The following is a 57,671-nucleotide window of genomic DNA, read 5'->3' on the forward strand; positions in this document are numbered from 1 at the left end:
GCCTATGACGTTGCCGGGCTAGTCAATGGTGACAGTGCCAGTGTCGTCTCCGGTGTCGCCTTCAACACCAGCGCTACACAAGCCAGCGGCGTCGGCACCTATGCCGTCACCGCCAGCGGCGGCACTGCGGCCAACTATACCATCCAGTATCAGGCCGGCAGTCTGACCATCGATCCGGCGGCCTTGACCCTCCAGGTCAACAACACCCGCCGCACTTATGGGCAGGCCAATCCCACCTTCACCTATGACGTTTCAGGGTTCGTGAATGGAGATACTGCCAGCGTCGTTTCCGATGTCACCTTCAATACTGGCGCCACGCAGGCCAGCGGCGTCGGCACCTATGCCGTTACCGCCAGCGGCGGCACGGCAGCAAACTACACCATCCAGTATCAGGCCGGCAGCCTTACCATCGATCCCGCGACCCTGACCGTCCGCATCAATGATGCCAGTCGCAGTATCGGTGCGGAAAACCCGGTCTTCAGTGCTCAATATGAGGGGCTGGTTAATGGTGATAGCGGAAATGTGGTGACGGGCCTTGCCTTCAGCACCAGCGCGACCAGCGCGTCGCCAACAGGGGCCTATGCAATCACTGGCAGCGGCGGAACGGCGGCGAATTATGTCGTGACGATTGTCGCTGGTACGCTGACCATTCTGCCTGCCACGACATTGCCGCCGGTGACGGGGGGTGGGGAAAGCGTGCCCCCGATCACCGTTGTCAACGTTATCGCCCAACCCCGTCAGCCGGTTATCTCAACCCCCACGGCGACGGCGCCCGTCTCTCTTGGCACCACGGCCCCATCGGCATCGACGACGGTTGAACCCTCAACCGCCACAACCGCTGCCAATAGCCCGCCCACCAGCCAGCAGGTCGCCGCCGTGGCGACCGGCGCAAGTGCCACCAGCAGCAGCGCAAGCGGACCTGCCAGCGGCACCGAAGGAAACACCTCCCCGGCCGACACTGAAACCGTGGCCGCCATCGTGGCAGCGGAACCGCCACCCGCTTCCGGGCGGGCGACTGATAGCGCCACGGTACCAGAAGTGATCATCCCCGGCCTGTTGTCCTTACAGACGGTGCGGACACCTGCGGTTTCCAGCAGCGGCCAACCGGTCGATCAAAATTATCCCGCTATGGGACGCGCCTGGTGACAAGGATGAAGCCCCGCATGGACCGCCGCCTGCTTTCATCCGCCGCCTTCGCAGCCGGCCTGACCCTTATCCTGTCCGGCTGTGCTGATCGTCCGACCACCTTGGCAGGTGCTACGGGGGGAGCCATTGCCGTTGGTCAGATCGGGGATGGGCTGCAATGCCGGGCCCAACCCGTCGCCATTCCTGGCCAATCGAAGCTCTATGATATTTTCTGCGGCGACTGGCAGGAACCGGGCGGCCAGATCCTGGTCAGCCCGCTTGGGAACATTTTGCCTGCCGGCGATGCCGGGCGGCAGGCCCTGCGTGAGCAATCCGACCGGTCCGCCTGGGCAAACCAGCTCGCCTTCAAGGCCAGTTGCCAGGAACCGGGTTGGGCCAGCACGCCGTCAGGCGAAGTCATGGTCCAGTCCTGCATGCTGCGCGAGGGCGGATGGCCGCATCTGGGCTTGGTGCTGGCCCATGATGGCCAGCTTTATCAGGCCGATATCATCCCCTCTCTGGCCGACCTTCTGCCACAGGCTGCCGCCGCCCTGGCCGGTCGTCCCCTGCCCGCACCAGAAACCAGTATCAGCACCACCCTCGGGCCCAGCGTCACCCCGTTCGGCCCTGGGGAGATCAAGCGGTTTGAAGGCGCGGCGACACAGGGGCGGTTAGCCAACAGCCTGGAAAATTTCGCCGAAGCCGAAGCCTCCTATCGGCGCGCGTTGGAGACGCAAAGCCGTATTCTGGGATCGGATTCTCCGGCCCTGGGCGAAACCTTGATGAATCTGGCTTTGGAAGTATCCAACCAGGGCCGGTATGAGGAAGCCGATGGACTGTTCGCCAGGGCCGAGGCGCTGGTTTTGCGATCGTTTGACCGCACAATGCGGGCGCGGTTGACCGCCTATCGCGGGTTCCACGCCCTGTCCGCCGGACGCACCACGGAAGCCCTGGGTCTGGCCCGTGACGCCACCGCTGCCCGCCGCGCCCTGGTGGCGGAGTTGGAGGGCAACGACCCGACCGGCATGAACCGGTCTGTGCTGGGCAATCTGGCCGCCGCGCGGGCGGAGTTGATCCATAGTCTGGTGCTGGAAGGAGCGATTGCCATCAAGCTGCGCCAGGCGGCCCCCGCTGAACGGGCGGCAACCGAAGCACAGGATATTTTCGACCGCACACCAGGCCTGCCGGCCTGGTGGCAGAGCCGCCTTCTGGCACAGCGTGGACTGGCAGCGGCTGTGGCGGGCGATACGCGGCGCGGTGCCAACCTGCTGACAGTAGCACTGGAAACCAATCGCAAATTGTTCGGTGATGGCTGGCCGGTCGCGTCGTTACTGCTGGAACGGGGCCGGGTGGAGCAGGAAGGCGGCATGGCGGCAGAGGCTTTGGCCAGCTTCCGCAGTGCCTTCGCCATGATCCAGGCAGCCGACCAGCCGCCGGTTCAGTTGCCCATGGAGCGTATCGCCCCCTTCATGCGGGCAGCGCTGGCCATCGCTGCGCGCAATCCCGCATCGGCGCCCGCCCTGCATGCCGAGATGTTTGCTGCCAGCCAGTTGGTGCGCGAGGGGGCTGTCGGCCAGACCATTGGCCGGGCCAGCGCCCGTTTTGCCGCGGATGATCCGGCCATCGCCGCCATCATCCGCGACCAGCAGGATGCCAGCCGCATCCGCGACCGGCTTCGGCTGGAGCTGGCGACGGAAACCGCCAAGCCGGATAACCAGCGCGATGCGGCGCGGGAGCAGACGCTGCGCGCGCAACTGGATGACGCGGGACGCCGTGCGGCGCAACAGGATGCGCGGCTGTTGGAAGCCTTCCCTGATTATGCACGGTTGAGCCGGTTCAACACGGTGCCTGCTGACAAGCTGGCCGCCGCCTTGCGCGACAATGAAGTGATGGCCATCTTCGCCCTAGCGGAGAATGACGGCTTTGGTTTCCTGGTATCCCGGGAAGGGATCACCGCTTATCAGGTACCATTGGGCCAGACTGCCGCCACGCGGCAGGTGGGGGAATTGCGCCGCGCCTTCACCCCACGCCGGGATGGACTGCTGCCATTCGATCTTGCCCAGTCGCACGCGCTTTACCAGACGCTGTTCAGTCCGGTGGCCGAGCAGGTGAAGGCCGCCGGACGGATCGTATTCGTAAGCAATGGTGCCCTGTCTGCCCTGCCGCCGGCGGTGCTGGTGACGCAAGCCCCATCGGGACGGGATTATGCCCAAGCCGCATGGTTGATGCGGGATCATGCCATTGCCATTGCCCCGTCAGTTACCGCTTTCCTGTCGTTGCGGCAGACAGGGCGAAAAGCATCGGCGCCCCTGCCCTTCCTTGGGCTTGCCGCACCGCCGTTCCAGGGCAGCCCGGAAGATGGGATGGCGGCGTTGGGCCGGCAATGCCGCACGGGCGGCGGCGTCGATCCTGCTTTGTTGCGGGCTTTAACACCCCTGCCGGAAACCGCCGATGAAATTGCCCAAGTCGGCGCTTTGTTGAAAGCGGCACCGGCTGACCTGTTGACCGGCGCCACGGTGACCAAAGCAGCCCTTCGGCAACGTCCGCTGGCTGATTACCGCGTGCTTTATTTCGCCACCCACGGCCTGTTGCCAGGAGAATTGCGCTGCCAGTCGGAACCGGGATTGGCCCTGGCCCCGCCGACCACCGCCACCCCGGACCCCGCCAATGACGGGCTGCTGACAGCATCGGACGTAGCCATGTTACGGCTGAATGCCGAACTGGTCGTGCTGTCCGCCTGCAATACGGCGGGCGGGGATGGCCGTTTCGGCGGCGAGGCACTGACCGGGCTGGCGGAATCCTTCTTCTTCGCCGGCGCGCGCAACATGCTGGTCACCCATTGGCAGGTGCCCTCACGCCCGACCGTGACCTTGATGACGGGCACATTCGCTGCAATGGCCCGGTCCGCACAGGATCGTGACGCCGCCGCAGCCCTGGCCGCAGCCCAGCGTGCTGCCCTGGGCCTGCCGGGACAGGCACATCCCTATTTCTGGGGCGCCTTTACCTTGATCGGGGATGGTATATTGCCGGCGGGGGGCTGATCCCCCGTCCGGGCTGTCAGCCGGCGATTGCAAGGCGCTGGTGGATGGAGTTCAGATGCTCCTCCCGCAGCAGGTGCAGCCGCATGGAAGCCAACCGGTCACGGCCATGGTTGGTATATTCCAGCAACTCGATCCCCTCGCAGATAAGCGGGTTCAGCATCTGCCAGAACAGGGAGACGTAATTGGCGCGGAACTCCACCGCATCGGTCACGCCCAACTGGCGCAGCATGCCGGACTCAGCCAGCTCCAGCGTCAAGAGCTTGATCTTTTTCATGAAATAGGGATCGGCCACCATACCGATCACCCTGGCCGCCCGCACCAGCCCGGCAAAACCCAGCATATCGGGCTGACGATCCGGTGAAGGGGGGAACCGAGTATAGTCGATATAGGTCGCCAGCAACTCCGCATCCAGGACCCTGGACGTGCCGAACTGGGCCCGCACGAACATCATCCCCCGATCCGGTGCATAGGGACGCAGATAGCCATCCGTCGCCCCTGGTGGCAGATCGATGCGCGTGCCGTCCGCGGCGATGACCACACTATCTGCCGTATCTTCAGGCAGCAGGCGACGGTTGAAGCCAATGGCAAAAAGCAGAAGGGCGGCGATGAAATGCATCGCCTCATGCGCGTCGACATCCCCGTCACGCAGCATCTTGCCTTTCAGCATCTCCATCCCGACACAGACCACCTGAACCGTATGGTCCAGATTATGGTACAGCGCGTCGGTACGGGCCGCATGGGTGGCGCCGGTACGGCAGGCCCGCTGTAAGGCCTCGCAATATTCAGCCGGGGCCAGTGGGAACAGACTTACATAATCGTCGGCGATCCGCTTCAGCAGCGCCTCGATCACGATATCGGCGGGACGGAACATGTTACACCCTTCCCCGACCATGATGTTCTTGCACAAAGACATGCGACATCAGGCTGGATATCCATTTACGCCCCTCCAGCGTCACTTCCAGGAAGGACAGGCCGCCCAGAATGTGATGATGGACATGGTTCCAGAAAAAGGCCGGATATGTGCGGCGCAAATCAGCCGGGGACTGGTTGCCCATCTTCTCATTAGCGCCAATCTCGGCAAACTCCTGAAACAGGGCCGGCAATTTGCGCAGATAATCCGGATCGGCCATCTGGCCGATCAGATCGGCAGCGGATACCAGGCCCGGCCAGCTTTCCAGCGCCTTTTCCCCGCTGGCGGGTACAGGAAACCGTGTATTTTCAATACAAGTGCAGACAAAGTCGCTATCAATAATGCGATCATCCTTGAAACGCCAGCTGACAAACAGCTTCCCCCGCTCCACATGATAGGGGGTCAGATAGGCATCCGTCATACCGGGCGGAACGGTCACCGTATCGCCGGCGGCATTGATCACCGCGATATTGCCCCGATCGCCGGGGCACACACCCTGCAGGTAGCCGATATCATGGCACAGCAGGGCAACCAGATAATTCACCCATTCAGTCGGGCTGACATTGCCTTCGCGCAGCATCTTGCCATGCACGATCTCCTGCCCGACCATGGTCACCATGATCGAATGTTCGTAATCATGATAAGGGGCGGTGGAATTGACCAGCGCTTCCATCGCCAGAACGGCGGTGGTGGAAAGGGCGTTGGTATGTTCGGGATACAGGCTGCCATAAACGCGGTGGAACCCATCCAGCAGACGGGCGACAAACGCATCAATCACAATCTGCCTGCTGTCAAATCCATGCATCCTGAGACCGGTCCTCCTGTTCATGCCGCGGCCCCTCCGGGCTTGGCGATCAGGTCGCACCGGCTGGCCAACAGATAATCCGCCATGGTGGCATGGGGGCGGAAGTGTTTTTCCAGCATGTACCACATTGTTTTGTTGAGATGCGTCGTTTCGAACGCCGCTATGGCGTCCGGCCCCTGATTTTCAGCCAGCATGGCCGTGACGCGGGCAATCGCCGCCATCAGCAGGCCGCGCCGCGCATGGTCGGGATGGATCCAGCCAATAGGGAAGAACCAGCGCCCCACCGCCACCTGATGTTCGCAGATGATCCAACCCAGGGGATTATCCTGCCCGTCAAGGATCAGCAGGCTGTAAAGCGGGTCAAGTTGCGCCAGCCAGGGCCTGGGGTCGCCCCAATCCGGCAGGGTACCGCCATCCCCCATCATTGTGGCAAGGGTAACTAGGCGCTCCTTCACCTGCGCCGGTGCGTGCCCCCAGGAAATGATGCAGATATTATCTCTTTCCAACCGGGCCAGAAGCTGATCCCGACGGGTGAAGACGCGCTCTGTGCGGTCCACGGTGCTTTGCAAGCGCAGACTGGCCTGCCGGGGTGGTGTCCAGCCCGACCGCGACAGCAGCGCCGCCAGCGCTGCGCTTCCCGGTAACCGGTCCGACCATTCCGTCACCAAAGCGCTATGCCCCTGCCTGGCTCCCCAATCGGCAAAGGCGGCCATGAGCCGGCCACCGGTGCCCAGGCGCCGCCAGCCAGAAGCCACAACGATGGAATAGAGTTGGGGCGGCGGTTCCCGCACCAGATTGGGACCGGCCAGCAACAGGCCCACCGGCCGGTCATCGGTCCAGGCGGCGAAGGCAACGTGACGGACTTGATCCAGCCCACTCAACAAACCCGCCATGGAACGGAAGGTCAATGGGGCCAGGATGGATGCCTCGGCCGCATCCGCCGGGCGGATGATGATGTCCCCATTGCCTTTGCCTTGCTGCAAAGGGCTGGCATCCAGGATCATGATGGAAAGGCCCCCCGGCATCTCTCATATAGAGACCGCACTTTGACATGTATGAGGTCCAGCGGCATCTGCCCAGCCGCCCCGCCTTCCGCCTTAATTCTATGCGAAAATGACTGGCGCGCTTTAGCCGGTTACGCGCGCGCATAGTAAAGTTGGAAAGAGAATTATCGCAAAGCGTCAAATCCTTTCCGCATAGCCCGGCCTGTTTGAAAAGATCGGAAAGGAATATTAAACACTATACTTATCAGCGGGCGGTTCCGTTGATTGAAGGGATTATGGTTTCAACCATCCCCGGATCGAAGCGGCCGACCGGCCATATTCTTCCACTTTCCCGGAGACAAAGATGAGTGAGGAGAGCAATCCGCTCCAGAAGGTCCGTGACCAGACGGTCACAGCCCTGATCCATCGCGCACAGACGGATGCGGAATTCCGCGATGTGCTGCTGAACGACCCGCACAAGGCGATTGAGCGCATCCTGGGCGTGGATCCGTTGCCGGGCCATAAGATCAATATCATTCAGGAGCAGCCGGGAGAGATCAACATCGTCCTGCCGGCCAACCTGGACGAAAGCGAATTGCCGGATTCTCTGCTGGATCTCGCCTCTGGCGGCACATCTTTCTCCGCCTTCATCCTGTACGGCCCGCCGTACCCGGATAAGAAGCCGAAGAAGCGCTAAATATTACAAAATATATTTTTCCGGTGGAATATTATCCACCTGACAACTGCGGCCTTTGACCATTACCGGTCAGAGGCCGTTTTTCTTTGCGGTCGTGACGGGCAAAATAAAGGCGGTGCCCGAAGACACCGCCTGTGCCGGGATCAGCAGGTCGGGCAATCTGCGAGACGCTTCAGCAGCCTGTCAAACCGGTCACCCGCCAGGGAAACCGTGTCCAACAGCCCTTCATCCAGTTCATCGCCCTGCACCGTGTCTTCCTGCAAGGGCTGGTCGGCGCTGTAGCCCATACGCTGAACCGTGCCGCGCAAACGATCGGCCAGGAACAGGGCGATGGCGCGGTAAAAGCGCATGGCGAAACCAACATCGCTGGCCAGTTTGGCCGCCAGAACCTTCTTTTCCAGCATCAGGACCGATCCCGGCCCCGCCGCCGTGACGGAGGCGGAAGGCGGTGCACTGTCAACAAAGGACAGTTCGCCGATAATCTCGCCTGCGCCCAAGGCAGCGACATTGCCGACATTGCGCACCACCACATCCATGCGCCCGTCGAGAACGATGAACAGGTGGTCGCTCTGCTCGTTCTGGCGGACCAGAACATCCCCTGCATTCACGGCGCGGCGGCGGCCCTGGCGGGCCATCCATTCCACATCCATGTCGTCGAGCTGCCCCAGAATATAGAGTACCTTACGCATCTGTCCCTCGCCTTCTCAGCGGTGTCTCAATCACAGCATCTGACGCCGCGCCAGCGCGGCAAAAACCCCATCATGGGCCAGAAGCTCGGCGAAGCTGCCCTGCTCCACCAGCCGGCCCCGGTCGATCACCAGAATACGGTCCACTTTCTGGATGGTGCTGAGCCGGTGGGCGATCATCACCCGCGTCACATCCAGCTTTTCCAATGATTGCATCACGGCGGCCTGGGTGCGGTTGTCCAGGGCGCTGGTCGCCTCGTCCAGCAGCAGCAGACGCGGATGGCGAACCAGGGCGCGAGCAATCATCACCCGCTGGCGCTGCCCACCGGACAAGGTGCCGCCACCTTCCGCCAGCACCGTATGCATGCCCATGGGCATGGCCTCGATATCGCCCGCCAGCCCCACCTGACGGGCGGCTTCCCACGCATCTTCCAACCGGCCATTTTCCGAGCCCAGAATGTTGGTCAGCATGGACCCGGCAAATATACGCCCGTTCTGAAGCACAGTGCCGATCTGGCGGCGCACACTGTCCGACGCCAGCCGGCTCATCGGCCGGTTATCATAGAAAATCTCGCCCTGATGCGGCCGGTCGAGGCCCAGCAACAGGCGGAACAGGGTAGATTTGCCACTGCCGGACGGGCCGACAATGGCCACAAATTCCCCCGCCCGGATGGAGAAGGAGAGGTTTTCCAGCACCAGCGGGCCGTCCGCCGAATAGGCGAAGGAAACGCCGGAAAACTCCACACCCCCGCCGAGCCGACCGGCATCGACACCATCGGCCACTTCTTCCAGCGGCGTTTCCAGCAAAGGTTTAGACCGTTCCCAGATCGGGAAAATACCCATCACAGAGGTCAGCGTGGCGACAAGTTGCGTCATCGCCCCCTGAAACTGGCCAAAGGCGGTGAAAAAAGCCATGAAGCCGCCGGCCTGCAGGGCCGCAGTGCCACCACCATCCACACCGGCCAGTGATTGCAGCGCCTGTTCAGCCATCAGCCCTTTGGCGATCAGCACCACCGATGCCATCAGCACCACGGTTGAGATGGGCGCGAAGATGGATTGGAACACGGTCTGCGACCGGGCCACCGCTTCCCCCGCCAGGGAGTGACGGCGCTGGGCGCCATAGCGGTGCATCCAATGCACGGTGGCGCGTTGGACAGCCGCCGCCACCTTCAGCTTGGCAATGCCGGTGATGAATTGCAGCACCAGCCCTTCGGCCATGCCGCGTTCCTTCGCCTCCCGCCTTTCATGACGAAGCTGGATCAGGCTGAGCCCGACCGTAATGGCAATGGAAAGCGCCACCAGTCCCATGGCGATGAAGGCAAGCTTCACCGAATAGAAAAACAAAACCACCAGACTGGCCAGCGACATCACCCCGCCCAACAGGGCAGACAGGGCGGCCCCGGCCAGCATCTCCCGGATAGCATTGATGCCAAGCGCACGGTCGGACAGATCGCCAATCGTATAGCGTTTGAAAAAGGCTGCCGGCAACCGCAGCAGCCGGTCGACAATGGCGGCCTGCAGCTTCATGTCCAACCACGCCTGCAGGCGCAGCACGGCATGGGTCTTGGTGAATTCCAGCGTACCGATGCACACGGCCACCGTCACCAGCCCCGCCACCAGCAGCCAGAGCTGATCAACCGCCGCCGCCGGCACCACCTTATCCACCAGCAGGCCCGTCGCCACCGGCGTGAACAGGCCCAGCATGGCCGCACCGAAGGAGAGTAGCCCGATGCTGAGCCGGTCACGGCCGGTACCATGCAGGCCCAGCCGCACAAAATCCAGCAGCCCGACCGGCCGGGCCGGCAGGGTGGGATAAATGGTCTGCGCGCGCGGCGTCAGCGTCAGGGCCAGCGCCTCCGTCACCGGGGTCAGGGTGCCGGCACGCGGGTCCCAGAGATCATAGCCCCGATCCCCCGGCAACAGGGCCACCGTCCGCCCCCCTTCCGCCAGTCGCGCCACCATGGGCAGGCCCGTGCGACACCACCAGCGATCCCGCAACAGAACCTCGCGCCCACGCAGACGCACGGCACGCAAGCTGTCTTCCAGGGACAAAGGCTCCGGTGTTTCCACCGCCAAAGGGGTGGAATCCACGCCCAGCAGATCGGCGATGCGCCGGATGATGGCGCTTTCCTCCCGCCCTGCCGGCGCCTGATTGCCAACCCGGCCCTTCAGGGTCGGATCGACCAGCGTAGCCAGCAGGCCGTAAGCCTCCTCCACATTCTGGCGGGCGAGTTCTTCGCGCCGCCGTGCCGCACCCGCCTGCTCCGCAGCTTCTGCCGATAACTGGGCCTCCACCTGCCGGCCCAGCATCTGACCCACCTGGGCCAGGGCGCTCTCCAGCAACCCCTCTTCCCGCATCTCGCGGGAACTGCGCAGGGACAGACGGGCCGCGCCATTGGCACGCAGCCACCGCCCGGCGATCAAAGGGATGGGCAAGGGGGGCATCGGGCCTTCCGGCCCTTCAACAACCCCTTCCTCCACCGTCACCCACAGGCAACCCTGGGACGGGTGCAGCGTCACCGCATCACCTTCCGCCAGATCATGCCGCCCCTGGGTCAATACGCGGGCAATCTGGCCGCCCGGCAAGTCCCGCGGGCGCAGGATGGCGCCGATCCATTGGTCGATATCGGGCAGCGGTGGCGGCCGGTCGGTCGCCAGTGTCTCCACCTGGGCATCCAGGCCCCCCACGGCCAGCAGGCCCAGCAGACCTGCTTCCCCGCCGCCGATCTGCGACACGGGCCAGATACAGCCCCCGGCGGAAACACGGGTGATGAAATGGCGGCGCCCCTGCTCCTGCCCATCCCGACAGCGCACGGCAAACAGATCAACAAATCCCGTCACCACGCGCAGGGGACCGGGAAGCATCCATAGGGGCTGCGGCGCGTCGGCACGCAAGGCGCGCGCGGTACGGGAACGGGGCGGAACGGTCGTCACGGTTTCCTGCATTTCCCGCCTCACCCTTCCGCCGCGACAAGGCCGGCATAGGGGCCCTCTTCCGCCACCAATGTCTCATGCGTGCCGCGCTGCACGACGCGGCCTTTTTCCAGCACGATGATCTCGTCACAATCGCGGATCGTGGACAGGCGATGGGCAATGATCAGGCAAGTGCAGCCGCGCCGGCGGATATTCTCGTCAATCGCCTTTTCCGTGATCGGGTCAAGGGCGGCGGTTGCCTCGTCCAGCACCAGGATGGCCGGATCACGCACCAGCGCCCGCGCGATTTCCAGCCGCTGCCGCTGCCCGCCGGAGAAGTTCAGCCCGCCTTCCAGAACCTGGCTGTCATAGTGGCCGGGACGCTGGCTCACCTCGCCATGGATTTCCGCATCCTTCAACGCCTGGGTCAGTGCCGGTTCAGGCACCGTGCTGTCCCAGAGGCTGAGATTATCGCGCACCGTGCCGCCGAACAGGAAGACATCCTGATCCACATAGGCAACTGAACTGGCAAAAATATCGGGCGGAATTGCCTTTAACGGATAGCCATCAATCAGGATTTCCCCCGACCAGGGCTCCAGCAGGCCGCACACCATGCGCCCGATGGTGGATTTGCCGCTGCCGGAAGCCCCCACCAGGGCAACGCGGCGGCCCGGCGCCACGGTCAGGGAAAGGCCTTCCACCATCGCCGGCTCACAGGGGCTGTAGCCGAAGCTGATATCGCGCAGTTCCACCCGCCCTTCCAGCCGCGCGCCCGGCGGCGGGGCATGGCCAAGGGGCTGTTTGTCCGACCCATCGGCCTGATCAGCGACATAGACATCAGCGATACGGTCCAGATCACCCCTTATGGCCTGAATCTGGCCGGCAAGCTGCACCAGCCCGGTGATCGGTGTGGTGAAACTGGCCATCAGGGCCTGGATCGCAACTAGGGACCCGACCGTCAGGCTGCCATCAATCACGCGCCATCCGCCAATACCCAGCAAGGCCGCTGTCGACAAAGCCGCCAGCAAGGTGGGCGCCGCCCCCAGTGTCACATCCAGCGACCCCAAACGCTGGCGCGTGGCCAGCACACGGGCCTGGTAGCCGGTCCATTTGCCGAACATGTCGGCCTCGCCACCGGAAACCTTGATGGTCTCGATCCCGCCGATCAGGCCGGCGGTGGCGGCCATCAACTTACCCTCGTCACCAGCCAGCTTGCGGTTCAGGTCAATGCGGCGCCGTTCCGCCAGTTTCAGCAGGGCAATGTTCCCCAGCACCAGCACAATAGCCACAAGGGCCAGCAGCGGATCGAAGGCCGCCATCGCCAGCCCATAAAACAGTACGGCGGTGAGATTGAACATGTTGGTGGCAAGGCTGCCGGACAGCAGTTCTGCCACACGGTCCACCGCCGCTGCCCGGTTTGCCAGATCGCCCGCCATGCGCTGGGTGAAGAAATGCATGGGGCGGGAAAGAAGGTTGGTCAGATAGCGGGTGGAGAGGGCAAGCGCCAGCTTGGCCCGCAGCCGCATCAATTGCCGCTGCTGGAAGAAGGTCAGCATCCCCTGCATCAGACCGGACAGCAGGACGCCCAGGCACAGCGGCACCACCCAATCTTCCATCTGGTGGACCAGCACATTGTCGATAAACACTTTCGACAAGCCCGGCAGCACAATGCCCGGCAACACAAGCAGCATGGAAAAAGCTGCCGTCACCGCCAGCGGCGGCCAGGAATTGCGCAGATAAAGGGCCGCCTGATCCACAATACGGGGTCGCCTGCCGCCCCGCTTGAACCCCTCACCAGGGGAGAAAGCCAGCACAACGCCGGTAAAGGCCTCGTCCAGTTCCGCCAGTGGAATGCGCGTCGGCCCGTGGCTGGGATCATTGATATGGGCATGGCCGTCCTTGATCCCTTCAAAGACGACATAATGGTTGAAATTCCAATGGATGATGGACGGCACCGGCAGGGAAGCAAGCTGACCCGGCTCTTTGCGGAAGCCCTTTGCCACCATGCCGCGCGCCCGGGCCGCCTTCAGGATATTGGAGGCCTTGGACCCGTCGCGCGACACACCGCAAGCGATGCGCAATTCTTCCAGCGTCGCCCATTGGCCATGATAGGCCAGGATCATGGCGAGGCAGGCCGCCCCGCATTCCACCGCCTCCATCTGCAGGAAGGTCGGCACCCGGGCCACCTTACCGGTCGGCTTGGACAGGGCTTCCGCCGGTTTACCCGTCTGTCCAGGGTTCGGGCGGGCGGCGGTCGTTGCTGCACTCATGCTGGCCATTCCGGTCACGCCGTCTGGCCAAGCAGCTTGCGGAAGAAGGGCAGGATCAGTTCCACCGGCCGCTGCCGGCGAACCGTGATTTCCGCCGCCACCATCGTGCCGCTGGTCAGGTCAACCTCTGGCCCGGCACCGGATGTCCAGGTGAAGCCGCTGGGGGTGCTGGCCGGCACCAGATCCACCCTTGCCTCGTAAGGGGCCCCTTTCTTGGTAAATTCACGCACCAGCGTCTCATTCTGCACCACGGCGGCGATGCCGCTATCGGTGGAAGGATATGCTGACACAGAACGGACAGTGCCGATCAGCGTGCCGAATTCCTCCTTCTTCACCGTCGCCGGCGCGATACGGACCTGCATGCCCGGCTGTACCGTCTTGCCCTTGTCGGTTGGGATATAGAGAATGGCTTGCAGGCTTTCGCCCACCGTCTCAATGGACAGGATCGGGGCGCCGGTGCCGACCACACTTCCCGCCCCGACCTTCAGTTCCGTCACCCGACCACTGACCGGCGCGCGGACAGCAGCGGAATTGGCCAGTTGCAGGGACAATTCATCCACCCGCCTCCGCGTTTCCGTAACAGAATCCCGCAGACGGTTGATTTCACGCTCCCCCTCCAGATTGGCCTGCATGGACTGGCTGTCCAGACCCACAAGTTCGGCCTGCGCCTCTGCGAAGGTGCGCTGTGCCTCGCCCAGCGCCTCCTGTGCCTCCTGCACCCGGCTGCTGGTTGTGTAGCCCTGGGATTGCAGTTCCCGGCGACCGGCAAGCTGTTCCTCCAGGAAGCGGATTCGCCCACGCGCCGCTTCCGCCGCCTGGGCCAGGGCCTGACGCCGCCGGCTCAGGTTCTCCTGGCGCAGCGCCAGTTCCCGCTCCAGGGATTTTTCCCGTGCCGTCAGTTCGGCCTCCCGCTCCGCCAGCAGGGCGCGGGTATTGTTCAGGTCCAGTTCCGTTTCCGCTTGGGCAATGGTTGCAACCACCTGCCCCGCCTGCACCATGTCCCCGACGGCGACATCCAGTTCCGCCAGGGTGCCGGCGGAAAGAGTCATGGCCGTTACCACACGGCCACCCTGGTTGATCAGGATGCCCTGGCCCGGCGCGTCGGTGGGGATGGAACCAGCAAAGCCCCAGACGAGGGCGGCAACAGCCGCCAGTGCCAGCCCGCCAAGGGCGACCCGGGCACGCATGTCGGTGACGTTGACGACCAGATCAAGCTGCTCCGGCGACGCGATACGCTCCAGCGCAGCCTTGCGGAATATCTGCGTCGACATAGGTCCCCGTACGTCTTGTGTTAATGCAAATTCAATAGAAATAGGGCAAGGCACGCCTCGGCGCAGCCACCCCGAACAATGCGTTAGGGCTCTCCCGAAGGGATAATACAATGCGCAACGGACAGTCCGTTATAATTAATCCTCACATTGCATTCTTGTTTGCAATCCACGGGAATATGCGGAATTTGTCGTGGGTTGCAGCCTTGAACAATGCGATGCCCACGCAGCGATGGGCATCCTGAAAAGCGGTTGAGGGACGGGATACCCGGTCCTGGGGCGGCAACTGGCACGCATGGGGGATGACCTTGCCTTTACTGGCGATGACAGATCAACTCGACGGTCGGGCCGAGATTCTGGAACTGGGACCGGGTATCCGTCTGCAGCTTCTGGACGTCACGGCAGCGCGGGAGCTGGACATAACCGGAACAGGACCGGCAGATGGTCACTGCCTCAACCTGATTGGCCTGACCCATGGCGGGCTGCGTCTCTCCATGGATAAGGAAGCGCCGGAAGAAGGCTGGGTCAGCGTCAATGCAGGGCGTACGCACCGTTTCATGCCGGGTGACGGGCAAGTGCATATCCAGGTTCCGGCAGGGGAAAATCTGCGCGGGATCGGCCTGCAGGTCACCCCGCCAGCATTGGAAAATCTGTTCGGCGCGGCTGGCGTACCGCGCGTTCTGCAATGCTATCTGGAAACGGGACCGAAACCCGCCTTCTTTGAGAGCAGACTGCCCAGCGCCGGCACGTTACGGGTGGTAGACAGTATGCTGGCACAGGATATGGCCGATCCCGCCCTGCGCCGGTTACTGCTGCTGGCAAAGGCACTGGAATATCTGGCGCTCACCGTCTCTGACCTGGAAGCCCCGGATGATGATCCCTCCGGCCTGTCCGCACAGGAGGTGGAAATCCTGCGTACGGCCCGGGAAAAGCTGCTGGCAGATCTGATCAAGCCGCCTTCGCTGCGTCAGTTGGCAACCTCCGTAGGGCTGCATGAGAAGAAGCTGAATGAAGGGTTCAAGACCCTGTTCGGCGTCACCGTGTTCGAATGTTTGCGCAACGAACGTCTGGAACAGGCCCGGACATTGCTGTTCGATCTGGACATGCCGTTGAAGACGATCGCGTGGAAGGTCGGCTACAGCCACGTCAATAATTTCATCACCGCCTATCGCAATCGCTTTGGCGAGCCGCCGCGCCGGCATCTCTCCGGCACACGGGAAGGGTGATTTACGCCGGCACCGGCTGGGGCGGCAGGTCCGCCCATTGCAGCCGGGCCTGGAAACGCCGGTCGGTCCAGGCCGCAAAAGGGGCCACATGGTCCAGGATGGTCCGGATCATGGCCTGATTGGTGCCCCGCGTCTCATAAGCGGCGGGGCTGTCAGGGCCATAGGCAGCAGCCTGAAGCCGCGTGACTTCCATCAGTCCCCGGAAAAGCCAACCCGCGCGGCGCAAGGATGGCACGACATAGCCCAGCGTATAATGGATACCCTCCATCCGCGGTGACCGTTCCCCGATGATCCAGCCGACGATCCGCCCGTGATGCAGCAGCAGGATGCTGACCGCCGGATCGGCATGATCCATGATCCAGCCCACCGGGCGCAGCATTTCCTCCACCTGACCGCTCTCACAAAGGGCAGTGATCGCCGCGTCGGCGCCCGGCGGCCTGGTCGAATGAAGCATCAGGCCGAAGCCCTCATCATCCTGCCGGCGAAACAGGGCGGACCATTTGGCAGCAACCTTCTCGGCAAACGGCCCCGCCGGCCCACCGACCCGCACCTCTTCCAGCACTGGGGTCTGCCAACCGGCATGCTGCAACAACGCTTCATAAGCGCCCCGCAAACGCATGCGGTCATTGTGATAGGCGATCAGCCCGGCATGGCCAGAGGCCAGCGCCACGCTGCGGGCCTGCGCCAACAGGGCCGCAGCCACCCCCCGGCGGCGCAGCGGCGGGGCCGTCATGATGGAAAAGACACGGGTAAGCCCCGGACGATCTGGCCCCAGCAGCAGGCACCCGGCCGGGACCCCGTCCAAAGCGGCCGTCAGCGCTGTAAAAACCTCTGGTGCGGGCTGCGCGACATCGTAATCGACAATCTCCCCCGTCAGGACATAGCGATGGCGGGGATAGAGAAAGCCGGCAAAGCCAGGGCGGATCGCCCCGCCCGGCAGATTTTCAATCTCAAGCACAGGCATGCCCGAACCGGTCAGGGGCCCCAACCGCCCTTCGGCCCGCCCTGATCCGTGATGGCGGCACCAGCCGATACCAGTTCCAGTTCCAGGTCGGTCAGTTCATCATCATTGGCGATATCGATGAAGCTCTTGATATCGCTCAAGGCCTCCCCCACCGTATCGGCCCCGATCTCAAACCCGCGCGATGATGCTTCCGCCCGCAGGGCCGTGATCAGCGTGCCGAGGTCGCGGCAGGAAGACAGACGCTGCATCAGCGCCTCATCCTCGCGCACCATACGGTAGAAATCGATCAGCGCATCTTCACTCATTGCAGTATCCCGGAACGGGTTTGGCGTAAAGTTCGCCTAGAAAGCACTCACGGTGACGGGGGTCAACATATACGGTCCAGAGCGCGAAAACTGTGAGGCAAAGCACACCCTTGACCAGCCACCTTCCTTTCCATACCGGCCATGGCACGGAACCGGTCGGGAATGCGGCTTTATTCAACATTCCCGCGATGGCCAACAAAGGCAATATGCGCCACCCTCTGCGAAACAGACCAACAACTATGCGGGCAGGCAAATATCGGAAAAGGCTCACGCATAGCATGTCGGGATCGACAAGCGCCGCCGCCACACCCTAGACCATTATCAGACGATGGACGCCAATCGACAGGGACAAGGGAAAGATCGGTGGCAAAAAGGCGGGGCCTGGGCCGGGTAACCACACCTTCCATCCGGCAACGGCAGGATAGCGAATGTGCCGTCGCCGCCCTGGCGATCATCCTTGGACATTATGGCCGGCACGTACCGATGGAACAGTTACGCCACGAAACCGGCGTATCGCGCGATGGCAGCCGCCTTTCCATCATCGCCGCCACGGCACGCCGCCACGGGCTGGTGGTGCAAAGCTTCTCCCGCCCGCCGGAAACGCTGGCGGATCTGGGCTTTCCCCTGATCGTGCAGGTGGATTTCAACCATATGATCGTGGTGGAAGGGCTGGATGCGGAGAATGTGCGGGTGAACGACCCTGCACGCGGCCCTTATGTCATGCCGATGGCGGAGTTCGATGACCGTTTCACCGGCATTGTTCTGCGGATGCGGCCGGGGCCGGATTTCACACAGCTCGCCCCCACCCCCGGTGCAGGATCGGTCGTGGCCGACATGGCGCGGCGTCAGGCGGGGTGGCTGGCTTTCATCCTGGTCGCCACCCTGGGGGGCTGGACGGCAGCAGCCTATGCCGCCCTTCAGCCGGAGCAAGCAGCCCTTCCCCTGGCAATGGCTGCCCTCCTGCTCACCCTCCGCATCTGGGGCCAGCGCCATCTCGCACGCACCATCACCCTGGGAGAAGGGGACAGGCTGGCCCCGCGGCTGCTGGGCCAGCCCGATCTTTTTTACCGTTACCGCTTCGCCCGGACGCTGGCGGGAACGGCGGAAGCGCCTATGCGTCTTGCCCAATGGGTGGAAGGCAAGGCGGGATCGGCCCTGCTGGATATGATCGCGCTGGTGCCATGCCTGATCCTGCTGGCCCATCTTCATCCATTGATCGGGACAGGTGCCCTCTTTCTCACCCTCTTATGCCTGGCACTTTTCTGGCGGCAGGCGGGCCGGCGGCAGGCCCCGGCCAGCGGTGGCGACCGGTTCGGTGCAATGCCGGCCCTGCCGGCAGCCGAAAGCTTATGGTCCATCGGGCTGTTGAAGCTGGCCGGTCGTCACCATGCCTTTCTGGATGGAATGTTGAACCGGGAGGCCCAGCGGCTGGACCAGATGCAGCGGGCCGGGGCGGCCATGCTGCCCTGCCTGCTGGCACCTATCGCGTTGACACTGGCACCGACCATGGCGGCGACATGGATAGCCCCGGCAGAGAGGGTGCCCATCGGCATGCTCTCGCTTCTGATCCTCTATCCCCTGGTCCGGCTGGCACTGTCCCACAGCCTGTTGCGCGCGCCTGTGGAAGAAGCACAGGCCATGGCCGATCCGGGCCCGCCCGCCCTGGCAACACTGACGACCGGTATAAAAGCGGGAAAAGCGGCAGACGCAGAAGCCGCAAGACTGGATCGGGTCAGTTTCGGCCATGTCATCGGCCAGCCAGCGGTGATCCATGATCTGTCACTGGTCCTGCCCACCGGTTCCCAGACCGGACTGACGGGGGAACGCGGGGCCGGGTGCAGCACCCTTGGCCTGCTGCTGACGGGGCTGGCCTTACCCTGGCAGGGTACGGTCACCATCCCCGCGGCGGCGGCCCTGGTAACGCGCCATGGCCTGCTGCCCGGCACAGTGCGGGACAATATCAGCCTGTTCGACCCGACAGTGACTGATGCGGCCATCATGGCTGCACTGGGACAGGCCTGCATCGACAGGGCCGTACTGGCCAAACCAGGGGGGCTGGATGCCCAGGTTACCGGGGATGACGGGCTGTTCAGTGGCGGGGAACGGCGACGGCTTCTTTTAGCCCGTGCCCTGGTTCGCCAGCCCCGCCTGCTGGTGCTGGACGGCATCCTTGACGGGCTGGACCTGCCGCTGGAACGGCGCCTGCGTGAGGGGCTTCGCCATGCCGGCATCACCCTTGTGATCATCAGCCAGCGGGGTGAAACCCTGGCGGCCTGTGATCAGTGTTTCCACCTGAAAGGGGGGGCTTTGGCACCGTGGCAGGCCGTGGCGGACCTTTCCACCCCGCCCCCCTTGCCGCAGATTGAAACCGTCCCCCTCCCCCCATTGGCCGCCCCCGCCCCCTGCACAGCAGCGGAATGGCATGCCCTGTCCCTTCTTGCCGGGAATGGTACTGCAACCCCGCCCCTGCCAGGGCAAACGCTGATGGCCGCGGCCCGGCATCTGGGGCTGCATCTGCGACCGGTGCGCCTTACCAGCGGCTGGATGGCACGCGACCACGGGCCCTTGCTGCTGTTTGCCGATGATGGCCGGATATTGCCCCTCCGCCCCATCGCAGGCACTTATGGCGAGGTGACGGCAGGGGGGATGAAGAAACTCACCTCTCTTCCAGCACTGACCGACCGCCAGCCTTATTCAGTGCAGCCAATCGCCGATAGTGATCCTACTGCTTTCCGCGCCGGGCGCGATTTGGCGGCGGCCCTGTTGCTGCTGATCCTGGCCGCGGCATCCTTGCTGATGGCTGGATATGGCCCCCCAGGCCTGATGGCGGCACTGGCGGGGCTGGTCCTGGCGCTGGCGGCGGGCGGCTACTGGCTGCGGGCGCTGGGTATCGTCGCATGGCAACAACAGGCAGGTACTGCCGCACGGCTGTTGCGTCTGCCTGCCTGGCATTATCGCGGGTTGGGACAGGACACACTCACCCGGGGGCTGAGCGGGCTTTCCACCCTGCTGCTGGACAGGCCGCCGGCCTCGATGATGGCGGTGGCAGGGGGGCTGCTGATGCTGGCTGGCGTGATGGCTGGTGCCCTGCAAACCCTCCCCGTGGCAGGGACGATGGTGGCGGGCGGCCTCCTGTTTGGCTGGTGCCGGGCGAGGGGCGAAGCGGCACGGCAAAAGGACCATGTGGCATGGGAAAAATTCACCTTCGCCATGATGAGCCATTTTCCCGTTCTGCGGCGTCTGGGGGCGACCGGGGCACTTCAGCAGCATGCCCGTCTGCTGGCGTTGGCTTCAGATAGAAGCCATGGCCGGACGCAAGTCCCGATCAATCTCTACCGCGCTTTGTTGCCCCTTCTGCTGGTGGCAGGCGCAAGCTTTGCCGGGGGCATCGGGCTGCCAGGCCTGCTGGCCTTGATCGGGGGCACCCTGGCGGCGGAGGGTACGTTCATCCTCATGGCGTCATCCCCTGCGAAAAGAGCGGCGCACCCCCTGCTCGCCGCCACACCGGAGGCCCTGTTCCACCAGGAAGGGGACGATGATTTTTCCGGCAGCCTCGCTTTGGAGGCGGTGCGCTTCACCTATCCAGGACAGGCCCGGCCCGCCGTGGACGGGGCCAGCCTGATGGTGGCGCCGGGGCAGGTTGTGGCGCTGACCGGGCCATCCGGCTGCGGCAAGTCCACCCTGCTGCGGCTGCTGCTGGGGTTCCAGCCGCCAGACCAAGGAACAATCCTGATCGATGGCGTGCCCTGTCCCATCTCCCGCCTGTTCGCGCTGCGCCAGCGGATGGACGCTGTGGAGCAGGATATGCCCCTGCCCCTGGCAACCGTGCGCCACCATCTGACCGGCACCTTTCCCCGCCCGCTGGAGGAGTTGGAGGCTGTGTTGAGGCTGGTGGGATTGTGGGACGATATCGCAGCCCTGCCCATGGGGCTGCAATCGCTGGTCTCTGACAGCAATCTGGCTGCCAGTCAGGTGCAGCGCCTGCATCTGGCCCGATGCCTGCTGACACGGCCGCGCCTGCTGGTGCTGGATGAGGCGACCGCCGCCCTGGACCCGGAAACGGAACGCACCCTGGTTGCCACCATCCGTGCCATGGGCAGCGCCCTGCTGCTGGTCACCCATCGCCCGCGCACGCTGGCCCTGGCCGACCATGTTTACAGGATGGAAGGCGGAAGGATGGTCACAGCATGAAGGAACGCAAACCGCTTTACCGCCAACGGGCGCTGGAACGGCTGACCGTTCCCGACCATACGGACACACCGCCCCGCTTCACGCCACCACCCCGCATTCTGGCACAGGCCGGGCTGGCCCTTGCCGGACTGTGGCTGGCCCTCTGGCTGGCAGGGTTTTGACCCGTCAGACGTGACAGGGGCGCAGATCCGGCCCCAAGGGGATTTCCAACCGGCAACGCAACCCATCGGGCTCGAACAGCAGGGAGGATTTGCCCTGAAGCTCATACGCCACGCTTTGCCGGATCAAGGTGGACCCAAAACCGGCATGGGCCGGCTGGCTGGCGGGCGGCCCGCCGCTTTCCTTCCATTCCAGATGGATGGTGGGGCGATTGGTGGCGGGTGGCTCCACCACCTGCCATGTCACCGCCAGATGCCCGCCACCCCGCAGGAAGGCGCCATATTTGGCAGCATTTGTTGCCAGTTCATGGAAGACCAGGGCTAGGGCGAGCGCGGCACGGGGCCGCAATTCAATCGCAGGGCCTTCCAGGGTCACATCCTGCGGCTCCTGGGCATAGGGTGTCACCTCATGGCCGATCACGTCGCCCAGCTTGACCCATTCCCAGAAATGTTCGGCCAGCAGATTGTGGGTTTCCGACAAGGCGCGCAGGCGCCCTTCAAAGGAAGACCAGAAACCGTCAATGGTCGTGTGCCGGCGACGCGTCTGCGAGCCGATGGACAAGACGGTCGCCAATGTATTCTTCACGCGGTGCGACAGTTCCGCCATCAGCAATGCCTGGCGTTCTTCCGCCTGTCGCCGCTCGGTCACATCCACGATCTGGATCACGGCACCGGAAGGGCCATGTCCACCATCAAGGGGCGTTACAGAGAACAAGACCGGCACGACACGGCCTTCCGGCGTGGTCACCGTACAGGCCTGGTCGGTAACGGCGCGGGCCGGATGTCCCGGCACCAGGGGGGCACCCAGACGCTCAAACAGGCATTGCCCCCCCGTGGCGCCAGAGATCGGCCCCAGCAAGGCCTCCGCCGGAGGGTTGATATAGGTAACGGCGCCCGCCTCGTCCGTCAGGATCAGGCCGGTTCGCACATTATGGGTGATGGTGCTGGTGATCAGCGCCTGATCGGCCAGCCGCTTATTGGCGGCGGCAAGCTGATCGGCCAACGCGGCGCGGGCCTGGGCGGCATTGCGCTCCGCCTCCAGCATCAGGGCCCTGCCCTCACGCTCCCGGAAGTCAGCCAGCAGACGCCGGTTCTGTTCCTCCAGGAAGCGACGGCGCATGATGGCGCGCAGCCGGGCGCGCAACGGCGCCAGGGGGCCGCCCTGGACATACAGATCGTTGACACCGGCCTGGAGCATGTCGTGCGTCATCTGCGTGCCGGGCACGCTGCGCAGCACCAGGATGACAGCCGGGGCAGGCCCGCCGGGGACCGCCAGATTACGGCAGAATTCCACGCCGGGCATGTCGGGCAGACGCTCTGCCACCAGCACACCGTCAGCAGGCGATGCTTCCAGCAGCTTCATGGCCTGACGGCCGTCAACGCTGCGCTGGATCAAGCATCCTTCATCCAGCAGCAAAGCCTCCAGTTCACGCGCGTCACTGGCCGGGAACCCGACCAGCAGCGCACGCGGCTGGCGGAAAGTGGTCTGGGGCAGGACATCGACATCGGCATCACGGCGGGCATGGCGCAGCAGGTTGCGCACCCGCAGCATCAACACCGCCGGGTCCGTGGATTTCGGCAAGAAATCATCAGCGCCGCTGTCCAGCCCTTCACGCTGGCGCATCGGCGTCTCGTCCGCCGTCAATACCAGAATCGGCATTGAAAGGGTCGCCACATGCAGGCGCACCTGACGGCACAGGTCAGCCCCTTGAAGGCCTGGCAAATGATGATCGACGATCAGCAGATGCGGCACTGTACGATTGAGAACCCGTAGCGCCTCTTCCGCACTGTCCACATGCTCAACCTCGTACCCCTGCTCTTCCAGGAGGAACAAAAGGCGCATGGCCTGGGTGGGGCTGTCCTCCACCAGAAGGATGCGTTGCCGGCTCATCTCTGTGTTCCCCGGTTGCGCCGGGGCCCCCTCACCGCCGGGTTCAATCAACAACGGCCACCGCCATTTCACCCTGGCCAAAAACGCTGCTGGCAAGCTTTGCCAGTTCACGCTCAATCACCGGCTTGCGCAGATGGGGACGGTCACGCCAGACAGGCGGCAACCCCGTCGCTTCATAACCGCTGGTCAGGATAAACGGAATGTCACGGGCAGCCAGTTCCTCCGCCAGTGGAAAGACCAGGGTACCTGACAGGTTCACATCCAGGATGGCCCCATCAAATTGTTCGGCACGCACCATATCCAGCGCCTGATCAACCGTCGCGACAGGACCGCCGACACGGAAACCCAATCCCTCCATCACGTCTGCCGCATGGATCGCGATCAGGAACTCGTCCTCCACGATCAGGATATGTTTGCCCTGCATGCCCAACCATTCCAATCCACTGCTGTCGCAGACGCGCAACGATGCCAATTTTTAGGCGGGAACGGACAGGATTTCGCTAGTCGTTGCGCCCTAACCCGAAAGCCATAGGCATAGCAAAGGACTATCCCCCTCCCCCGATTGGGGGAGGGGCGGGATTTTCCCAGCAGACGACATCACATCGTAGTCAGGCGGCTTCAAACCCAACCAGCTCCACACCTTCCGCCACCTGATCACCAACCTGATAGCGCAGATCAGTGACTTTCCCATCCGCAGGCGCTTTGAGGGTGTGTTCCATCTTCATTGCTTCCAGAACAATGATGGGTTGCCCCTTGGTAACGTCTGCTCCCTCCGTCACCAATAGGGCAATCACCTTGCCCGGCATGGGGGAGATAAGGCGGCCATGGCCAGAGGCCTCTCCGTCCCTCCCCGCGTGGGGATCTGAGAGGAGGAGCCGGTATGTGCCGCCGGCATAGAACAGATTGACCTCACGCCCCTGGCAGACCCAGCGGGCGTTGACACGGGTACCTTCCAGTGTCGCCCGCAATATTCCATCCGCTGGATCAAGTTGACCACTGGTCTTGATGGACCGGCCATCCTGCTTGAGAAGAAAACCATCGCGCTGCCATTCCACCTCCACCGGATGAGTCGTGCCGCCCTCTCCCGGCTCCCGCCATGCCAGCCGGTCCACCGCAGGCAGATTCAGCGCCAAACCGCCCACCGCGCCCCAGGGATCAGCATTAGCCGGTTCACGACGTGACAGCACCAGCCCCAGGCTGGCCAGTGCCAGCACATCCGCCGCCGGGGCCGCGTGTGGCGGCAGAAGATCGTCGCCATAACGCTCGATAAAGCGCGTATCCAGATCCGCCGCCAGAAAGCCCGGATGGGCGGCGATAGCGGACAGGAACGGCACGTTCGCATTCAGCCCGGCAATTTCCGTTTCCGCCAGCGCCCGTCGCAACCGCTGCACGGCGGACGCGCGGTCACGGTCCCAGACGATCAGCTTGGCGATCATCGGGTCGTAATGGATGGAAATAGCGTCGCCTGCCCGCACGCCCGTATCCACCCGCACATGCGGCCCCGCCTCGGGGAAGCGCAGATGGCTCAGCCGGCCCGTCTGTGGCAGGAAGCCCTTGGCCGGGTCTTCGGCATATAACCGAACCTCAATGGCATGGCCGTTGATGGCCAACTGTTCCTGCGTCAGTGGCAACGGCTCCCCTGCCGCCACCCGCAATTGCCATTCAACCAGATCCTGGCTGGTAATCGCCTCCGTTACCGGATGCTCCACTTGAAGACGGGTATTCATCTCCATGAAATAAAAGGAATTATCGCTATCCAGCAAAAATTCCACCGTGCCGGCGCCGACATAGCCGATGGCCAGGGCCGCCGCCACCGCCGCCGCCCCCATGCGGGCGCGAATGGCGGGGTCCATGCCGGGGGCCGGCGCCTCCTCCACCACCTTCTGGTGCCGGCGCTGGATGGAGCAATCGCGTTCAAACAGATAGACGCAATCGCCCTGACTGTCGGCAAAGACCTGGATTTCCACATGGCGCGGGCGGGCCAGATATTTTTCGATCAGCACCCGGTCATCGCCAAAGCTGGCCTTGGCCTCCCGTTTGGCCGAAGCCAGCGCAGCGGGGAACTCCGCCGCTGTCTCCGCCACCTTCATTCCCTTGCCGCCACCGCCGGCAGAGGCCTTGATCAGCACGGGGAAGCCAATGCGCGCCGCCTCTGCCGCCAGCAGGGCTTCATCCTGATCAGCGCCATGATAGCCCGGCACCAGCGGCACACCCGCCTGCTCCATCAAGGCCTTGGCCTCTGACTTGCCGCCCATGGCGCGGATGGCGCTGGCCGGCGGGCCGATGAAGACCAGCCCGGCAGCGGCCACCGCCTCGGCAAAAGCGGCATTTTCCGACAGGAAGCCATAGCCGGGATGGATGGCATCCGCGCCCGCCGCTTTGGCCGCCGCAATGATGCGGTCACCCAGCAAATAGCTTTCACGCGCCGGGGCCGGGCCGATATGCACCGCCCGGTCGGCCATCGCCACATGCATTGCATCGGCATCCGCATCGGAATAGACGGCCACGGTGGACAGGCCCAACCGGCGGGCGGTGCGCATCACCCGGCAGGCGATTTCACCCCGGTTGGCGATCAGAACTGATGTGATCCGGCTCATTTCACCCATCCCGGTTTGCGCTTGTCAAAGAAACTGGCCAGTCCTTCGCGGCCTTCTGCCCCCGCCCTGGCATTGGCGATGCGGGCGGCTGTATCGGCCATCATCGCATCACTCACTGGACCATCAACCGCGCGGATCAGGTCTTTGGCCGCTGCCAGAGCCATCGGCCCGCCGGCCAGCAGATGGGCAATATGCCGTTCGGTGGCAGCGTCCAGATCGTCCGGCCCCACCACCTCATGCACCAGCCCCAACCGATGGGCTTCCGCGGCACCGAACCGTTCCGCGGTCAGGAAATAGCGGCGGCAGGCCCTGGCACCCATGGCAGCCACCACATAGGGGCCGATGGTGGCGGGGATCAGGCCCAGCCGCACTTCCGTCAGCGCGAACTGCACGGCATCGGCGGCGATTGCGATATCGCAAGCCGCCACCAGCCCCACCGCCCCGGCAAAGCAATGGCCATGGATCACAGCCAGGGTCGGCTTGGGGCATTCATTCAGGGTGCGCAGCATGGTCGCCAAGCCCATGGCGTCGGCGACATTTTCCTCCTGGCTGTAGCCGGCCATCCGGCGCATCCAGTTCAGATCGCCACCAGCAGAAAAACTTTTGCCATTACCGCGCAGCACCAGAATGCGGACCGCCGGATCATCGCCCAGCCGGCGGAAAATGCCGGCCAGGTCGGCGATCACCGTATCATTAAACGCATTGTGGATTTCCGGTCGGTTCAGCGTGACGGTTGCCACACCGCGCGGGTCGATGGAGGTGAGGATATCGCTCATAATCGCCCTCCTCACATCCGGAACACGCCGAACTTCGCCGGCGGAATGGGCGCGTTCAGCGCCGCCGACAAAGACAGACCCAGCACATTGCGGGTATCGGCAGGGTCGATGATGCCATCATCCCACAGCCGGGCAGAGGCGTAATAGGGGTGGCCCTGGCGTTCATATTGCTCCCGGATCGGGGATTTGAATGCTTCTTCGTCTTCGGCACTCCAGTCCCTGCCCTGTGCCTCCAGCCCGTCGCGGCGCACGGTGGCCAGCACATTGGCCGCCTGCTCACCGCCCATCACGGAGATGCGGGCATTGGGCCACATGAACAGGAAGCGCGGGTTGAAGGCACGGCCACACATGCCGTAATTACCGGCCCCAAAACTGCCGCCAATGATCAGCGTCAGTTTCGGCACATTGGCACAGGCCACCGCCGTCACCAGCTTGGCCCCATCCTTGGCGATGCCGGCATTCTCATATTTCCGGCCCACCATGAAGCCGGTGATGTTCTGCAAGAACAGCAGCGGGATTTTGCGCTGGCAGCACAGTTCGATGAAATGCGCGCCCTTCACCGCACTTTCGCTGAACAGAATGCCATTATTGGCGATGATGCCCACCGGCATCCCCCATAGCCGGGCAAAGCCGCAGACCAGCGTGGTGCCATAGTTCGCCTTGAACTCATCCAGTTCAGAGCCATCGACGATGCGGGCAATGATCTCCCGCACATCATAGGGTTTGCGGGTGTCGGTGGGGATGATGCCGTACAGGTCTTCCGCCGGATAAAGCGGTTCGCGCACCGGCTTGATATCCATCTCCGGCTGCTTCACCCGGTTCAGGTTGCCGACAATGCGCCGCGCAATGCCCAGCGCGTGGCCATCATCGCTAGCCAGATGGTCGGCCACGCCAGAGATGCGGGTGTGAACGTCGCCACCGCCCAGATCCTCCGCCGACACCACCTCCCCCGTGGCCGCCTTTACCAAAGGCGGGCCGCCCAGAAAGATGGTGCCCTGGTTCTTCACGATGATGCTTTCATCCGCCATGGCGGGCACATAGGCCCCGCCCGCCGTACAGGACCCCATCACCACGGCGATCTGCGGCACCCCATTGGCCGACAGGGTGGCCTGATTATAGAAGATGCGCCCGAAATGGTCGCGGTCGGGAAATACCTCATCCTGATTGGGCAGGTTGGCCCCGCCGCTATCCACCAGATAGACGCAGGGCAGGTTGTTTTCCTGGGCGATATCCTGGGCGCGCAGGTGCTTTTTCACCGTCAGCGGGTAATAGGTGCCGCCCTTCACGGTGGCATCATTGGCGACGATGACGCATTCCTGGCCGCTGATCCGACCGATGCCGGTGATGATGCCAGCAGCGGGCACATCATCGGCATAGACCTGATATGCCGCCAACTGGCTGAATTCCAGGAAGGGCGTGCCGGGGTCCAGCAATGTGCGAACCCTGTCACGCGGCGATAGCTTGCCGCGCGCAAGATGCTTGGCCATGGCCTTCTCCCCTCCGCCTTGGGCGATGCGGGCAACGGTGGCGCGCAAATCATCCACCTGGGCGCGCATGGCGGCGGTGTTTTCCGCAAAGGCCGGGCTGCGCGGGTCGATGGCGGTGGAGAGGATGGGCATGGGGGGCCTCACAAATGACCGCGCTTGCCTTTTTTCCCACCGTCACCCCGGCGAAGGCCGGGGTCCAGTATCGTAGGGCACAGCGCTTGTGAACTGGACCCCGGCCTTCGCCGGGGTGACGGTAGGGAGGGGACTTAAAGCCTCACCCTCAAACCGTCTCGCGGAACAACTCCCGCCCGATCAACATCCGGCGGATTTCGCTGGTACCGGCGCCGATCTCATACAGCTTGGCGTCACGCAGCAGACGGCCGGTGGCGTAATCATTGATATAGCCATTGCCACCGAGAATTTGGATCGCATCCAGCGCCACCTGGGTGGCCTTTTCCGCCGCCAGCAGGATGGCGCCGGCAGCATCCTTGCGGGTGATGCGCTTGGCATCCGCCGCCCGGCCCACGGCATAGACATAGGCGCGGCAGGAATTCAGCGCGACATACATGTCCGCCACCTTGCCCTGGATCAACTGGAACTCACCGATCGGCTGGCCGAACTGCTGGCGTTCATGGATATAGGGCACGACGATATCCAATGCGGCCTGCATGATGCCCAGCGGCCCCGCCGCCAGCACCGCGCGTTCATAATCCAGGCCAGACATCAGCACGCGCACGCCGCCATTCACCTGGCCCAGCACATTCTCTTCCGGAATTTCGCAATCCTGAAAGACCAGCTCGCCTGTGTGGCTGCCGCGCATCCCCAGCTTGTCCAGCTTCTGCGCGCAGGAGAAACCCTTGAAGCCCCTTTCCACCAGAAAGGCGGTGATGCCCTTCGGCCCCGCCGCCGGGTCGGTCTTGGCATAGACCACCAGCACATCGGCATCCGGGCCATTGGTGATCCACATCTTGGTGCCGTTCAGCACATAGCGATCGCCACGCTTATCGGCCCGCAGCTTCATGGACACCACGTCCGACCCCGCCCCCGGCTCGCTCATCGCCAGGGCACCGACGAAATCACCGGAAACCAGCTTGGGCAGGTAGCGCGCCTTCTGATCCACATTACCGTTCAGGCGGATCTGGTTGACGCAGAGGTTGGAATGCGCGCCATAGGACAGGCCGACGGAGGCCGAGGCGCGGGAGATTTCCTCCATCGCAACCATGTGTTCAACATAGCCCATGGCGGCCCCGCCATATTCCTCCTCCACCGTCACGCCCAGCACACCCAGGTCACCCATCTTCTTCCACAGGTCCATGGGGAACTGGTCGGTGCGGTCGATCTCCGCGGCACGCGGGGCAATCTCGTCATTTGCGAAGGACGAAACGGCGTCGCGCAGCGCATCCGCCGTCTCGCCAAGGCCGAAATCGAACGGGGCAAGGCTGTTGCTCGGCATGGGCGTTTCCTCCGGTTCTGGCTTTTATAAAAACGGTCATACGTTTTTTTAATGGCGAAATCAACCCGTATCCGCGCGGGCCTCGCGCCGCCGGGAATGCAGCAAAACCCATTGACGCCAGCGCGCCGGAACAGCAGGTTTGGCGCCCGTTGCGTACCTGATGGGGAGAAAAAGCGGATGGCCCGCACTGCCGGCAGCCACGGCCCGAAGACGATGGAAGCCATCCGCAAGGCGGCGCTGACCCTGATCTTCAAGAAAGGGTATGAAGCGATCACCTTGCGCCAGTTGGCTGATGCCGTCGGCATTCAGCCCGGCTCGCTCTACAATCATGTCCGCAACAAGCAGGACATCCTGTTCGATCTGGTGCATGACCATATGACGGTCCTGCTGTCAGAGGCGACGGCGGCAATCCCGGCGGATGCCACCCCCAGGGCGCAGTTGGAAGCTTTTATCAGCTTCCACGTCATGTACCATATCACCCGGCGGGAACAGGTGTTCATCGCCAATTCCGAGTTACGCAGCCTGGAACCGGATAATCACGCCACCATCGTAGCGTTACGACGGGAATATGAAGGGCTGTTGATCGGTATTCTACGCCGGGGCCGGGAGGATGGCAGCCTGCGGGCCGAGGAGCCGACCATCGCCGCCTATGCCATCCTGTCCATGCTGACTGGTATCTGCACCTGGTATCAGCCGGGCGGCCGCAAATCGGCAGAGCAACTGGTGGCCTTGCACCGGGATTTGATTCTAGACGGAATCGCCGTTCGCTGAACGGGTGGCCGGTATCCGCGCCGACGGGCGCGGCGGCGGCACGGGCATCAGAGAGAGACCGGCAGCATCAACAATGGCGCCAGCCGCCCTCGCCCAGGGATAATTCCGTCCCGTCGGCGCCGATCACGCTGACGCCCGGCTCCCCTTCCACCACCCGGCCAATACGGGTGACGGTGATGCCGGCGCTGGCGGCAGCGGCGGCAATATCGTCACCCTTATCCGCCGGGGCGGTGAAGGCGACTTCATAATCGTCACCGCCAGTCAGGATGGGGATAAGCAGGTCCGGTTCCGCCACAACCAGCCGGGCAGCGGCGGGGGAAAGCGGGACCGCCGGCACATCCAGGCGCAGGCGTACAGCGCTGGCCTTGGCCAGATGCCCGATATCGGCCACCAGCCCGTCGGACACGTCCAGGGCGGCGGTGGCGAAGACCCGCAGGGAAGCGACAAGGTCCAGGCGCGGGGTCGGCCGGCGCAACCTTCCCAGCAGATAGGTCTTGTCCGCGTCCGGCACAGGGCGGGTCAGCGTACCGAGGGCCAGTTTCAGGCCCAGCGCAGCGTCGCCAATGGTCCCGGTCACGAACAGGGCATCGCCTGCCTTAGCCCCCTTGCGGCGGATCATGTGACCGCGCGGCACGATACCCAGTGCATTGATGGTCAGCGACATCGGCCCATGGGTGGACACACTGTCACCGCCCAGAAGATTGATGCGGAAAAGGCGCTGCGCCTCCCCCAGCCCCTGGGTAAAGGCGGCCACCCAATCATCGCCTATTGCACGCGGCAGGGCCATGACCAGGCTATAGGCCAGCGGCTCCGCCCCCTTGGCAGCAAGGTCAGACATGTTGACGGCCAGGATCTTGTGCGCCAGTTCCGCCGGATCATCACCGGGCAGGAAATGGACACCGGCCACCATCCCATCCGCCGTGACCACCAGTTGCTGGTCATGCGGGATATCCAGGATGGCGGCGTCATCCGTCAGGTCGAAGGCGCCGGGAACGCCCACAGCCAGCGGCCGGAAGTAAGTGGCGATCCGGCCAAATTCACCCAGGCGACTGCCTGCGCTCACTGGTCACCCTTCCGGGCGGCGGCCTTGGCGGCCATCTCTTCCGGGCGCAGGGCACGGGCCAGCTTGTCCAGCACGCCATTCACCATGCCCGGCTCGCGCCCGGCGAAGAAGGCATGGGTCACGTCGATATAATCATTGATGATGATGTGCGGGGCCACGGCGGGATTGGCCAGCAATTCCCAGGCGCCAGCCCGCAGGATGGCGCGCAGCAACAATTCCATGCGCTCCAGCGACCATTGCCGGTCCAGCAGGTCACCCAGCAACCCGTCCACATCGGCCAGCCGGCCCTGGACACCGCGCACGATCTCCGCGAACAGGGTCGGCTCGGCCGTCACAAACTGCTCGCCATCCTGTTCCTGGCCGATGCGGTGACGGACAAATTCCATGATCACCGTCTCGCTGGACACGCCGGCAAGGTCGATCTGATAAAGCCCCTGAACGGCGGCCAAACGGGCAGCACTGCGGCGCGCCTTGGCGGAACCGGTGGGCTTTATCTTGGGGGTCGGCTCCGGCTGGGTCGGAGCGACGATCTTCTTACGCGGCGGCATGATCTGGAACCTGGAACTTCAACGGGAATAAAGACGGAACTGCTTTTTCAGATCGATCATCTGCAAGCAGGCATTGGCGGCGAAGCCGCCCTTGTTCTTCTGGTTGACGGCGGCGCGAACCCAGGCCTGTTCCCGGTTCTCCGTCGTCAGGATGCCATTGCCGATGGCCAGCGTATAGCGCAGCGCCAGATCCTGAAGACCACGCGCGCTTTCGGTGCAGACATAATCGTAATGGGTCGTCTCACCCCGGATCACACAGCCCAGTGCGACATAACCGTCAAACCGGCGGCGACCGGAATAGAAATCCATGGAGCGGACGGCGAACTGGATGGCCGCCGGCACTTCATAGACACCCGGCACCTGGAAGATTTCATAGGTCGCGCCGGCCTTCTCCAGCTCGGCGACAGCCCCCTTCACCAGTTCATCGGCAAGATCATCATAGAAGCGGGCTTCCACGATCATGATATGGGGGCTGTCAGCCATAGGTCCGGTTCCTTGAAAGCAGGCGGTTCTATGCGGGGATCAAGAGGCGGACGGTATCGCGCGCTGGCCGACAATGGTCAACCCATAGCCTTCGAGGCCCACCACCGTCTTTTTGGTATTGCTCAGCAACACCATCTCCTTGACGCCGAGATCATTCAGGATCTGGGCACCGATACCATAGTCGCGCAACTCGCCACCCGGTTCCAGATTGCCATTATCGACATTGCGCAGCCGGTCGGACAGGGAGAAGGGCTGTGCATCACGCATGATGACGACAACGCCCCGCTCTTCCCCGGCAATTGTGCGCATCGCCCCTTCCAGGCCGCCGCGCGGACCATGACGGGTATCCCCCAGCAGATCTTTGACGATATCCAGCGCATGCATACGCACCGGCACCGGGCCGGAAGCGGCCACATCACCCTTCACCAGGGCGATATGCTCAGCGCCGCTCATGCGGTTACGATAAACAACCAGCTCGAACCGGCCACCGAAATGGCTTTCCAGCGTGGTGCGATAGCTGCGCTCGATGATGGTTTCAGTACGGCGGCGATAAGCGATCAGATCAGCGATGGTGCCGACCTTCAGCCCATGCAACTGGGCGAACTTCACCAGGTCCGGCATGCGGGCCATGGTGCCATCATCATTCATGATCTCGCAGATCACGCCGGACGGGTTCAACCCGGCCAGCCGGGCGAAATCGACCGAGGCTTCCGTATGGCCGGCGCGGACCAGCGTGCCGCCATCGCGGGCCAGCAGCGGGAAGACATGACCCGGCGTCACGATATCGCGCGGATCGACCTGACGGTCGATGGCGACCTGGATGGTACGGGCACGGTCCGCGGCGGAAATACCCGTCGTCACCCCTTCCCGCGCCTCGATGGAGACGGTGAAGGCAGTCTGGTGGCGGGTGCCGTTCTGCTGCGCCATCAGCGGCAAGCGCAGCCGCTCAATCTGCTGGCTGTCCATGGTCAGGCAGATCAGGCCGCGGCCATAGCGGGCCATGAAATTGATCGCCTCAGGCGTTGCCATCTGGGCAGGGATAACCAGATCACCCTCATTCTCCCGGTCTTCATCATCAACCAGGATGAACATGCGGCCCTGGCGGGCTTCCTCAATCAGTTCTTCGGTCGTGCTCAACACGGGCTGGTCTTCCGCCGACAGGCGGCTCTCATGGCCGGACATTGTTATTACGCCTCTTTTCCCACCAGACGCGCCACGTAGCGCGCCAGCATATCGACTTCCAGGTTGATGCTGTCACCAGCGGCCGTCTGACCAAATGTAGTCTGCTGCGCCGTATGGGGAATGATGTTGACGCCGAAAATATCGCCATCGACCTCGTTCACGGTCAGTGACACGCCATTCAGCGCCACGGACCCCTTGGCCGCGATGAAGCGCGACAGGCTGGGCGGGGCCTGGAAACGCCAGCGGTGGCTGTCCCCGTCCGGCGTGACCGACACAACCTTGATGACGCCATCGACATGGCCATAAACCAGATGGCCGCCCAGTTCATCACCCAGCTTCAGCGACCGTTCCAGATTGACCGGGGTGCCGACCTTCCAGTCCCCTACCGTCGTCTTGGCGATGGTTTCCGCCGATACATCGACACGGTAGGCACCGGGCAGTTTCTCAATCATAGTCAGGCAGACGCCATTGGACGCGATGGAAGCGCCAAGCGCCACATCATCCAGGTCGAACGACGTCGCAATCGTCAGGCGCAGGTCGCCACGACGATCGTCAATTTCGGCGATGCGGCCGATATCGGTGATGATTCCCGTAAACATGCTGCTTAACCTAGGCGGTGGAGGTCGCTTTCGCGAGGGCTAGATGGTTGCGCCGCGCGCATGGCACGCGGGCGCACCGGCACGGCCCCAGACCATGCGCCGGGGCACGGGGGAAAACAAGCCTGGAGGTGGAGCCATCCGCGGGCTGGAGGCGACCTTGTCGCTACTGAATGGCGGGCACGCCCAGATTGATGGAATCGGCCGGTGTGCCCGCCTGGGACGCCGCGGCGCGGCGGTCCGTGGGGGCAAGCGTGCCGGCATGGATACCCGCGACACGGCCAGCAATCTCTTTCGATGCGGCAACCAGGGCAGGATAGGGCTGATCCGTCACATCCACCCAGCCGATATTGTAATTCTCCCCATCACTACGCCCGGTGGCCGGCTGATCCACCCATTGGAACCAGTGCGTCCCCACCACGAACGAATGGGCAGCGGCATTTTCCACATAATAGCGATAGGCCTGCGCCCGCTCCTGCTGGTTCATCGCCTGGACCAGACCGGGGGCGAGACCCCGCTCCGGCACGCCGATATGGAATTCCCCGATCAGGATGGGCAGCTTCAGGTCGGTAGCAATCTCATCCAGCATATCGGTGGGCGGGGCCCAGCGATATTTGTTCATGCTGTAGACATCAAAGTCCTTGGCCAGCCGCACCACATCCATCGGGGGCGTGCCACCGAAACGGATGCCAAGATTGAGATGGTGGGGATCATGCCGTTTCACGGCCTTGTTGATCACCTCCAGATAGCGGGCAAAGGCCGCCAGCACCAGTTCGCGCCGCTTTTCCGGCGTATCGCCCTGCTTCAGCCCGTCACGAAACCGCTGTTGCAGGGCCGAGGGCGGGCCGGCCAGCACCATATCCACCAATTGCGCCTCGCGCGCCGGCCAGGGCGGTTCATTCCCGATGAAATAGCCCAGCAGCCAGGGATCATCCCGCCGGGGGGCAAGCTGTTCGGCCGCAATCCTGTCCACCCGCTGTTCAAAGACGGGGGAATAGACATCCGGCATCCCCATGATGGAATTTTCCGTCTGCCAGCCATGGAGCGTGATGACATAGGGCACCTTGGCATCACCGGCGCCATGATCGGCGATCAGCGTCCCGTAGGTCGTATTGATGCCCCAGGACCGCAGGCGCCGCACCGTATCAACGGCCCAGGGCGCCTGCCATTGGTCGCCATAGCGGCGGATCAGATTAAGCCGGTGGAAACTGACGGGCTTGTCGCCCGGCGGCACTCCCTCGAACATGGCTTGCCGGCCCGCGATCCGGGTACTGGGGCCGGGGCCGATGCCATTGATACCAGCCGACCAGAACAAGGCCCCTTCCGGGTCCACAAACCACCAGCGTCCGTCAATCTTTTCCACCCGGAAAAAGCCGGTCGCCTTGGCCCGCTTATCGGCAAAGCCGCCATAGCGGGTACGGTCCGCCGGCGCCGGGGTCTGGGCCAGATTTGCGCTTTCCGCCTGCCAGGCTTGGCGCAAACCCGCCTCATCATGCGCCTTGCCCGGCCAGTCCAGCCGGGCATATTGACCGAACCGGTCCAGGACCGGCTGACCATCCAGGATCGCATCGCCGGGATCTTCGGTCGCCAGACGCACGGCGCGTATTTCCAGGGTCGGCGCATCAACCGGATAGCGCATGGTCAGGCGCATGCCCGTCACCTTGCGCACTGGGCCATGGCCGCCCGCCTCCACATTGATCCAATAGGAATCGCGCGGCTTGTTCACTGTGGCCGCCAGATCGACCCCATCCCCAAGCCCCTGGCGGAAGAAATGCAGCGGGATGGACGCCCGCACCCAGACATTGGCCAGCGGGTGGATACGCTTGGAGACAAAGCCGTCCGCCGTCTCCAACCCCAGTTCAAACCGCTGGCTGGTGCTGGCCTTCATTTCCAGGATCAGGAATTTCGCCCCCGACCAGTCTTCCGGTACGCTTGGCGCCACCTGCGCCAAGGGCCAGGATTGCGTGGCCACCGCTTCGGTAAAGCGGGTGGATAGGGCAGCCGAAGGGCCGTCAGCGGCCAGCGCCCCTCCCCCCGTCAAAGCCAGTGTGAGAAGCCCGACAGCAACAGCATAAGGACGACGCAGCAGCATATTCCCATCCCATTCATCTTTTTATTTATATGACTAATAACATGGTGGGTGGCGCATAACAATCATTGCCGGTAAAATCCCATTTCATAAGTTTTTGTTTCAAAATATGAGATTAAAGGGAGAAACGCATGCGGAAGATGGCATTGGCCCTGATGCTGACGGCCCTGCCGCTACAAGCGGCCTATGCGGAAGTGGGACAGCGCTTCCCATCGGAAAAGCGGGAGATCGTGGACCCGATCACCAAGGCGACGCTGACCGTGCTGACAAGCAATCCAGGCGGCGATTCCAAAATCTACCAGACCCACCCGCAATGGACGTCGGATGGGCGGCATATCATCTTCCGGTCGTCGAAACGGGCAGCAGATGGCAACGGGCAAGCATTCGCCGTAGAACAGGCAACCGGCACCATCATCCAGTTGACCGAGGGGCCGGGCGTGAATATCGGTACGCTGAATGTGGCCCGCCGGTCCAACAAGCTCTATTACCTGCGGACACAGGATGGCCGCACCCGGCTGATTGAACTGGACCTGGACAAACTGTTCGCGGACAGCGCCGCCGGTAAGGTCACCAAGGGCGGCTATGAGCGGGAAATGGCGCTGCTGCCGGCTGACTATCGTGATTCCGGCGGCTTCACGCTGGATGCGGATGAGAAGACCGCCTATCTGGGTGTGGTACTGGAAGACCCGCCGCCCCGCCCGCAAGGCGGCCCCGTTCCCCAGGTTCCCAGTGGCATCCGCGCCGTCGATCTGCAAACCGGTGAGTATCGCAAAGTGATCGACGTGCCCTTCCGCATGGGCCATGTCCAGGCCAACCCGTTCGTCCCCGGCGAGATCATTTATTGTCAGGAAACCGGCGGCGATGCCCCGCAGCGCATGCATGTGGTCAAGGCCGACGGTACGGGCAACCGTCCCCTGTTCCCGGAAGCACCGACAGATTGGGTGACGCATGAGGTGGTGGTCGATGCCGACCATGTCATGTTCAACCTGATGGGCCATACGCCGGAACTGCGCCAGCGCCCCACCGGTATCATGGTGATCAATCTGCGGGATGGATCGGTGCAGAATCTGGGGCAGAACGAGGGGCGCGGCTTCTGGCACAGCGACGGCACCCCGGATGGACGCTGGGCCGTGGGCGATGATTTCGATGGCACTATCACCCTGATCGACCGCAAGACCGGTGCGCGCACCGTCTTAAGCAGCGGCCATTTCATGCGGCCCGACCATACCCATCCCAATTTCAGCCCGGACGGAAAACACATCCTGATCCAGTCCGGCATGCTGTCCCAGGGCAAGAAACTGGACCTTATGCTGGTGCCGATTCCGGCCACCCGGTAACCCAGGCTGATCCCCTTGCGGGTTCCTGCCCGCAAGGGGACATATCCAACGCCGCAAAGCACAAAAGAAAAAGGGCGCCCCCACATGGGGAGCGCCCTTTCTCCGTACAAACCCGGCGAACCGGGAACCAAACGCGATTAGCGCTTGGAGAACTGGAAGCTACGACGGGCCTTGGCCTTACCGTACTTCTTACGCTCGACGACGCGCGGATCGCGGGTCAGCAGGCCAGCGGCCTTGAGCGCCGGACGCAGGCCCGGCTCGAAGTAGGTCAGAGCCTTGGACAGGCCGTGGCGCAGGGCGCCAGCCTGACCGGACAGACCACCGCCGGAGACCGTGGCAACCACATCGAACTGCTCGACGCGGCTGGTGATCTGGAACGGCTGGTTGATCATCATGCGCAGCACGGGGCGGGCGAAATAAACCGCCAGCTCACGACCGTTCACGGTGATCTTGCCGGTGCCGGGCTTCACCCACACGCGGGCGACGGCGTCCTTGCGCTTGCCGGTAGCGTAAGCGCGACCGAAGCTGTCCAGCTTCGGCTCAACCGGGGCGGCCGGCTCGGCGGCGACGGCAGCAGCGGCGCCGGCCTTCAGATCAGCGAGGCTGTTGATGGTGGCCATGATATTAGGCGCTCCGCTTGTTCTTGGCGTTCATGGCAGCGATGTCCAGCACTTCCGGCGCCTGGGCTTCGTGCGGGTGAGCCGCACCAGCATAGACGCGCAGATTGCCCATCTGGCGACGACCCAGCGGGCCGCGCGGAACCATGCGCTCAACGGCCTTCAGGATCACGCGCTCGGGGAAGCGACCGTCCAGGATCTGGCCAGCGGAACGGCCCTTGATGCCGCCCGGGAAGCCAGTGTGCCAGTAGAACATGGCATCGTCCCGCTTGTTGCCGGTCAGGACGACCTTCTCGGCATTGATAACGATGACATTGTCACCGCAATCCAGGAACGGGGTATAGGTGGGCTTGGTCTTGCCGCGCAGAATCATAGCGATCTGGCTGGCGAGACGACCCAGGACAACGCCTTCCGCATCGATGAGAATCCACTTCTTCTCGATCTCGGACGGCTTCAGGTTAAAGGTCTTCATCGGAGCACTCGGGCTTGAACGGATGAAGGCGCCACCCACCGGGGCAGCACCGAAGCGGTGGGTGATGTACGTCGATACGCCTTCCACCGCAAGCAAAAAAAGACGTAAAGCCAATATGCTACAAAACGGTATTATAATACCTCATATTCAAACCATTTGATTTATAACGATAATTTGGCACACCCAATCATAGATCAGACCCTATCGGTCCGACGCATGCGGGCAGGGCATGGGGCCGTTGCAGCAGCAATACCACCAACATGGCGGAGCAGGCCGGGAACCCAACAGGGTCAGAACCGTTCATTCAGCGGGGTGCGTGATTTTGCGTGAATGATGAAGGAGCGAACCATGCACAAGCATAAGAAACTGGGGATCGCCGGCGCCATGGCTGCGGCCGCCCTGCTTTTGTCGGCCTGTGGCAACTCGATGGAAGAGCGCGCCGGCAGCGGCGCCCTGATTGGCGCCGGCACAGGCGCGGTGCTGGGTGGCAATGTCGGCAGCACGGTTGCCGGTGGCCTGGTAGGCGCCGGCGCTGGTGCCGTCCTGCACGAAACCAAGAAGCGGAACTGATCCGGACAAAGGGCGGCGGCCAGAGTATGGCCCCTCCCTTTTCCTGTTCACGCCCTTTCCATTTTCTCTTTTTCTGCCGATAGCGTGCTGGGGATTGCGTAATTTCCCGTGGCGTGGGCCACAAGCTCGCCGGCCTCTTCCCCCTCCCCTTCGGAATGGATCAGCACCTCGCCATAAGCGAGTTTGCGGCCCAGTTTCAGGATACGGGCCTCTGCCACCAGCGGCCGGATCGGGGGCTTGCGCAGAAATGTGATCGTCATATTGCTGGTGACGGCCAAGGGCTCCGGCCCGATCATGCTCAACACCGCGCCATAAAGCGCGACATCGGCCAGCGCGAACATGGTCGGTCCCGACAAGGTGCCACCGGCCCGCACCATGTCCGGCTGCGGGGTCGCGACCATGGTGCAAAGGCCCCGCTCCATGGCACGGACGCTTAATCCCCCCTGGCGGACCTGCGGCATATGTTCATCCAGCAGCGCGATGAAATCATCGCGGCGGATGGCTGCTTTTGCCTGATTTTCCATCCCCATACCGGCCCTCCCGTGAAAGTCCTTTTCGACAGCGCGACATAAAATGTCGAAATCTTCTCGTTGAAACCTGAAGTCGTTTCGCGTTTCCTAAGCCCGATTTCGCGTCGCTGGCAGCATAAGCCGGCATAAAGAAACAGGAAACGCCCCATGAGCGATCAATCCTCCCGTCCCCAGGGTTTTGAAACCCGCGCCATCCATGCCGGTGCCGCACCCGATCCGGCGACCGGTGCCCGGGCCACGCCGATCTATCAGACCTCCAGCTTCGTCTTTGACGATGTGGAGGATGCGGCCACCCTGTTCAATCTGGAGAAGGTCGGCTTCATCTATTCCCGCCTGACCAACCCGACCGTCGCCACGCTGGAGGCCCGGCTGGCCGATCTGGAAGGCGGTGCGGGTGCAACCTGCACGGCCTCCGGCCATTCGGCACAGATGCTGGCCCTGTTCCCGCTTCTGGGGCCGGGAGACGAATTCATCGCCGCCCGTAAACTTTATGGCGGCTCGCTGAATCAGTTTGCCAACAGTTTCCCCCGCGCCTTCGGCTGGAAGTGCCATTTCGTCGATGGTGATGATGCGGAGAATTTCCGCCGGGCGCTGACGCCGCGGACCAAGGCCATCTTTATTGAAAGCCTGGCCAATCCCGGTGGCGTGGTCAGCGATATCGCCGCCATCGCCAAGGTGGCGGACGAGGCGGGCATCCCGCTGATCGTCGATAATACGCTGGCCACCCCTTATCTCTGCCGCCCGATTGAGCACGGGGCGACGCTGGTTGTCCATTCCACCACCAAGTTCCTGACCGGCCACGGCACCTCTGTCGGCGGGGTGGTGATCGACAGCGGCAAATTCGATTGGGCCAAGGATGGCAAGTTCCCAGCCTTGAGCGAGCCCGAACCCGGCTATCACGGCAAGCGCTTTACTGAAACGTTCGGCCCCGCCGCCTTCACCATCTATGGTCATGCCATCGGCCTGCGCGATCTGGGACCTTCCATGGCGCCGCTGAATGCCTTCCTGGGCATCAACGGGGCAGAGACGCTGGCCCTGCGGATGGAGCGGCATTGCGCCAACGCGCAGCGCGTTGCGGAATATCTCTCCCGTCACCCGGCCGTGGCCTGGGTGAATTATGCCGGCCTGCCGGACAGCCCCTATCACACGCTGGCACAGCGCTATCTGCCCAAGGGGGCCGGGGCCGTCTTCACCTTCGGCCTGAAGGGCGGCTATGAAGCGGGCGTGAAGCTGGTGGAAGCGGTCAAGCTGTTCAGCCATCTCGCCAATATCGGCGATACACGGTCGCTGATCATCCACCCGGCCAGCACCACACATCGTCAGCTTTCCCCGGAAGCACAGGTGGCCGCCGGTGCCGGACCGGATGTGGTGCGCCTGTCCATCGGCCTGGAAAGCATCGACGATATCATCGCCGATCTGGAAGCCGCCCTGACAGCGTAATGAAGGAGAATCGGCCCGGCACCCCATGGTGCCGGGCCGACATTTTTCAATCCGCGCCCGCCATCCGCGCGGTATCAGCCATCGCGACCTTTTTCTGCTCCCGTGGCAGGCCCAGGGCCGCCAGCAAAATCAGCAGTGCCAGCCCGGACAGGGCGATGAACACCAGTTCCGGCCCGCCCGTCCGGCCATAGGCCCAAGCCACAAGCTGGACCGCAACCGGGGCCATGCCAAAGCTCAGCACGAATTTGGAACCATAGGCGATGCCGCGATATTTCGCCGGCGTGTACCGGGCCAGCAGCAGATTCTCCGCCGGGATCTGCATATTCATCAGCGACACGACAATGGCCGCCAACAGCACCGACGACCAACCCAGCGTGACATAGCACAGCAGATAAAGCGGGATCTGCCCCAGCGCACAGAACAAATAGATACGGCGCACAGACAGCCGGTCGGCCAGTACGCCGCCCAGGAACTGCGGCAAGGCCCCCAGCAGATAGATGAAGGTCACCAGACCGCCCACCCCCAGCACACTGCCGGCCATGGCGGGACCGACGGCGATGTCGAACCATTTCGGCACGATGGTGACCAGGGCGTTGAAGATCAGGCCACCGCACATCATCGTCACCGACAGCAGGATGAAGGCGCGCACCGCCTGATCCCGGGCCGGCGCGGCGCTGGTGGTCAGGTCCGCCTTGCGGTCCACCACGGCACCGGTCGCAATGTGGAACAGCAGCACGGCTCCAAACGCCAGGGACACCAGCCCCGGCACCAGGAAAGCCAGATGCCAGCCGCCCAACTCCGTCAGCCCGCCGGCGATCAGCGCGCCAGCGGCCACGCCAGCACTGCCGAAAATCCCCATGATTCCCATCGCCCGACCGCGATTAACCGCGTTCTTGACGATCCAGGAAATGCCAACCGGATGATAGATCGATCCGCCCAGACCGATGACCGCCAGGGACCACATCAGTTGGTCCGGCGTATCGGACAAGGCCGCCCCCAGCGCGCCCAGCCCGGACAGGATGAACATGGCCACCATCATCTTGGCATCCGACCAGCGATCCCCCAGCCAGCCGGCCAGCGGCGCGCCCACGGCGACCAGCAGCGACCCGAAGGTCCAGAGTTGGATCAGCGTGTCGTAATCCATCCGCCATTCGCGCTCCAACTCCAGCACCACGGTCAGGTACAGCACCGTCATGACATGCATGGTGGCGTGGCCGATGCAGGAATAGGTGATGGATAATCGGGCGGAACGCTGATCGGCGACCATGGCGTCACCCTCCTTTCAACGGCAATACATATATATAAGTGGGGAAGAGACTCTTAGAGACCGTCCCCCGCCAGCCAGGCCAGATAGGCTGGAAGACCGTGGGTAATGGGCAAGGCGATGATACAGGGGACCTGATAGGGATGCAGTGCCTGTACCCTGTCCGACAAGGCCTGGAACCCGTCAGCAGGCAATTTGGCGATCAATACCAGTTCATCCGCCCGTTCCACCTTACCCTGCCAGCGATAGATACTCTCCATGCCGGGCAGAAGATTCACGCAGGTTGCCAGCCCCTCCGCCACCAGGGCCTCACCGATCCGGCGGCCCGTCTCCAAATCCGGCACCGTGATATAAGCCAGGATCATCGCCATTTACCCCTCCACGATGGTTGGGACTGTAGCGCGCTTGCAGGAGCCCGCTTCCAGCGGAAATGACAAGGCCGCTTCCCATCTGCACAGGCAAAAAATCGGCCTCAGAAAAAAAGTTAAAAGAATGCGATATCTTCATTGCATCCCCGGAACGTCGTGGATATAGTCCGCGCCCGAACGACGGCGGGTCAAACGCCGGTTGTTCCAGAGAGGTCGGAGCGTGGCGCAGCCTGGTAGCGCACTAGACTGGGGGTCTAGGGGTCGCAGGTTCGAATCCTGTCGCTCCGACCATTCTCTCTCCCTTGTACCCCAAGGGCTTACAGCGAAAAGCCGCCGTCAGACATGACGGCGGCTTTCGTGTTTTCTGGCTTGGGTGTAAATTTTGGGTGTAAGTCGCGCAGGCACCTACGCTCTCAAAGCCCCCCGCGATCAGCCAAGATGATCGCCGCCCCGCCAAAGCCGTGGGCCTGGTTCACCACAGCGACCGTGGGTCCCAATATCTGTTCATTCGCTAAAAGAGCGGCTGGCAGAAGCCGGCATCGAACCTTCGGTCGGAAGCGTCGGTGACAGTTACGACAATGCCCTGGCGGAGACGGTCAACGGACTGGTCAAGACCGAAATTATCCACCGTCGCGGGCCGTGGGGCAGTGTCGAGGCCGTGTAATACGCCACGCTGGAATGGGTCAATTGGTTCAACAACCGACACCTGCTCGAGCCAATCGGAAACATCCCACCCGCAGAAGCCGAAGCCAACTTCTATGCATACAGGATAACACAGGTATCGCCGTGGGAGGCTCCCGGCGATGCAAACAGAAAGGGCGGGTGGCATTGCGCCACCCGCTCCCGAAATTGCTAAACGTCCGTTTTCACGGATCAGGCTGACTTGGTGGTCGCCAGGTCGTAGGAGGCGATGATCGGCGACTGCGGATTGTGCTGGCTGTCGTACGGGATGTACTTCATCTCCACCTTGGTGAAGTTCAGCGTGATCTCCTCTTCCGGGCGATCGTTGGTGGCAACGATGTTGTAGGAGGAGATCAAGGTGTTGGTTAGGGTGAACTCGATATAGGTGTCGCCCGGATTGCCGGAAGACACGATATGGATCTTCGTCGTCACGCCGTTGCGGCCCGAGCAGGCCTGGGAGAACAGCTTGACCGAGGAACTGTCGCTGGTCTTGGTCAGCTTCACCTCACCCACCGAGGGCTCGGAGCCTTCACGGTTGTTGGTGGCACCGGCCAGCGTGTTCATGTGGCGGGACACACCCCATTCCAGGGTCTTGATGTCCGTCCACTGCTGATGGTTCTGATGGGTGGCATCGCCGGCGATACCCTCGATCTGCACGTAAATGGGCATGAGACGCTCCTCGTTTGATGAAAAGGACAAGATGAAAGGGTGACCGATGCTCAGGCCGCCGAACTGGCCGGTCGGCTATCCCAGCCGAGCTGGGGCACCATGTCGAGGTCGATGCGGAAGTCGCCGGCGGCGTCATCCCAATCGACTTTGGCGGCGGCAATGCTTTGCCGCGCGGCCAAGCTTTCCAGCAGGCGCCGCGACAGGGCCGGCATAAGCGAACGCGACAGCACATGCTCGATGGCACGCGCCCCCATGTCGCCTTCACCGCAGCGGGCCAGCAGCCGTTCCACGACGGCGGTGGAAACGGTGAGGCCGGCGCCATAGGTCTGGCGCACACGGGCCCGCAGCCGTTCCAACTGGATATCGATGATGGCGCGCAACTGATCGCCGCTCAGCGGCAGATAGGGCACCAGCGTGACGCGGCCCAGGAAAGCCGCCTTGTAATGTTTCAGCAATTCCGGGTGCAGCATCCCGGCCAGCCCATGCGCATCGGGCAGCGTGTCGGGATCGCCCCCTAGCGCCATCAGCAGGTCGGCACCGGCATTGGATGCCATCAGGATGGTGGTGTTGCGGAAATCGATGTCGCGCCCTTCGCCGTCGCGCAGGATGCCTTTGTCGAACACCTGATAGAACACGTCCTGCACGCCGGGATGGGCCTTCTCCATCTCGTCCAGCAGAAGCACACCATAGGGACGGCGGCGCACGGCTTCGGTCAGCACCCCGCCCTCGCCATAACCGACATAGCCCGGCGGGGAACCCATCAGGAGGGACACCTTGTGCTCTTCCTTGAATTCCGACATGTTGATGACGGTCAGGCTCTGTTCCCCGCCATAGAGCATGTCGGCCAGCGCCAGGGCTGTTTCCGTTTTGCCGACGCCGCTGGGGCCGGCCAGCAGGAACACGGCCGGCGGCTTGCGCGGATCATGGATGCCGGCGCGCGCTGTGTGCAGCACATCGGCGATCAGACCCAGCGCGCCATCCTGGCCCACCACCCGCTTACGCAGCCGGTCTTCCAGGCCCAGCACATTCTCCACCTCCGAGGACAGCATCCGGCCGACCGGGATGCCGGTCCAGCGGGCGACGACGCTGGCCACGGCGGCGGCCGTCACATCATCATGCAGCAGCGGGGTTTCCCCCTGCAGGGCGGCCAGTTCGCGGCGCAAGGTCGCATGCCGCTCCCGCAGGCCCATCGCCTCGTCCTCGTCCAGAACTGCGGCATCCGGGTCCTCCAACCTGGCGCCGGTATCGGCAATCTTGCCGATCAGAGCCTGTTCGGCCTCCCAGCGTCCGGTCAGTTCCGCCTTGCGGGCCCGCACGTCCGCCAGCCGTTCGGCCAGCGCATCCAGGGCGTTATCATGGTCGGTACCCAGGCGGGTTTCCCGCATCAGCACGGCCTGTTCGGCCTCGATGGTTTCAACGTCGCGGCCCAAGGCTTCCAGTGCCTCCGGCGTGCCGGCCCGGCTCATGGCAACCATGGCGCAGGCGGTGTCCAGCAGGCTGACGCATTTGTCGGGCAATTGCCGGCCGCTGATATAGCGGTGAGAGAGATGTACGGATGCCCGCACCGCCTCATCCAGGATGCGCACACCATGGTGGCGCTCCAGGGTCGGCACCAGACCGCGCATCATGGCGATGGCCATCCTGGGATCCGGCTCCTCCACCTTCACCGGCTGGAAGCGGCGGGTCAGGGCGGCGTCGCGCTCGACATAGCGCTTATACTCGCTCCAGGTGGTAGCGGCGATCATGCGCAGCGCACCGCGGGCCAGGTCGGGCTTCAGCAGGTTGGCAGCATCGCCCTGCCCAGCCTGTCCGCCGGCACCAATCAGGGTATGCGCCTCGTCCACGAACAGGATCACCGGCTTGGGCGATCCCTTCACCTCGTCGATCACGCCTTTCAGGCGGTTCTCGAACTCCCCCTTCACTCCGGCCCCGGCCTGCAACAGCCCCAGATCCAGGGTGCGAATGGAAACCTCGCGCAATGCGGCAGGCACGTCACCGGCTGCGATGCGCAGGGCCAGGCTTTCCACAACGGCAGTCTTGCCGACGCCCGCCTCGCCCACCAGGATCGGGTTGTTCTGGCGGCGACGGGTCAGAATATCCACCACCTGCCGCACTTCGGCATCGCGGCCGATGATCGGGTCGATGCGACCGTCACGGGCCTCCTGGGTCAGGTCGATCGTATAGGCGTCCAGGTTGGGCATACGGCCACCGGTGTGCGGCGGTGCCGCGCCGCCCTCGGCGCCCGTCTGGCGGGCTGGATCGACGGCGGCCATGGCTTCAAGCCCGGCGCGGTCCAGATCGGCTAGCCATCCAGCCAGATCACCCATCGCCAAATTGCCCCGCTCATCCTGGCAGAGCGCCAACAGCAGGTGCAGTGGGCTGACGGAAGCAGCCTTGAAACGCAGCGATGCGACCAGCCACGCCTCGCGCATGAGCGTCACCACGCGCGGGGAAAAGGCCGGCGGTCGGCTACTGCCCGTGCGGCAGCGTTCCAGGGCGCGTTCCAGAACCCGGCGGAGCGCATCTTCGGTCACCCCCAGACGGCGCAGCGCCGGCGCCAGCACGCCATCGGGCCGATCCAGCAGAGCCAGCAACCAATGCTCGATCTCAATCTCATAATGGCTGCGGGCCATGGCGGTACCGGCTGCAGCCTCAAGCGCACGGCGCGAATATTCATCCAGGCTTGCCACCAGGGTTCTCAAATCCATCGCATCCATGATTACCGCCTGTGTTCGATAAGGTTAGATGGCGCAGAGCCGAACGAAGCGTCACAATTCGTAAATAATTGCATCATTTAAAAGAATCAAAATTGAATAACGTTATAGATACTGAAATTTTCAACCATATAAACCCGATATTGGGATTACCACTTCTGAACCAAGATATTTTTTATTTCTAAAGTACAGTCAACACTCATCAATACCACTAACATCGATCACTGTATCATCCGGATCTCTTACCATCGGAAATGCGCTCAGCCAGCCGTCGTACCCCAAACGCACCCCGGCAGTCGGGTGGCTATCCAAGACACAGTCGGGAACGTCATCGCGGCGCAGAATCAGCTGTACGTCAAAATCCAGCCCGGCTCCGACATAGAGCCGGGTCAGTTCGACCAGACGCTTAAGGCCTGCCGCGCCGGGTAGGTGGTCCTGGAACTGTCGCCGTGACAGCGGGCCCAGGATCAGACGAAAACGCCCCTGCACATCCCACATGCGGGCACCAGCCACGCTATCCACGCCCAGACGGTTGTAACCGCCCAACTGTCCGAAGCTACCCTGCAGGCAGGTCTGTTCGGACGCCGGAATGGCGATCCAGCGGCCATGAAACTGGCGTACCTGAACGGGCACCCCGCAGGCATCGGCCAGCATCCGTTCCAGGGAAACGGCGGCACGTGGCTGCTGGCTGAACAGACCGGCGAAATAGACCATCACCTCGTCACGCACCGACAAGCGTCCGCGCAGATGGGCGGTGCCGAAACCGGCCATGGACAGCAGCGCCATGGTGGCGGGATCACTGCCCGAGAGACCATGACGCTCGTAGAGCGCTGGCAGCCGATAGCGCCGCCAAGCCTGGAAGAACAGCGCCCCGATCCGGTCGTTAAACAGGTCCAGGAAAGCAGCGAACCCCGGCGTACGGTCCTTCAGGCTGCGGATGATGGTTTCGGTATAGACCTGCGGCAAGGCGGATACCGGGCCGGTCAGGGTCATCAGGTTCAGTGCCATGCCGGCCCGACCATCCCCCTCCTCCCCTGGACCCGGCAGTGAAAGCCGCTGGATTTCATGGGCGGGGAAACTAAGCGAGGCATTGGCGGAAAACCGAACCGGAAGGTCGGAATCGTTTCCATCCTCGTTCGCCGCCGTCAATTGCCGTTCAAGCAATTGCACGGCGCGGAACAGATCAAACCGCTGCGGCTGATCGCGCAGCAGATCGATGAGCGGGGGTGGGTTGGTGGCGTGGCTCATACCACCAACCCGCCACCGATCCGCGCCGGCCAGCGCGCCGTCAGTTCGCTGCGTCCCTTGGCGCGCAGGCCCAGTCGAGTGAAGGAATTGATGCTGGCATAGAGGGAGAAGAAACGCTCCAGCACGGCTGCCAGCAGAAAGATGCCAGTGGTGCCCACGCGCTCAGGATCCAACACCAGCTCGATATCCAGGCCCCGGCACAGGGTGGCGACATCGGTATGTGGGGCTCGCGCCGTCGCTCGTTTGGCGCTGACCGAGATGACGGCATCGACCAGGGCACGCGTTTCCGGCGTATCCTTCAGATCGTAAAGCCGCAGGATGGAACGCAGCGCATCAGCCCCATTCGGCCCCTCGACCAGTGATAGATGGTTCAGGGACAGGTGGGATATCAGCCGCCAGCGCGCGCCATTGCCCGTCTCTGGCCGGATCACCGGCGTCGGCGGCGTCAGGCAGACGATGGATTGCAGCGGGCCGCCATTGGACAGGATGAATTGCGGATGCCCGCCCCCGAAGGGAAGCTGGGCTGGCAGGTCGCGATTGAAGCACAGCGTCTCCACGCTCACCGTCCAGTCGGCGGGGACCGAAGGGTTCAGGCCCAGATCGACCAGGGACAGGAACATATCTGTGCTGGGATCACGGCTGGATCGCGGACGGCGCATCGCGTGCCAGAAATGCTGCTGCCGGTCGGGGCGGGCCGACTGGTGGCTGCCATAGAGCGGGGTGATTTCCACCTTTTCCCCGCGTGGGGAAGAGGCAGTGACGCGGTTGATAGCGTAGATTTCTCGCGCCTCCGGCCGCCTTGCATCCGGCTGCACCAGATATTCATTGACCTCATGGCCCAGGATGATCGGCTCCGCTGCCTGGCGGAACAGGTTGACCACCGGCACGCAACCCAGCGCGAACACGGCCGGGCGGACAAGTTTTTCCCCCTCCGGCCAAGCGCGGTCCAGATAGAGATAGATCTCCATCTCCTTGCCCACGCCCCGTAGGATACGTGCCGACAGGCCGCGCAAATCGACGAACAGGAACTTTTCCGGAAAGGCGAACAGCTCCGACAACAGACGGTAGCCGATGAAGGATTGCGGGCCATAGGGGACCATGCCGTCGTCGGGCTCGAACCCCACCGCCGACAGATGATCTGGCCCCAGCGTCACTGGCATCGGATCATTCACATCCTCCACCAGCGCCATGCCGATCACATTGTTCAGCAGCAGTTCATGCAGCCGGTACACCACCTCGGGCGCGCCGTTCAGGAAGAAGCGCAGCCGATCCGGACCCAGTTCCGTCAGGCTCATGCCCTGGGCGGTCGAGGCGATTTTCAGGCGCAGCACGGACTTGGCCTGACGCGCGACCGGCACCAGAGGTGCGGCGGCTGGCATGGAGGCCAAGCTGGCCGCCGTCACATGGATCGGCCAGATTTCCGTGGGCATGGTGGTGCGGAAACGGCAGGGCTCGCCGCGCACCGGCTCCGTTTCCAGCGCCGCGCCGCGCGGCACGGCATGGCTGCCGGTCAGTTCCGGTGCCGCCTTCATCTGCACCACGGCCATGGAGGGCATGGGCGTCACGTAATGCGGATACAGCATGCCCAGCAGGGCGTCGGTCAGTTCCGGGAAATCATCATCCAGCTTCTGGCGCACGCGCGCTGTCAGATAGGCAAAGCTTTCGATCAGCCGAGCGACATGCGGGTCGTCCACGGCATTCGGGCTGACACGCAGATTGCCGGCGACCTTAGGATTGTCGGACGCGAACTGCGCGGCGGATCGCCGGATGGAGGCCAGTTCCTGGGAATAGAAGGAAAGGAACGTATCAGGCATGGCTGCCACTCTTGATGGAGAAGGTCTGGCTGACCGGATCGAAGACGGATTCGAACACGATGGGCTCCGGCGACGGCTCCACCCGGATCACCGCCTCCACCCGGAAACGCAGGGTACGGTCAAGCGCATGGTCGCTGGAAATGACGGAAACAGAGACGGCAGCCAGACGCGGTTCGAAATGGCGGATCGCCGTTTCCAGGGCGCGACCGAACAGGACGTGTCGCTCGGCTGTCGCCATGTTGATGGCTGTGAAGTCGGGGATACCGTAGCGCAGGGGACTGCGCGCCAGTTCCCCGATCTCCCCGCCCGGCACGCCGGGCCGGCGGCGGGTGTTCAGCAGTGCCTCCAAGTCGCGACGGATCGCCTGCTTCAACTGGGCCAGTGCGGTGTTCCAGCCAACCTGACGCAGGGCCGGGCCTTCCACTGGCTGCAACAGACGGTCCAGGACGGAGGGGGTGATGGTGACGGGGGCCGGCGGCATGGTCTTACGCGGCCTCACGGCTTTGGAAGCGCAGACCCGTCAGTTCCATCACCGGTACGGCACGGTCGCCGACGAGGAAACAGCGCTGCCCCTTGCCTCGTACCAGCCCGTCGCAGTCGTCGATCCAGTCGGTGGCGCGGCCCAGCTTGAAGCCGGCACTGTCCGGCGCGATGCCGGCATAGATTGCGGGCATGTAGAGGGTGCCAGCGGTGCCGTCATTCATGGTCACCCGCACCTCCCGCCAGATCAAATCCAGCAGGTGCTTGCCCGGCACGAAATCCAGCCCCGCCACATCACCCTGATCGACCCACAGATAGCGGCCATCCATGGTCAGCAGTTCCAGCAGGCCACCGATACTGTCATCCAAATCACGAAAATCGTCGAACCCCTGGCCGGTGGCGGGAATACGCGCCACCTCCGCCTGGGCATAGAGATCGGCAGCAGCCTTCGCGTCTCCTTCCCGCCACTTCACCCCCGCCTCCAGATGCAGGCGCACGCTCTGCGTCGCCTCACGCAGCAGTTCCGGCGGGCGACCGGCGCGATACCAGTCCTGGCGCGCCGTCTCTGCCCGGATCAGGTGACGGACGACGCTGACCCGGCGCTGGAACTCCGGTGCCTGGTTCAGCAGGATGGCGAGCTGCGCATCGGCGCGCTCCAGGTCACCATTGATGCAGAACAGTTCGGCCAGCCGGAAACGGACGGCACGGTCGGTCGGCGACTGGCGCACCTTGTCGGTGGCGGTGGCGATGGCGCCGGGCAGGTCATCGGCATCGATGCGGTCTTGCAGGGCGGTGGCGGTCATGGACGTTAATTCCTTACAGGAAAAAGACTTGCAGCTTGGCTTCGACAAGCTGCCTCCCCCCGCGAAAAGGGGGGAAGGCAGGAAGAAACTTCACGCGTCACGCCTGCGGCCCCACCAGTTCCGTCACCAGGCGGAAACTGGTCTGGATGTCGTCAAGTTGAAAATGCGGCTTCAGATGAATGACGCAGCCGAAGGCGCCGGGCCGGCCGGCAATGTCGCGCACCTGCACCTCCGCCTCGCGCAGCGGATAGCGGGCCTTGAAGGCGGTGGCAGCATCATCATTGCCCAGGCAATAGCTGCGCAGCCAGTTGCGCAGGTGATCCTCGAAATCCGAGGCGGTCGCGAAGGAGCCGATCTTGTCGCGGCCGATCAGCTTGATGTAATGGGCGAAGCGTGAGGCGCAGAGGACATATTGCAGCATCGCCGACAGCCGCGCATTCGACGTGGCCGTGGCCCGGTCATATGTCTTGGCATTGTGCAGGGATTGGGTACTGTAGAAGACGCAGGCATCCAGGTAGCCGACGCGCGACAGCGGCACCATGCCCATCTCACTCAACTGCTTTTCCTGGGTATCAGAGAGATAGACCTCCAGCGGTGCTGCCGTCGGGCCAGAATGGCCAAAGGATGGGAAGGCGTGGCCGGGGAAGTCCATGACGACGCCGCCCGTATCCATCTCCTCCGGCGCGCCCCGGATATCGGCGAACCAGCCATAATGATGGTAGGCCCGCATCGCCACCGTGGCGAAGGCGAAGGCGGCATTGCCCCAAAGATAATCTCTCGCACCCGGCCGCCCGGCATGTTCGGCGAAGCGGAACCCGTCGACACGGGACGGATCGTGGCCATAGGGCCGGCGCATCAGGATGCGCGGCAGGGCCAAACCGACGAACCGTGCATCGTCGGCATCGCGCAAGGCCCGCCAGCGGATGAAATCCGGCCCGTCGAAGGACCGCGACAGGTCCGCCGTGCCGCCCATGTCGCTGAAACTGTCCAGCCCGAACAGAGCCGGCGAGCAACTGGTGACGAAGGGGCAGAAGGCTGCCGCCGCCACGGCGGCGATGGATTTCAGCGTTCCCACATCGTCGGTCGGGTGATCGGCGCTGCGATTATGGCGGACATAGTAATCGCCGATCAGCAGGCCGAATGGCTCCCCACCCGGCGTGCCAAATTCCTCATTGTAGACCTTGGCGAAAAGCTGGCTCTGGTCGAACTCGATCGATCGTTCCAAATCGCGCGCCAGTTCCCGCCAGGCCACGTCCAGCATGCGGATCTTCACCGCCCGCGCCGACGCCGCCGTCTCGACAAGCTGAAGCAGGCCCCGCCAGGAGGCCTCCAACTGCTGAAAGCGCGGATGATGCAGGATGGCGTTCACCTGCGCCGTCAGCAGCCGGTCAATGGCGGCGATCATCTGGTCAATGATCAGCCGCTTGTCGGGATGGCGACGCAAGGACGCGCGCCAGTCGGCGCCCCCCGTGGCCGGGGCGGGGTGCCGGACGGGTGAGTTACCCGCCGGCGCCGCCTTGGTCGGGGGCGTCAACTCCAGGGTTTGATGCATTATTGCTTGCTCGGGATGCGGGCCACCATGCGCAGGGACGTGGTCAGCTCTTCCATCTGCAGCCAAGGCCGCAACCAGGCGATGGCGTTATAGGAGCCGGGCTTGCCGGGGATTTCCTTCACCGTGATCTTCGCCTCACGCAGCGGATAGGCGGCCTTCATCTCCTGGCCGGCCCCTTCGTTGGCGTTGACATAATTGTTGATCCAGCGGTTCAGCCAAGCCTCGCAATCCTCGACCTCCAGGAAGGAGCCGATCTTGTCGCGCGCCATCACCTTCAGGTAATGGGCGAACCGCGAGGTCGCCATCATATAGGGGAGGCGGGCGGAGATGGCGGCGTTGGCCGTCGCGTCAGGCCGGTCGTACTTCTTGGGCTTCTGTACGGTCTGGGCGCCGAAGAACACGGCATAGTCAGTGTTCTTGTAATGGCAGAGCGGCAGGAAGCCCAGCTTGCCCAATTCGGCGTCGCGACGGTCGGTGATGCCGATCTCCGTCGGGCATTTCTGGTCCGGATCGCCATCATCGCTGGTGAAGATATAGGTTGGCAGGCTTTCCACCTTGCCCCCACCTTCCGCACCGCGGATGGCGGTGCACCAGCCATACTTGGCGAACGCCTCCGTCATGCGCGCACCCATAACGTAGGACGCGTTCATCCAGCAATAATGGTCATGCTCCTGCGACTGGTTGCGCCCGTCCCTGCCGGGCGGCGTTTCCTCGTAATTGAACTCATCGATGGTCAGCGTGTTCGACCCATAGGGCAGGCGCGCCAGGACGCGCGGCATGGTCAGGGTGACGAAACGACTGTCCTCGCTGTCCCGGAAGCTGCGCCACTGGGTATATTCGACCGTGTCGAAGATCTTCTCCAGATCGCGCGGCTTGGCCAGATCCCGGAAATCCTGAAAACCGAAAAGCTTCGGGCTGGCAGCCGACACGAAGGGCGCGAAGGCGGCGGCCGAGATGGACGAGATGCTGGTCAGCATCTGCACATCCTCGGGATGGTTGGTGAATTCATAATCACCGATCAGCATGCCATAGGGCTCACCGCCCGGCGTGCCGAACTCGTTCTCGTAGAGCTTCTTGAACAGTTCGCTCTGGTCGAACTCCACCGCCTTGGACAGATCCTTCATCAGTTCGCGCTTGCGCACGTTCAGGACGCGGATTTTCAGGTTGGCGCTGGTCTCAGTATTCATCACCATGTGATGCAAACCGCGCCAGCTTCCTTCCAATTTCAGGAAGTCAGGGTGGTGCATGATGGCGGCAAGCTGCTTGGACAGCTTGGCGTCCAGCGCCTTAACCGCCTCATTGATGGTCAAGGTCAAGTTACGGCTGTAGGTGACGGTGCCGTTCAGCGCCTCCTGCGTCAGGGTGCGCAGCAGTTCCTCAACACGGGACGGCTCGGTCTGCTTGGTGGCGCTGATGGCCTGGTCCAGCAGCGACAAGCCGCCTTCCAGGGTTTCCGCCTCGGAACGGGGGGAGACAAGCGTTTGGGCGGACATCACTTCACCTCTTCGGGCTGGGCGGTCAGTTGCTCGGACAGCTTGCGCAGTTGCGCATCGTCCTGAAGGATCTGCTCCAGCAGGTCCTCAAGCTGGGTGGAACGGTCGGCCTTGGTCAGCAGATCGCGGAGCTGGTTGCGGGTTTCCAGCAGTTCGCGCAAGGCCGGCACCTGCTGAACGATCTGGCCGGGCTCCATATCCTCAAGGGAGGCGAATTTAAGCTCCACGGCCATTTCACTGCCGTCGCCGGCCAGTTCGTTGGCCACGCGCAGGCGAAGCTGCGGCGCCATGCGGGCCAGGATGTCGTTGAAATTGTCGCGGTCGATCTGGATGAACTTGCGGTCCTTCAGCGGCTTCACGTCGTCGGACGGATCGCCGGAGAAATCGCCCAGGACGCCGACGACGAAGGGAAGCTCCTTCTCCACCATCGCGCCATCGGTCTCGACCTCGTACTTGATATGTACCCGGGGCTTACGGACCCGCTCCAGCTTGTCATGCACACTGGCCATTTCACTTCTCCTGAGAACTAAAGGGTTGGATCAGAGCGTGGTCATCGGGGTGGGTCAGGAAGGGGGCGGCGGCACCCTGATTCCAGCCGCCGTCAGCATGGCACTGCGCACCGCCGGGTCGGCGACCAGTTCAGCCAGCAATTCCGGCAAAGTCATCTGGCCGCGCCGTACCAAATCCTCGATCGTGTAGGAGATCGGGGAATGCGGCTCGGTACGGCGAAAGAAGCGGCCGATATCCGCCAGCAGGCGCAATGCCTCCTCCCGGCTGGGAATACCTTCAGGCCCGGTCATGGCCGGCAGAGACGGCGACTGGATCGGGGTGCCGCGTGCATCCGTTTCCAAGATCGAGGCGCTGTTATCGGCATAGGCCTTCTCCGTTGCTTCCGCCGTCACCTCCTCCTCGGCCAAGCCGGTAAGGTAGAGGGCGGCCCGTTCGATCTCTTCCAGCAGATTGGCGATGGTGGAGGTGGGAGGACCCTCGGCGCCGCAGCGCTGTAACAGGATCCGATCCAGCGCGGTGAATGCATCGCGGCAGGCGCGGATATCGGACAGCAGCCGCCGTCGTTCCTCCATCGGTACCTGCGCCATGCGCAGGCGCAGCGTGTCGGGCGTGTCGGGCGCCGGGCGACCGGGGCGTGAGCGGGTATCCGGCGTCTGCACGGTCCGCTGCGCCAGCTCGAAATGCCAGAAAGCGAAGGGCGCCACACCGGCATCGGTGCGGATCAGCCCCACCTTGCGGATGGGCTGGATCAGGGTGCCTTCCGCGCCAATGCCGTTCAAACCGGCAACGGCGGCCATACGCACGCCCACACCATCCTCGTCCAGCTCCGGATGCACGCTGTCCCAGTAATCCCCAGCCAGGCCCGCCAGCAGCCGGAACCCGTCGGCCAGTCCGGCGAAACCGCCCAGCCGTACTGCCGCCTCCACCACCCAGACGGCGATCTCCATATCCTTGGACCGTTCAGCCAGGACGGTGCTGCCGGTTTCCAGTATCTGCTGCCATTCCTTGGTGGGCGCCTGGGCCTCGTCGTCACTGTCGGCCCGCCGTTCCACGGCGCGCGCGGTGGCCCGCATGTCCTTTAATTGATAATAGACAGCGTCACCGCCGCCCTGGCTGCGCAGGTCGACACCGCAGGGGGGGCGCTCCCCTTCCACCGGCGCCAGCAATTTTCCTAGATCGAGAAAGCCCATGCTCACCCCCTGCCCCTGGCGAACAGGCCGGAAAGGCGGGATAGCAGGCCGGGTTGGGCGACGGCCGCGGGATTGTCCAGGGCACGCACCAGTGCCGAGAGGTCGGATGCGCGATGTCTGGGATCGGGATGCAGCATGGATTTCACCACCGGGCGCAGCCGGTCGGGAACGGCATCCAGCGGCGGCACGCCGCTGCGGGCTTCCACCGCTTGTTCCATGGTCTGGCCCATGGGCAGCTTCTCGCCGCGTGCGGCGGCAGCGATGACCAGACCCAGGCTGTAGATGTCGGACGCCACACCGATGGCCCCGCCATGCATGCCAAGCTGTTCGGGCGAGGCGAAGGAAAATTTGCCGGCAAAATCCAGCCCGTCGCGTGGCGTCACGCCACCCCGCAGTTCCGCAGCCACCCCGAAATCGATGATCTTGGCAGCCGCCGGATTATCGTCGGGCAGCAGGATATTGTCCGGCGACACGTCGCGATGCACCAGACCGGCGGCATGGATGGCGGACAAACCTCCTGCCAGCCGGCGCAGCAGCGCCTCCAATGCCGACAGCCGCAGCGGTCCGCGCCGAATGAGCTGCGACAGCGACGGCCCATCAACATATTCCAGCAACAGCATGGAACGACCGTCATTGTCGCGGTACAACCCGGCGCAATCGACCACAGCCTCATGCCGCACCCTGCGCAGCAATCGCCCTTCGGAATGGAACAGCCCGACAATGCGCGGGTCATCGCGATAAGAAGGAATGATCACCTTGATGGCATGATCGGTCTTCAGGTCGCGGTGGCGGACGCGGTAGATCTCACCCATGCCGCCACGGGCCAACAGGGTACGCACCTTGAACGTGTTCAGCATCACCGCGCCTGGCGCGAGCGACCAGCCGCTGCTGTCGGGCGGTGCCTCACCGGCCTCATCGTCCCGCCCGTCGATGGATTTGGCAATGTAGCGTTCCAGCACGCCGCGCGCCGTGCGCAGCAGGTCAACCGTTTCCGCCTCAGCCAACCCGGTGCGCCTGGCCTCCGCCCGGATGGCACCGATCAGGCCGGCAAGATGGGTTTCCACCACCTCACGCGTCTTGGCCTTGGCCAGCGGCCCGGGTGTGGCTTTGATGGCGGTGAACTCGACGGGTTCCACCAGCGGGGAGGCGTCCCCAGGCATGCAAAGGGTCGGTTCGTCGGGAATGACGGGCTTCTGACCCAGCAGGAGGGAGGTTTCCTCGTCCGGGATGACGGGCGGCGCCAGCAGCAGGGACGTTTCCTCGTCCGGCACGACGGGTTCACCCAGCATCAGCGAGGTCATCTCGTCGGGAACCTGCTCCATCGGCTGATCCTCCTCCCGCACGGAGGCACGGATAGCTTGGCTCATGCCCCCACCTCCCCGGCGGGTTCGGCCGGTTGCTCCATCTTCACCGGCACGGCATCGGCCGGGATATCGACGAT

Annotated in this window: 48 protein-coding genes, 1 tRNA gene and 1 pseudogene (1 of these 50 running past the window's edge); 12 read left to right on the forward strand and 38 right to left on the reverse strand. The window is 63.5% G+C overall.

Annotation, left to right across the window (positions count from 1 at the left end; translation table 11 throughout):
* Together G473_RS30610 and G473_RS0102445 are read left to right on the forward strand one after the other, a co-directional pair.
* Positions 1 to 1,146, forward strand: a 1,146-nt coding sequence (locus tag G473_RS30610; protein ID WP_035705134.1) for an MBG domain-containing protein, incomplete at its 5' end; no start/stop codon positions are given.
* Positions 1,147 to 1,163: 17 nt separating this feature from the next.
* Positions 1,164 to 4,166: a CHAT domain-containing tetratricopeptide repeat protein gene (locus tag G473_RS0102445; protein ID WP_029011796.1), complete on the forward strand. Its 3,003-nt coding sequence runs from the start codon at positions 1,164 to 1,166 to the stop codon at positions 4,164 to 4,166.
* Between the two features lie 16 nt (positions 4,167 to 4,182).
* Here G473_RS0102445 and G473_RS0102450 read toward each other — a convergent pair whose 3' ends face one another.
* The 3 genes from G473_RS0102450 to G473_RS0102460 are packed head-to-tail and all read right to left on the reverse strand — an operon-like array spanning position 4,183 to position 6,906.
* Entirely contained in the window at positions 4,183 to 5,037 is an 855-nt protein-coding gene (locus G473_RS0102450; protein ID WP_029011797.1) for a hypothetical protein, read from the reverse strand.
* Position 5,038: 1 nt separating this feature from the next.
* Positions 5,039 to 5,881 carry a hypothetical protein gene (locus tag G473_RS0102455; protein ID WP_029011798.1) on the reverse strand — a complete coding sequence of 281 codons (843 nt, stop codon included), beginning with the start codon at positions 5,879 to 5,881 and terminating at the stop codon, positions 5,039 to 5,041.
* Positions 5,882 to 5,901: 20 nt separating this feature from the next.
* The gene (locus tag G473_RS0102460; RefSeq protein WP_029011799.1) at positions 5,902 to 6,906 is read right to left on the reverse strand and encodes a GNAT family N-acetyltransferase; all 1,005 of its coding nucleotides are present in this window, start codon (positions 6,904 to 6,906) and stop codon (positions 5,902 to 5,904) included.
* A gap of 322 nt (positions 6,907 to 7,228) precedes the next feature.
* On the opposite strand from G473_RS0102460, the gene G473_RS0102465 reads away from it, so the two are divergent.
* Positions 7,229 to 7,561 (forward strand): hypothetical protein, encoded by a 333-nt coding sequence (locus G473_RS0102465; protein ID WP_029011800.1) that lies wholly within the window; start codon positions 7,229 to 7,231, stop codon positions 7,559 to 7,561.
* 143 nt (positions 7,562 to 7,704) lie between these two features.
* On the opposite strand, the gene G473_RS0102470 is transcribed toward G473_RS0102465, so the two are convergent.
* The 4 genes from G473_RS0102470 to G473_RS0102485 are packed head-to-tail and all read right to left on the reverse strand — an operon-like array spanning position 7,705 to position 14,701.
* Complete coding sequence (locus G473_RS0102470) at positions 7,705 to 8,250, reverse strand: cyclic nucleotide-binding domain-containing protein (protein ID WP_029011801.1); 546 nt, start codon at positions 8,248 to 8,250, stop codon at positions 7,705 to 7,707.
* Positions 8,251 to 8,280: 30 nt separating this feature from the next.
* Positions 8,281 to 11,193, reverse strand: coding sequence for an NHLP bacteriocin export ABC transporter permease/ATPase subunit (locus G473_RS24685; protein ID WP_051329807.1), 2,913 nt, complete (start codon positions 11,191 to 11,193; stop codon positions 8,281 to 8,283).
* 8 nt (positions 11,194 to 11,201) lie between these two features.
* The gene (locus G473_RS0102480) at positions 11,202 to 13,430 is read right to left on the reverse strand and encodes an NHLP family bacteriocin export ABC transporter peptidase/permease/ATPase subunit (protein WP_084437585.1); all 2,229 of its coding nucleotides are present in this window, start codon (positions 13,428 to 13,430) and stop codon (positions 11,202 to 11,204) included.
* Positions 13,431 to 13,444: 14 nt separating this feature from the next.
* Positions 13,445 to 14,701 carry an NHLP bacteriocin system secretion protein gene (locus G473_RS0102485; RefSeq protein ID WP_029011803.1) on the reverse strand — a complete coding sequence of 419 codons (1,257 nt, stop codon included), beginning with the start codon at positions 14,699 to 14,701 and terminating at the stop codon, positions 13,445 to 13,447.
* Positions 14,702 to 15,000: 299 nt separating this feature from the next.
* Between G473_RS0102485 and G473_RS28900 the strand changes: the two genes are divergently transcribed.
* Positions 15,001 to 15,924 (forward strand): helix-turn-helix transcriptional regulator, encoded by a 924-nt coding sequence (locus G473_RS28900; RefSeq protein ID WP_029011804.1) that lies wholly within the window; start codon positions 15,001 to 15,003, stop codon positions 15,922 to 15,924.
* Between the two features lies 1 nt (position 15,925).
* On the opposite strand, the gene G473_RS28905 is transcribed toward G473_RS28900, so the two are convergent.
* Positions 15,926 to 16,888 (reverse strand): GNAT family N-acetyltransferase, encoded by a 963-nt coding sequence (locus G473_RS28905; protein WP_154667226.1) that lies wholly within the window; start codon positions 16,886 to 16,888, stop codon positions 15,926 to 15,928.
* A gap of 11 nt (positions 16,889 to 16,899) precedes the next feature.
* Positions 16,900 to 17,193 (reverse strand): Nif11-like leader peptide family natural product precursor, encoded by a 294-nt coding sequence (locus tag G473_RS0102500; RefSeq protein ID WP_029011806.1) that lies wholly within the window; start codon positions 17,191 to 17,193, stop codon positions 16,900 to 16,902.
* 363 nt (positions 17,194 to 17,556) lie between these two features.
* On the opposite strand from G473_RS0102500, the gene G473_RS0102505 reads away from it, so the two are divergent.
* Together G473_RS0102505 and G473_RS30165 are read left to right on the forward strand one after the other, a co-directional pair.
* On the forward strand, positions 17,557 to 21,384 hold the full coding sequence (locus G473_RS0102505) for an ATP-binding cassette domain-containing protein (RefSeq protein WP_029011807.1): 3,828 nt from the start codon (positions 17,557 to 17,559) through the stop codon (positions 21,382 to 21,384).
* Positions 21,381 to 21,545 carry a hypothetical protein gene (locus tag G473_RS30165; RefSeq protein WP_154667227.1) on the forward strand — a complete coding sequence of 55 codons (165 nt, stop codon included), beginning with the start codon at positions 21,381 to 21,383 and terminating at the stop codon, positions 21,543 to 21,545. The genes G473_RS0102505 and G473_RS30165 overlap by 4 nt, the downstream gene beginning before the upstream one ends.
* A gap of 4 nt (positions 21,546 to 21,549) precedes the next feature.
* On the opposite strand, the gene G473_RS28910 is transcribed toward G473_RS30165, so the two are convergent.
* From G473_RS28910 to G473_RS0102545, 6 genes are all read right to left on the reverse strand, one after another.
* Complete coding sequence (locus G473_RS28910; RefSeq protein ID WP_051329809.1) at positions 21,550 to 23,433, reverse strand: response regulator; 1,884 nt, start codon at positions 23,431 to 23,433, stop codon at positions 21,550 to 21,552.
* Positions 23,434 to 23,476: 43 nt separating this feature from the next.
* Positions 23,477 to 23,857, reverse strand: coding sequence for a response regulator (locus G473_RS0102525; RefSeq protein WP_035705139.1), 381 nt, complete (start codon positions 23,855 to 23,857; stop codon positions 23,477 to 23,479).
* Positions 23,858 to 24,041: 184 nt separating this feature from the next.
* Entirely contained in the window at positions 24,042 to 26,030 is a 1,989-nt protein-coding gene (locus G473_RS0102530) for an acetyl/propionyl/methylcrotonyl-CoA carboxylase subunit alpha (protein ID WP_029011809.1), read from the reverse strand.
* Positions 26,027 to 26,806: an enoyl-CoA hydratase/isomerase family protein gene (locus G473_RS0102535; protein WP_029011810.1), complete on the reverse strand. Its 780-nt coding sequence runs from the start codon at positions 26,804 to 26,806 to the stop codon at positions 26,027 to 26,029. The genes G473_RS0102530 and G473_RS0102535 overlap by 4 nt, the downstream gene beginning before the upstream one ends.
* 11 nt (positions 26,807 to 26,817) lie before the next feature.
* Positions 26,818 to 28,425 (reverse strand): carboxyl transferase domain-containing protein, encoded by a 1,608-nt coding sequence (locus G473_RS0102540; protein ID WP_029011811.1) that lies wholly within the window; start codon positions 28,423 to 28,425, stop codon positions 26,818 to 26,820.
* Between the two features lie 148 nt (positions 28,426 to 28,573).
* Positions 28,574 to 29,746 (reverse strand): isovaleryl-CoA dehydrogenase, encoded by a 1,173-nt coding sequence (locus G473_RS0102545; protein WP_029011812.1) that lies wholly within the window; start codon positions 29,744 to 29,746, stop codon positions 28,574 to 28,576.
* Between the two features lie 177 nt (positions 29,747 to 29,923).
* On the opposite strand from G473_RS0102545, the gene G473_RS24710 reads away from it, so the two are divergent.
* Entirely contained in the window at positions 29,924 to 30,517 is a 594-nt protein-coding gene (locus G473_RS24710) for a TetR/AcrR family transcriptional regulator (protein WP_035705140.1), read from the forward strand.
* Between the two features lie 67 nt (positions 30,518 to 30,584).
* On the opposite strand, the gene thiL is transcribed toward G473_RS24710, so the two are convergent.
* The 6 genes from thiL to G473_RS0102580 form a co-directional block, all read right to left on the reverse strand.
* Positions 30,585 to 31,580, reverse strand: coding sequence for a thiamine-phosphate kinase (gene thiL, locus G473_RS0102555; RefSeq protein WP_029011813.1), 996 nt, complete (start codon positions 31,578 to 31,580; stop codon positions 30,585 to 30,587).
* Positions 31,577 to 32,128: a transcription antitermination factor NusB gene (gene nusB, locus G473_RS24715; protein WP_051329810.1), complete on the reverse strand. Its 552-nt coding sequence runs from the start codon at positions 32,126 to 32,128 to the stop codon at positions 31,577 to 31,579. The genes thiL and nusB overlap by 4 nt, the downstream gene beginning before the upstream one ends.
* A gap of 18 nt (positions 32,129 to 32,146) precedes the next feature.
* The gene (locus G473_RS0102565) at positions 32,147 to 32,611 is read right to left on the reverse strand and encodes a 6,7-dimethyl-8-ribityllumazine synthase (protein ID WP_029011814.1); all 465 of its coding nucleotides are present in this window, start codon (positions 32,609 to 32,611) and stop codon (positions 32,147 to 32,149) included.
* A 39-nt stretch (positions 32,612 to 32,650) separates the two neighbouring features.
* Positions 32,651 to 33,793, reverse strand: a complete 1,143-nt coding sequence (gene ribB / locus G473_RS0102570) for a 3,4-dihydroxy-2-butanone-4-phosphate synthase (protein ID WP_210163209.1) — start codon at positions 33,791 to 33,793, stop codon at positions 32,651 to 32,653.
* Between the two features lie 5 nt (positions 33,794 to 33,798).
* Positions 33,799 to 34,392, reverse strand: a complete 594-nt coding sequence (locus G473_RS0102575) for a riboflavin synthase (protein WP_029011816.1) — start codon at positions 34,390 to 34,392, stop codon at positions 33,799 to 33,801.
* 163 nt (positions 34,393 to 34,555) lie between these two features.
* Positions 34,556 to 36,481, reverse strand: coding sequence for a hypothetical protein (locus tag G473_RS0102580; RefSeq protein ID WP_029011817.1), 1,926 nt, complete (start codon positions 36,479 to 36,481; stop codon positions 34,556 to 34,558).
* A 128-nt stretch (positions 36,482 to 36,609) separates the two neighbouring features.
* On the opposite strand from G473_RS0102580, the gene G473_RS0102585 reads away from it, so the two are divergent.
* Positions 36,610 to 37,815, forward strand: a complete 1,206-nt coding sequence (locus tag G473_RS0102585) for a TolB family protein (RefSeq protein WP_029011818.1) — start codon at positions 36,610 to 36,612, stop codon at positions 37,813 to 37,815.
* Positions 37,816 to 37,952: 137 nt separating this feature from the next.
* Here G473_RS0102585 and rpsI read toward each other — a convergent pair whose 3' ends face one another.
* Together rpsI and rplM are read right to left on the reverse strand one after the other, a co-directional pair.
* Complete coding sequence (gene rpsI, locus G473_RS0102590) at positions 37,953 to 38,435, reverse strand: 30S ribosomal protein S9 (protein WP_035705145.1); 483 nt, start codon at positions 38,433 to 38,435, stop codon at positions 37,953 to 37,955.
* 4 nt (positions 38,436 to 38,439) lie between these two features.
* The gene (gene rplM / locus G473_RS0102595) at positions 38,440 to 38,904 is read right to left on the reverse strand and encodes a 50S ribosomal protein L13 (protein ID WP_029011820.1); all 465 of its coding nucleotides are present in this window, start codon (positions 38,902 to 38,904) and stop codon (positions 38,440 to 38,442) included.
* 348 nt (positions 38,905 to 39,252) lie between these two features.
* Here rplM and G473_RS0102600 point away from each other — a divergent pair, with 348 nt between their 5' ends.
* Positions 39,253 to 39,474: a hypothetical protein gene (locus G473_RS0102600; protein WP_051329811.1), complete on the forward strand. Its 222-nt coding sequence runs from the start codon at positions 39,253 to 39,255 to the stop codon at positions 39,472 to 39,474.
* Between the two features lie 47 nt (positions 39,475 to 39,521).
* On the opposite strand, the gene G473_RS24720 is transcribed toward G473_RS0102600, so the two are convergent.
* Positions 39,522 to 40,004, reverse strand: coding sequence for a PaaI family thioesterase (locus tag G473_RS24720; protein ID WP_051329812.1), 483 nt, complete (start codon positions 40,002 to 40,004; stop codon positions 39,522 to 39,524).
* A gap of 147 nt (positions 40,005 to 40,151) precedes the next feature.
* On the opposite strand from G473_RS24720, the gene G473_RS0102610 reads away from it, so the two are divergent.
* Complete coding sequence (locus tag G473_RS0102610) at positions 40,152 to 41,444, forward strand: O-acetylhomoserine aminocarboxypropyltransferase (RefSeq protein WP_029011822.1); 1,293 nt, start codon at positions 40,152 to 40,154, stop codon at positions 41,442 to 41,444.
* A 46-nt stretch (positions 41,445 to 41,490) separates the two neighbouring features.
* Here the strand turns inward: G473_RS0102610 and G473_RS0102615 are convergent, their stop codons facing one another.
* Positions 41,491 to 42,711, reverse strand: coding sequence for an MFS transporter (locus G473_RS0102615; RefSeq protein ID WP_029011823.1), 1,221 nt, complete (start codon positions 42,709 to 42,711; stop codon positions 41,491 to 41,493).
* A 53-nt stretch (positions 42,712 to 42,764) separates the two neighbouring features.
* A complete protein-coding gene (gene cutA / locus G473_RS0102620) occupies positions 42,765 to 43,079 on the reverse strand; it encodes a divalent-cation tolerance protein CutA (RefSeq protein ID WP_029011824.1) in 315 nt (104 codons plus the stop codon).
* A gap of 211 nt (positions 43,080 to 43,290) precedes the next feature.
* Between cutA and G473_RS0102625 the strand changes: the two genes are divergently transcribed.
* Both G473_RS0102625 and G473_RS29765 read left to right on the forward strand, forming a co-directional pair.
* Positions 43,291 to 43,367, forward strand: a tRNA-Pro gene (locus G473_RS0102625).
* 149 nt (positions 43,368 to 43,516) lie between these two features.
* Positions 43,517 to 43,932: pseudogene (locus G473_RS29765) on the forward strand (integrase core domain-containing protein); the annotation flags it as partial.
* A 17-nt stretch (positions 43,933 to 43,949) separates the two neighbouring features.
* Here G473_RS29765 and G473_RS0102630 read toward each other — a convergent pair.
* From G473_RS0102630 to tagF, 12 genes are all read right to left on the reverse strand, one after another.
* Positions 43,950 to 44,426, reverse strand: coding sequence for an Hcp family type VI secretion system effector (locus G473_RS0102630; protein WP_029011825.1), 477 nt, complete (start codon positions 44,424 to 44,426; stop codon positions 43,950 to 43,952).
* A gap of 50 nt (positions 44,427 to 44,476) precedes the next feature.
* Positions 44,477 to 47,134, reverse strand: a complete 2,658-nt coding sequence (tssH, locus tag G473_RS24725) for a type VI secretion system ATPase TssH (protein WP_245579973.1) — start codon at positions 47,132 to 47,134, stop codon at positions 44,477 to 44,479.
* A gap of 198 nt (positions 47,135 to 47,332) precedes the next feature.
* Positions 47,333 to 48,388 (reverse strand): type VI secretion system baseplate subunit TssG, encoded by a 1,056-nt coding sequence (gene tssG, locus G473_RS0102640; protein ID WP_029011826.1) that lies wholly within the window; start codon positions 48,386 to 48,388, stop codon positions 47,333 to 47,335.
* A complete protein-coding gene (gene tssF, locus G473_RS0102645; RefSeq protein ID WP_029011827.1) occupies positions 48,385 to 50,202 on the reverse strand; it encodes a type VI secretion system baseplate subunit TssF in 1,818 nt (605 codons plus the stop codon). The genes tssG and tssF overlap by 4 nt, the downstream gene beginning before the upstream one ends.
* Positions 50,195 to 50,683: a type VI secretion system baseplate subunit TssE gene (gene tssE, locus G473_RS0102650; RefSeq protein ID WP_029011828.1), complete on the reverse strand. Its 489-nt coding sequence runs from the start codon at positions 50,681 to 50,683 to the stop codon at positions 50,195 to 50,197. The genes tssF and tssE overlap by 8 nt, the downstream gene beginning before the upstream one ends.
* A 4-nt stretch (positions 50,684 to 50,687) precedes the next feature.
* Positions 50,688 to 51,485 carry a type VI secretion system accessory protein TagJ gene (locus G473_RS0102655; RefSeq protein ID WP_029011829.1) on the reverse strand — a complete coding sequence of 266 codons (798 nt, stop codon included), beginning with the start codon at positions 51,483 to 51,485 and terminating at the stop codon, positions 50,688 to 50,690.
* A gap of 97 nt (positions 51,486 to 51,582) precedes the next feature.
* On the reverse strand, positions 51,583 to 53,037 hold the full coding sequence (gene tssC, locus G473_RS24730; protein WP_084437587.1) for a type VI secretion system contractile sheath large subunit: 1,455 nt from the start codon (positions 53,035 to 53,037) through the stop codon (positions 51,583 to 51,585).
* Positions 53,037 to 54,530 (reverse strand): type VI secretion system contractile sheath large subunit, encoded by a 1,494-nt coding sequence (gene tssC, locus G473_RS0102665; RefSeq protein ID WP_029011830.1) that lies wholly within the window; start codon positions 54,528 to 54,530, stop codon positions 53,037 to 53,039. Before tssC (G473_RS0102665) ends, tssC (G473_RS24730) begins: the two co-directional genes overlap by 1 nt.
* Complete coding sequence (gene tssB, locus G473_RS0102670; RefSeq protein WP_029011831.1) at positions 54,530 to 55,039, reverse strand: type VI secretion system contractile sheath small subunit; 510 nt, start codon at positions 55,037 to 55,039, stop codon at positions 54,530 to 54,532. The genes tssC (G473_RS0102665) and tssB overlap by 1 nt, the downstream gene beginning before the upstream one ends.
* Before the next feature lie 54 nt (positions 55,040 to 55,093).
* Positions 55,094 to 56,230, reverse strand: coding sequence for a type VI secretion system protein TssA (gene tssA, locus G473_RS0102675; RefSeq protein WP_084437588.1), 1,137 nt, complete (start codon positions 56,228 to 56,230; stop codon positions 55,094 to 55,096).
* A gap of 2 nt (positions 56,231 to 56,232) precedes the next feature.
* On the reverse strand, positions 56,233 to 57,597 hold the full coding sequence (locus G473_RS24735) for a serine/threonine-protein kinase (RefSeq protein ID WP_051329814.1): 1,365 nt from the start codon (positions 57,595 to 57,597) through the stop codon (positions 56,233 to 56,235).
* Positions 57,594 to 57,671, reverse strand: the 3' end of a protein-coding gene (tagF, locus tag G473_RS28915) for a type VI secretion system-associated protein TagF (RefSeq protein WP_051329815.1). Its footprint extends 1,446 nt past the window's final position; only the last 78 of its 1,524 coding nucleotides appear in the window; its start codon lies off the right edge, out of view — the gene reads right to left on this strand; its stop codon occupies positions 57,594 to 57,596. The genes G473_RS24735 and tagF overlap by 4 nt, the downstream gene beginning before the upstream one ends.

It is taken from the genome of Niveispirillum irakense DSM 11586, from assembly GCF_000429645.1.
GTDB lineage: Bacteria > Pseudomonadota > Alphaproteobacteria > Azospirillales > Azospirillaceae > Niveispirillum > Niveispirillum irakense.

Excerpts from the sequence above, each read along its gene's own strand:
- G473_RS0102445 (WP_029011796.1), top strand. The coding sequence starts at position 1,164 with ATGGACCGCCGCCTGCTTTCATCCGCCGCCTTCGCAGCCGGCCTGACC.
- G473_RS0102450 (WP_029011797.1), bottom strand. The coding sequence starts at position 5,037 with ATGTTCCGTCCCGCCGATATCGTGATCGAGGCGCTGCTGAAGCGGATC.
- G473_RS0102455 (WP_029011798.1), bottom strand. The coding sequence starts at position 5,881 with ATGCATGGATTTGACAGCAGGCAGATTGTGATTGATGCGTTTGTCGCC.
- G473_RS0102460 (WP_029011799.1), bottom strand. The coding sequence starts at position 6,906 with ATGCCGGGGGGCCTTTCCATCATGATCCTGGATGCCAGCCCTTTGCAG.
- G473_RS0102465 (WP_029011800.1), top strand. The coding sequence starts at position 7,229 with ATGAGTGAGGAGAGCAATCCGCTCCAGAAGGTCCGTGACCAGACGGTC.
- G473_RS0102470 (WP_029011801.1), bottom strand. The coding sequence starts at position 8,250 with ATGCGTAAGGTACTCTATATTCTGGGGCAGCTCGACGACATGGATGTG.
- G473_RS24685 (WP_051329807.1), bottom strand. The coding sequence starts at position 11,193 with ATGCAGGAAACCGTGACGACCGTTCCGCCCCGTTCCCGTACCGCGCGC.
- G473_RS0102480 (WP_084437585.1), bottom strand. The coding sequence starts at position 13,430 with ATGAGTGCAGCAACGACCGCCGCCCGCCCGAACCCTGGACAGACGGGT.
- G473_RS0102485 (WP_029011803.1), bottom strand. The coding sequence starts at position 14,701 with ATGTCGACGCAGATATTCCGCAAGGCTGCGCTGGAGCGTATCGCGTCG.
- G473_RS28900 (WP_029011804.1), top strand. The coding sequence starts at position 15,001 with ATGACCTTGCCTTTACTGGCGATGACAGATCAACTCGACGGTCGGGCC.
- G473_RS28905 (WP_154667226.1), bottom strand. The coding sequence starts at position 16,888 with ATGCCTGTGCTTGAGATTGAAAATCTGCCGGGCGGGGCGATCCGCCCT.
- G473_RS0102500 (WP_029011806.1), bottom strand. The coding sequence starts at position 17,193 with ATGAGTGAAGATGCGCTGATCGATTTCTACCGTATGGTGCGCGAGGAT.
- G473_RS30165 (WP_154667227.1), top strand. The coding sequence starts at position 21,381 with ATGAAGGAACGCAAACCGCTTTACCGCCAACGGGCGCTGGAACGGCTG.
- G473_RS28910 (WP_051329809.1), bottom strand. The coding sequence starts at position 23,433 with ATGAGCCGGCAACGCATCCTTCTGGTGGAGGACAGCCCCACCCAGGCC.
- G473_RS0102525 (WP_035705139.1), bottom strand. The coding sequence starts at position 23,857 with ATGCAGGGCAAACATATCCTGATCGTGGAGGACGAGTTCCTGATCGCG.
- G473_RS0102530 (WP_029011809.1), bottom strand. The coding sequence starts at position 26,030 with ATGAGCCGGATCACATCAGTTCTGATCGCCAACCGGGGTGAAATCGCC.
- G473_RS0102535 (WP_029011810.1), bottom strand. The coding sequence starts at position 26,806 with ATGAGCGATATCCTCACCTCCATCGACCCGCGCGGTGTGGCAACCGTC.
- G473_RS0102540 (WP_029011811.1), bottom strand. The coding sequence starts at position 28,425 with ATGCCCATCCTCTCCACCGCCATCGACCCGCGCAGCCCGGCCTTTGCG.
- G473_RS0102545 (WP_029011812.1), bottom strand. The coding sequence starts at position 29,746 with ATGCCGAGCAACAGCCTTGCCCCGTTCGATTTCGGCCTTGGCGAGACG.
- G473_RS24710 (WP_035705140.1), top strand. The coding sequence starts at position 29,924 with ATGGCCCGCACTGCCGGCAGCCACGGCCCGAAGACGATGGAAGCCATC.
- nusB (WP_051329810.1), bottom strand. The coding sequence starts at position 32,128 with ATGCCGCCGCGTAAGAAGATCGTCGCTCCGACCCAGCCGGAGCCGACC.
- G473_RS0102565 (WP_029011814.1), bottom strand. The coding sequence starts at position 32,611 with ATGGCTGACAGCCCCCATATCATGATCGTGGAAGCCCGCTTCTATGAT.
- ribB (WP_210163209.1), bottom strand. The coding sequence starts at position 33,793 with ATGTCCGGCCATGAGAGCCGCCTGTCGGCGGAAGACCAGCCCGTGTTG.
- G473_RS0102575 (WP_029011816.1), bottom strand. The coding sequence starts at position 34,392 with ATGTTTACGGGAATCATCACCGATATCGGCCGCATCGCCGAAATTGAC.
- G473_RS0102580 (WP_029011817.1), bottom strand. The coding sequence starts at position 36,481 with ATGCTGCTGCGTCGTCCTTATGCTGTTGCTGTCGGGCTTCTCACACTG.
- G473_RS0102585 (WP_029011818.1), top strand. The coding sequence starts at position 36,610 with ATGCGGAAGATGGCATTGGCCCTGATGCTGACGGCCCTGCCGCTACAA.
- rpsI (WP_035705145.1), bottom strand. The coding sequence starts at position 38,435 with ATGGCCACCATCAACAGCCTCGCTGATCTGAAGGCCGGCGCCGCTGCT.
- rplM (WP_029011820.1), bottom strand. The coding sequence starts at position 38,904 with ATGAAGACCTTTAACCTGAAGCCGTCCGAGATCGAGAAGAAGTGGATT.
- G473_RS0102600 (WP_051329811.1), top strand. The coding sequence starts at position 39,253 with ATGCACAAGCATAAGAAACTGGGGATCGCCGGCGCCATGGCTGCGGCC.
- G473_RS24720 (WP_051329812.1), bottom strand. The coding sequence starts at position 40,004 with ATGGGGATGGAAAATCAGGCAAAAGCAGCCATCCGCCGCGATGATTTC.
- G473_RS0102610 (WP_029011822.1), top strand. The coding sequence starts at position 40,152 with ATGAGCGATCAATCCTCCCGTCCCCAGGGTTTTGAAACCCGCGCCATC.
- G473_RS0102615 (WP_029011823.1), bottom strand. The coding sequence starts at position 42,711 with ATGGTCGCCGATCAGCGTTCCGCCCGATTATCCATCACCTATTCCTGC.
- cutA (WP_029011824.1), bottom strand. The coding sequence starts at position 43,079 with ATGGCGATGATCCTGGCTTATATCACGGTGCCGGATTTGGAGACGGGC.
- G473_RS0102630 (WP_029011825.1), bottom strand. The coding sequence starts at position 44,426 with ATGCCCATTTACGTGCAGATCGAGGGTATCGCCGGCGATGCCACCCAT.
- tssH (WP_245579973.1), bottom strand. The coding sequence starts at position 47,134 with ATGGATTTGAGAACCCTGGTGGCAAGCCTGGATGAATATTCGCGCCGT.
- tssG (WP_029011826.1), bottom strand. The coding sequence starts at position 48,388 with ATGAGCCACGCCACCAACCCACCCCCGCTCATCGATCTGCTGCGCGAT.
- tssF (WP_029011827.1), bottom strand. The coding sequence starts at position 50,202 with ATGCCTGATACGTTCCTTTCCTTCTATTCCCAGGAACTGGCCTCCATC.
- tssE (WP_029011828.1), bottom strand. The coding sequence starts at position 50,683 with ATGCCGCCGGCCCCCGTCACCATCACCCCCTCCGTCCTGGACCGTCTG.
- G473_RS0102655 (WP_029011829.1), bottom strand. The coding sequence starts at position 51,485 with ATGACCGCCACCGCCCTGCAAGACCGCATCGATGCCGATGACCTGCCC.
- tssC (WP_084437587.1), bottom strand. The coding sequence starts at position 53,037 with ATGCATCAAACCCTGGAGTTGACGCCCCCGACCAAGGCGGCGCCGGCG.
- tssC (WP_029011830.1), bottom strand. The coding sequence starts at position 54,530 with ATGTCCGCCCAAACGCTTGTCTCCCCCCGTTCCGAGGCGGAAACCCTG.
- tssB (WP_029011831.1), bottom strand. The coding sequence starts at position 55,039 with ATGGCCAGTGTGCATGACAAGCTGGAGCGGGTCCGTAAGCCCCGGGTA.
- tssA (WP_084437588.1), bottom strand. The coding sequence starts at position 56,230 with ATGGGCTTTCTCGATCTAGGAAAATTGCTGGCGCCGGTGGAAGGGGAG.
- G473_RS24735 (WP_051329814.1), bottom strand. The coding sequence starts at position 57,597 with ATGAGCCAAGCTATCCGTGCCTCCGTGCGGGAGGAGGATCAGCCGATG.